The sequence below is a fragment of the Nocardia amamiensis genome (assembly GCF_015477605.1).
Classification (GTDB): Bacteria; Actinomycetota; Actinomycetes; order Mycobacteriales; family Mycobacteriaceae; genus Nocardia; species Nocardia amamiensis_A.
The window spans coordinates 1-40,373 of record NZ_JADLQX010000047.1; the positions used below are offsets into that span (position 1 = coordinate 1).

The window sequence follows — 40,373 nt, forward strand, 5'->3', positions numbered from 1 at the left end:
ACCCCCGCCGAATACGCTGCCAGCTGCACCCACCGCCACCACCCGGTGGCCTGCACAATCAACTGAAACTGGATCGACAACAACCCGGACTCAAAGACCGGGTGGTCCCGTCATCGGGGACCGGCCAAGAGCCCGCGGGACGTCCAAGGCCGGACCGACCATGACCATACTCAAGCTGCAGACTCGTCGAGATGCCGTAGGAGCGCGCGCACATCGGCGGCGTCCATCCCCACGCCAACTGCCGGTTCCTCCTGTAGGTCGGCGAGCTGCTGGACGCCAGGGTCGTCAAGAATGCGGCCCATGAACTCCAACTTTTCCTCCAGCCGCAGACGCACCACCTCGTCAACCGTATTGCGTGTGACCAGGATGGTTACCCTTGTTTCGGTGTCGGGCGCCAGGCCAAGGCGGTGGATGCGGTCCAAGCTCTGCAGGAATCGCCCAGCCATGAAGTCCCGATCCACATAGACGGCATCGTGGCAAACCTGATGGAGACTGATGCCCTCACCGAGGGTCGCCGGATTGGAGATCAGGACGTGGCAGTCAGGATCCTGGCGGAAGCACCGGAGCTGCTCGTCTCGGTCGGAGGTTCCGCCGTAGACCACCGCTGGGTTGTAGCCTTGGAGCAACTTCTCCAGGGTGGCGAGGCTACGCACGAATGTTGTCCATACCAGGGTTTTTCGGCCATTGGATGCGTTATCCGCCACGATCTTCAGGGTCTCCTGATACTTCGGTGAAAGTTCGATGCGGGGTAGCTTTTGCAGAAGCTCGAACAGAGAATCGTCCGGGGATGGCTCCAGCGGCGGGAGTTGGTACTCCAGAGGCTCGTATCGGCTGGCTCCCTCCAAGAGCAGAGCTGGGGTGATGGCAGCCATCAGTAGCCGCAGCATGGCTCGGCCCAACGCCTCGATGCTTTTACGTGAGCCTTCCGCCCGGGCGGAGAAGTTACCTTTCATGGCTTCGTAGACCTCGGCGTGAAGCGATGGCATTTCCACATAGCGGACCTTCGGTTCGAAGGGGGGAAGACCAAGCTCATGCTTGGTTGTACGGGTGAACAGCGGGCGCAGAACCGAGCTGGCGTAAGCTAGGTCACCACCACCGACAGCCTCAGTCACCACCCGCTTTCCGTGGCCTGGCCATACAAACGAAAGCAAGTTCTCCAGATCCTTCGCCCCATTGGGTGCCGGCGTCCCGGTGAGGATCAATCGCCGGTTTGCGAGCGGGCCCAGCGCCAGGCACGCGGAGCCGTAAGTACCGCTTGCTCCAAGTTTCATACGGTGCGCCTCGTCGAGCACGACCATTGACGGTCCCGCCCGCAACCACGCGGCTAGTTGGCCCAATGATCGGTCCAGCCGCTCGTAGTTCACGATCTGCAGTTCCACGAGACCGTCCTCCGATCGCCCCATTACTGCAGTGCGCAGCGGTTGTTTGAAACATATGGAGTTCTCGTACTCCCATGACTCATAGGCAGATTTAGGTCCGACGACCAGGAGGCGCTGCGTATCTCCACGCTTGCGCATCGCAGCGTAGACCGCTAGGGCTACACGGGTTTTGCCGGCGCCCGGGACGCTGAAGTTGGCGCCGTGACGCAACGAGAGCAATCGGGCAATATCACGTTGCTGGAACGCCGTGAGATCGGCGGTCCAGTCTGAACCCAACAACTCCCAGACGTCATCCGGTTGGACGGCATCAGCGGTGCCTTCCGAGGGTGTGTCATCGAGTCTGCGCTGAACCGAGTCAGCATCATCCAGGACGCCATTGACGAGCGCCATGAGGTCTGGGTCCCAGTCGACGCCAGGGTGGGTCCAGGTAGCCAGTTCACTGAGGTTGACCAAGAAGTCGTCAATGTCGATCTCCGCGGACAGCGAGCCGCGCCAGCCGCCCATGGAAATTCGAGCGGTCAGCTGGGCGAAGTCCCGCTGGAAAATCGGCGACGTGCGGATTTCTACACGCGTGCGTGTCACGTCGAAACCCAGCCGCAACGAGGGCATGGTCTCAGGGTCGCTCACTCCTGGGGCCGCCTCACGTCCACTGCGGCAATCAGCCATGCGAGGCCGTTGCCCGGCAGCTCGATGGTGCGCTGCGCTTCGACCGCCAGCTTGCTCAGGACAGTACGGAGCAGATCAAGGGCGTCATCGAATGCTCCCTCGTCAAGACTCGCATTACCTCGAGACAGCACTAAATCCGTGATTGACTGCTCCAGGTCTTTACAGGCGTTGTTGATCCGGTCCGGGGCGGCCAACTGCTTCTTCCGCAGCCGGGCGTCGCTGCCGGCAGTCTCAATAGCGTCGTTGAACGCGTCTCTGTACGCCTCGATAACCACTGAGGCAGCAGACTGCTCGGCTAGTGTTGCGGCGCCACCGGCCGCTGTGACCGCCTTCGCCTGGAGCAAAGCGTCGGTGACCGCCCTGGCGGCGGTGACGTTCGCTCCTGCCGCCTTCACTTTCCGGTCCAAGCCCGGGATCGCAACAGCGGCAGGGGCCGCAGACTCCGTTACCTTGAACTCATCAGGCAAGGTCTTCTCCAGGTAACGACTGTGAAAGTCAGCGCCGATGTACCGGACATCGGTCTTAGAGAAATCCAGCACGATCGCCGCTAGCCGTGCCTCCTTGAGGAGGTCGGCCCGTTCCTTGCTCTTTTTTATTTCCTCGCCATATGCGCGGTGGAGTTCCTCAAGCCTTCCCTTGGCACCTTCGAGGTCCATCAGCCTGAGCGACACCCCGCCATCGGCGCTGCTCCGCTGGATCACTTCCCGCAGCTGCTCAAGGACCCAGAGATCACGCTCGCATGACTTCGTCGTGGTATGGAAGGCCTTGGCGATCAACGAAAGATCACGGTTGAGCTGAACTCTTTGTTCATCTATCGCGAGCAGCCGGTTGATGTAGGAGTAGTCGCGTCGCTTGTCCGGGCGCAGTTGCAAAGAAAGTTCAACATCATTTATGTCATCCCATGTGCATGACTCCGGCAGCACACCTACACGCATAGTGCCAGTAGATTTGAGTTCCCGAAGTGCAGCGCAACGAGTGTTGCCGTTAACGAGAATCCCGTGGCGCGTAATCAATCCGGGTTCGTTCTGCTTGTGTTCCTTGAGACTTTCTTTCAGCTCATCGAAAGCAGGGTCTCGATGGGTCGGCTCCGAGGGCCGTATCGTCAACAGATGCCGCAGGTAGTCCTGGCTCTCCGAACTCCATGGATTCGTTGCGAGAACAGCATCACGATCTGGATCGAGGCTGCGCTGAGCGCGGATACGATGAGTGCCGGGGTTGTACAACAGGGCATCCAGAGGCATGTCGATAACCTCTACATGTAAAGGTCGACCACGCCACTCCACCGTCAACGTCTCGAAAACACCGGCGTTTTCGCGCCGCTCCTTGAGCCGCTCCTCAACCAGCGAGCGGGTGGCAGCGGCATTTGGAGGGTCTTCGAATTTCGTGAACATTTCTGGAATACTCCTTTCAGGAGATTGGTATGAAGCCAAGGAGGTGCGAGACGTCGCGGACGGGGCAGGCCCGGGCCGCTCAAAGCCTGTCAAGCCAGGAGTTGCTGCAGGGCCACACGTACTTTGTCCCTGGAGTCTGCAGGCAAGGTCCGGTAGGCCGCCCACAGATCCTCTGTCTCACTAAAATTGCGGGCGTCCTCTTCAACCCACGCAGCCAGCATCTTCCGCTCGTAGGCAGGCAAGCGATCGATACGTGCCAGGACGTCACCCAAGTCCGCAGTCAACTCGCGGCCACCGATGCGGCACCTGTTGCACTCAATGATCAGCTGCATGCTGGTCTCACCATTGGGCATCCGAACTGATCGGCGGGCAACATCGAGCTGCGAGGCGACGTATGTGCCGGCATACTGCTCACCAGGACCGATTCCACAGGAACGGCATTTGTGACCATCACGCATCATCAAGGCGTGCCTCTCAGCCGCCGTCACCGTGACACCGACCTTTCGGGTCGCCTTGCCAGGCTCCCACACGGCAATACCCTGCTTGACGAATCGGTGCTCGTGTGTGCCCAAGGCAGGGTCCTCCCTGTTGGTGTCGATGCGCCATTCGAAGTCACGCAGGTCGCGCATCCGACGGTCGATCTGGGAGGTATCGGGGAAAGCCTCACGCAGCTGGGTCTTCGTGAACACCTCCCCGACACCTACCTCCTGTACCAGCCAGAGCGCTACGCGCTTCATAGTGCCGAGATTCGGGTCGTTCCAGCTGGGCATCGTCATGTGGGAGTCCACCTTTCAGGTCGAAGAGAGCAGCTTCGAGCAGCACCGCAGGTAGTGCAGCGCCGACCGCCACGGCATACCGCACTCTCTGAACTGAACAGCAGCGGCGCCCGAATCGAAAGGTGACCTCGTGTCCTGGCTTTCGGAGCTTCCAAGCCAGGACAGCAAGCGCACGCGCAAACTGCCTGCGAGACAGGAAGATGGGATGGTTCGTGTGGACAACTCTCAAGGGGGAGAACCAGCTTGCGGCAGCGCGGAACGTTCCCACAGCGTGGGGAGTTCGGAGACCTCAGTCTCGACTTGTCGGACTCGCAGAAAGAACTCGCACAGGCGGTGCGTGGCCTGATTGAACAAATCGGCCTTTCCGGCCGAGCAATCGAGGAGGCCATCGCAGCAAGGCTGCGGGAACGGGACAGATCGGAGGGGTACTTGAGCAAGTCGGTGTTGTTTTACCTAGCCAATGGCCGACACAAGCGCCCACCCCGGGAGGCACCTCTCCGGGAACTACACACACTCGCGCTGGACAGCTGCGACACCGAGGGGATGGTCATCACCTGGGACGAGCTGAACAGCCTTCGACTAGCGCTATCACTCCCCTCGACCGAGGATGAGCATCAGCCAACTGTCCTTTGTCCGACCTGTGGTGCGGCTATGACGCTTGAAGAGGCCAGGGCGCTCGAACAGGTCAGCGCAGCGACTAAGCCGGCTGAAATCTCCCCCGTCATAACGACGGATGTTGTGCCGGTCCCCCACCACGTGGGGGACCGGCACAACACCGGAACCATCGACGTGGCGTGGCCGCCAGCCAAGGACTTGGCTGTATACATCTCGGCCGGCAATTTCGAGCGCGTCAACGGCCTCATCCGGTATGTCGGCACTGAAGCCGCCCCCGATGAGACGGCGGACGCCGTCGTTTCGTGCCGGAAACTGGGCTTGGATGAAGCGACTGACACGATCATCAACTACGCCGGAAGCCGGTCCGAGCTCGACGTGTTGCAGATTCTCCAATCACTCAATCAGCGAGACCAACGCCCTGACGCCGACACCCTCCTGGAGCGAGCGCTCGCCAGCTCGATGCGTTTGAGGTCGTCGTGACAAGACGTTTCGCTGTCGCGACCAACTGCCTCTCTGTAATCCTGCAGACAAACCCGACCCGGTGAGGTGCGATAACGACTAAACACACCACAATGTTACGTCCGCCAGTTCTAGCGGTCGGCGCGGAGCCGCCCGAAGCCTAGGAAGCGCCAAGCCCGGTAGCGAAAAATTCCAGCTATCCGGAATTATCGAATTCCGGGCCTTCCAAGGCTCGCACCACAGCTCTTACAGAGACGTCAATACCCTCATGCTCCCAGAGTCGCACGACTTTCCAACCGGCATGATTCAACGCCATGTCTGCGGCTCTATCCCGCTCGATATTACGTTTGAGCTTCGGGGCCCAGTACCACTCGTTTGTTGTTGGTTGGCGACCATGTTCCGGACACACGTGCCAGAAACATCCATCGACGAAAACCGCTACTTTGCGGGCAGTGAAGACAATGTCCGGACGGATCTTTACAGCTCCTAGATCGAGGCGAAGGTCCTTGCGGAACCGGTAGCCCAACCGGTGCAGCGCGCTCCGCAGCCGTATCTCCGGCTTGGTGTCGGTGCGGCGGTTCGCTCGCATATTACGGGAACGGCCCTCATTGAGCGGCGCCGGGTACCTACCGACCCTGGGCCTATCCGGATAACGCTCGGTCACATCTCTACCTAATTTGCGTGGGTATGCACTAAGGTGAACAGTACTCCGATCAGGAAGCGACAGTTCGGCATAGTCGATGACTACCAATCCACCAGCGACTGGGCCAAAGTCCGGTAGTCGAGTAGCCTGCCCTGCCCGGTAACTTCGTCCCATGCAGCTTTCTGAACCGAACTGCCCTCAAGACCAACTGCATATTCCAATTCATCAAACGCAATATGGTACGTCGCGTCGACCTCACCAGTCCCTCTCGCAATCGATGCGAGCCGAGTAGGAAGCGGCTCAGCCGTGACTGTCACCAAATGAGGCAACCTTCCACGCCGGTGACGAATCATGTTTCCGTTTTCGTGCCGAATGTTTTGTACCCGGTCAGATCGGATTGTCCACTTACAAGCCAGCGCTGCGTGAAGCCAGGGGTGCTTGGTCTGAGTAGGAGTTCCATTGATGCCTACCAGAACGTCGGGTTTGATCAAATAGTCGGTGCCGAGCGTGACCCGGAGATTGGGATCTTTCTCGATCGCTCTGTCGATGCCCGCCAAGTGTTGATACTGAGCATATTCGACGATACTGCGGCCTCGCTTCACCTCCCAGTCACGGCGATGGTCGAGCAAAGGTAGCGCAGTCGCCAAGTCGGTGCCGACCTGGACTTCCAGGAGCCCACCGGGGTTGGCCGGCGGCTCCTCGACGGGCTGACCGCCCAGATTCGGGTTCGGATCGCCGAGGTGATCGAGCACCAACCCCGCAAGCCTGAGACTGGTCGGGTTGTCAACATCAGCCGAGTTCGGAACCCATTGCCAGCCAAGCGCATTCTTTTTGCTGCGCTTCCACCCCAACAGTTCTGTCCTGAACGGCGCTCCCACGAACCGCAATGTACCCTGCTGCCGGGGCGTCCCGCCGGTCGGCTGCCGCTCCTTGCCCTATGATCGCTCACATGTTCGGATGGCCTATCGAGGGTGCTGCCCCCAGCGCCTACCGCGGCTTCGCCATTCTGGCACTCCCATCAGCGGAGGAACTATCAGCCGACGACGGTTTAGGCGATGTCCACTACTCGCTCCCGCTCGAACCTCCGTCGGTCTTGGGTAGCGCCACGCCGCTCGCGGGCTATGCTCCGACCACACAGCACAGAGCAGCCTCCTCCGCAATTCGCAGCGTTGATGCCAGTTTCGGGATGGCTGATGCCCCCAGCACAGTCCGCTCCGCGGGCAGGTCTGCACACGACCGACCACGACGTCGAAAGGTATCGGTGTGACCGAACTCAGTGTGATCGAGATCTGCGCCGGCGCCGGTGGACAAGCGCTGGGCCTTGAGCTGGCCGGGTTCGAGCACGAACTTGCAGTAGAACTCGACCCGACTGCTGCCGCCACGATCGAGCTCAACCGACCACATTGGAAGGTCGAGAAGGGTGATGTCGCGGACACCCGCGTCTTCAATCCCAAGGCCTTCGCACCGGAGTCTCGACCTGATGGTCGGCCGATCGATTTGTTCGCGGGTGGCGTCCCATGCCCGCCTTTCTCCGTCGCCGGCAGGCAACTGGGAGCGAACGACGAGCGCGACTTGTTCGCGTGGGCTGTCGAGCAGGTCGATGTCTTGAAACCCCGAGCCCTGCTACTTGAGAACGTTCGTGGGCTCAGCATGCCGCGTTTCGCCGGATACCGCCAGCACGTTCTGGACCGGCTACTGCAGTTCGGCTACTCGGCTGAGTGGCGACTGATCCAGGCTTCCGACTATGGGGTCCCGCAACTTCGGCCGCGATTCGTGCTGGTCGCCATGAAACCGGAAGAGTTCCAGTACTTCCACTGGCCGGAGACAACCGACCAAGTCAAGACCGTTGGCGAAACCTTGCTTCCGCTGATGGAAGCACGTCAGTGGGCTGGTGCCAAAGAGTGGGCGAAAAGAGCGGATGGCATCGCTCCAACGATCGTAGGTGGTTCGAAGAAACACGGCGGTGCAGACCTTGGGCCCACTCGCGCAAAACGCGCATGGGCTGAACTGGGCGTCGACGCATACGGCGTACACGACACCGCCCCACCATATGACAAACGCCCAATGACCGAATTCGGCCCGAAGCTCACCGTAGAGATGGTCGCGAGGCTTCAAGGCTGGCTGCTGATCAGAGACAAGGACCACGCCGCAGAAATCACATCCACACGGCCTGAGGGGCACGAGTACGCATGGTGGTTTACGGGTGGCAAGACAGCGCAGTATCGTCAGATCGGTAACGCGTTCCCACCGCCGGTTGCAAAAGCCCTCGGACTATCGATCGCCCGCGCACTGCGCCACGAGGGCGAATCGATCCAGCGAGATATCGACACATTTGCCGATCCCATATACCGGGTTCTGCGCGATCAAGATGCATTCCTCACCGCGGGCCAGATCGCGCGCAAGGCCGGGTTGGAACTCGATGATCCTGAAATCGATCGACGTATAAGCCTCCTGAGCTTAGACTTTGAGATCCTCAAGGAGGAGCGCAGCTCAGGTCTGGCTTATAAGCTCGGAGAGTTCAGGGCGTTCACGGGACAGCAAGACCACGCACGTCACGAGTTCTACCGTAAGAATTTGTCACGCGTCAGCTGAGTTCACGGGCACCCAGCTACCCGCCGATGCTGGCCGGCCACAGTTTGTCTTGGCCGCAAGTACGCCAGTCATTGCGTTGATGGCTCGGGCATTTCATAAGGTTGTGGATATCGCGCAGCCTGCGTTCCGCGTACGTCTTCGGTCAGACGATTTCGGCGCACACAGCATGACGAAGGACTCAGCTCATGCGGGCAACAACCGAGCGATGACCTCAGTCAGTTGTTTGACGTTGCGGCATTCGTGCATCGTGACGCATTCCGCGTACGCGTGGGCGGCGGAATCTCCGCTGGACCAGGAGCGAGACGGCTCCGGATTCAGCCAGTAGGTGTGTTTGGCACGGTCGGCGATCGTTTGCAGTGCAGCGAGATTCGGGTCGGTGCGGTTGGTGCGCGCATCGCCGAGGATGAGGACGGACGTGCGCGGCCCGAGGGCGTCGGCGTAGTTGTCGAGGAAGCCTTGGAATGCTTCGCCGTAGTTGGAGCTGCCGAAGCGGGCGACGTTGGTGGAGCGGATGATTCGGGCTGCGGTGCCGGGGGTGGGTGGTTCGCCGGGGGTGAAGAAGTCGGTGATTTCGTCGCAGGTGTCGATGAAGCCGAAGCTGCGGACCTTGCTGAATTGGTCTTGTAGGGATTGGATCAGGTGGAGGGTGAATTCGGCGAAGCCGGTGACCGAGCCGGAGAGGTCTGCGAGGACGACGAGGTCGGGGCGGCCGTGTTTGCGGGCGCGGAGGACCGGGTCGATGGGGACGCCGCCGGTGGACATGGAGCGGCGCAGGGTGCGGCGGAGGTCGATCTGGCCGCGCACCGATTTGCGGCGGCGGACGGCGAGGCGGGTGGCTAGTTTGCGGGCCAATGGGTGGACCAGGCGGCGCATTTCGGCGAGGTCTTGTTCGCGGGCGCCGAGGAAATCGATCTGGTCGGTGCTGGATTGGACGCCGCGGCGGGCGATGTATTCGGTGCCGCGCAGCTGCGCCGAGCGCAGGCGGGCTTCGGTTTGGACGGCGGTGCGGAATTCGGCGAGGCGGCGGTTGGCTTCGATCGTGTGGACGGTGGTGTCGAGCTGGGAGGTGCCGTTCATGCCCGCGACGATGCGGTCGATGAGGTCTTCCGGCTGTAGGGCTTTCATGGTCAGGTAGGAGGACCAGCCCGCGCCGGAGGCGGTGGTGACGGGTCCGGAGGACTGACCGGTGCCCACTCCGCCGTAGCCACCGAGTTCGGTCAGCGCCTGGCGGGCGAGTTCGGTGACTGCCTGCGAATCATCTTGGATCAGTGCGGAAACGAGTTGATCCCGCAGTGCATCGACGGATTCGGGCGTCGACGGGGCCGCGGGCTTCGGCTGTTCCGCGGTGCGGAAGTAGAGGTCGAAGAGCTGATCGAAGACGGCGCGTTGACCATTGCGGCGCAGCAAGCAGGCGGCCATGCCTGAGCGCAGCCGATTGCGATCAGCCAGCCCGAGGGCAACCATCGCCTCCGCCGCGTCGATAGTTTCGCTCGGCCCCGCGCTGATGCCGTGATCGCGCAACAACCCCACGAATTCGATGAGCCGATCGGTCATCGAGTCGGCGATTCGAGGCCTCGTCTCTCCCCCGCGTCCTTGCCCCGTACTCATAGTCTGCCGCGAGTTGTCGAAGGAAGACAAATGGTGGCCGAACCGTCCCGTTCCACCGCCATATCACTACGCTCGCCGGACCAGTCGAGGTCTAGTTCGGATGCGAGGTCAGTTTGCGCCCAGGTGCGGTGTGCGGGGGGCTTCATTGCGCACTCCCCAGTTCGGCGTCCGGGTCGAGAAGCCCCAGTCTTTCGGCCGCGGTGCGGTGGTCGGATTGGTACTTCAACAGCACGCCGAGGGTCGAGCGGACAACGTTTCCGGTCAGGTTGCGAGCGCCGAGGGCGACCAGAGTCTTTGCCCAGTCGACGGTTTCGGCGATCGATGGGGCCTTGCGCAGCGACAGCTGCCGGAGCGCGCCGACCACCCGGACCACCGGCTCGCCGAGCGCCTCATCCAGTTCGGGCACCTTCATCCGCACGATCGCCCGCTCCAACTCGGCGGTCGGGTAATCGATGTGGAGATACAGACAGCGTCGTTTCAGGGCCTCGGACAGTTCGCGGTTGGCGTTGGACGTCACGATGACGAACGGCTTGCGGACCGCGGTGACGGTGCCGAGTTCGGGGATGCTCACCTGGTAGTCGCCGAGCACCTCGAGCAGCAGGCCCTCGAGTTCCACATCGGCCTTGTCGAGTTCGTCGATGAGCAGCACGGTGGAACGCGGGTTGCGGATGGCGGCCAGCAGGGGCCGGGCGAGCAGGAACTCCTCGGTGAAGACGTGGTCGCGCGTGCTGTCCCAGTCCTCGTTGTTCGTGGCGGTGATGCGGAGCAGTTGCTTGGCGTGGTTCCACTCGTAGAGGGCGCGGGCCTCGTCGATGCCCTCGTAGCACTGCAGGCGCACGAGATCGGAGGTGGTCGCGGCGGCGATGGCCTTGGCGAGTTCGGTCTTGCCCACACCCGCAGGGCCTTCGATCAGCAGTGGCTTGCCGAGGTGGCCTGCCAGGAACACGGCGGTGGCGATGTCGAGAGACGGAAGGTATCCGGCTTCGGTGAGCCGATCGGTCACCTCGTCGACCGACGCAAAGAACTTACTCATCGGTAACTAGTGTAGACGCAGGGTTACCGTAGCGGCTCTACCTGGGCGTGGAAAGCGACCGTGGGAGGGAACCCAGTGGGAAGGGCCCTCTCCCACAAGATCATCCGCATGTGCCATGACTTGCCGCGTCAACCCGGAAGACCCGGCGACCGAGCGGCCTCAGAACGCATAGGGGATGCCCCTAATTCCGCAGATGGAATTTTCCCCCCGGGGAGCCAACCCCCGTGACCTTTCTGGACAAGTGCGCAAGAGTAGAGACGTGCAGTCGCTGCCCCGTCGGTGAGCGCGCCCGCGAAGCAGCGGCGGCCCAGTTGATCCGGACCTGTCAGTCGGGGTAGGCCGCGGACGGAAACCCGCAGCAGGGTGGGCACACGCTCACCACGGAGTGAAAGGATCCACGTTGTTCTCCACAACCAGCGCCGCACGCCGAAATCTGGCCCGCGTGGCCGTCGCCGGCGCGATCGCCGCAATTCCGCTGACCGCGTTGGCGATGCCCGCCTCCGCCACCTCAGGCGCACCTTCCGTCACCGAGGTTCGATACGACCCGTATTACAACCAGTGCGCCTTCGGTCCGTTCCAGAACTGGAGCTGCAACAACAACCCGTTGTTCGGTTGGGGCTACAACCAGTACGGCGGCCCCTTCGGCCAGGGTTACGGGCAGGGCTTCGGTTCAGGCTCGTTCGGCAGCAGTTAGAAAGTCTGCGAAGACGCCGGTGGCCCGCTTCGAGATCCGGAACGGGCCACCATACGAATCAGCCTCGAAGTGACGCGGTTTCGATGATCGGCCGGTCGACCCAGCTCATCAGGCCGCGTAGCTCGGCGCGGCTGACCTCGATCGGGTGCTCGGCGTTCTGCTTGTGCGCAGCGCCTCGAGCTCCTTGTTGCCGCCCTCGACGTTTGCGACAAGACGCTCGACGACTTATTCCCCAAGATCATCCGCCTGCGCCATGACTTGCCGCGTCAATCCGGAGGAACCAGCGGCAGCGCACCCGACACCGAGCGACACGAGAGCGTATAGGGGATATCCCCTAATTCCGCAGATCGAATTCGCCCCGGGCAGCCATTCCCCGTGACCTTTCTGGACAAGTGCGCAAGAGTAGAGACGTGCAGTCGCCGCCCATCGGTCTGCTTGCCCGCGAAGCAGCGACGACACGGTCATTGCGACCTGTTCGCGGGTCGCCGTGGCCAGAACCACAACGGGGGTTGGTGAGCCGATGGCTCACCGGAGAGTGAAAGAAGGATCCACGTTGTTCTCGACAACCAGCACCGCACGCCGCAGCCTGGCCCGGGTCGTCGTCGCCGGTGCAATCGCCGCAGTTCCGTTGACTGCTTTGGCGGTGCCCGCCTCCGCGGACCCCTCCCCGGGGATCACCGACGTCAAGAAGGACCGCGGTTGGAACGACCGCGACTGCGACTTCGGCCCGTTCCTGGACTGGAGCTGCGACAACGGACCGTTCGGATCGGGTAAGAACATCCCGTTCGGTCAGTTCCGGCGACTCGTGCCGCCCGGCACGTTCGGCAGCAGCTAGAAACCGTCCGGCACCACCGCAACGGCCCGGCGCTACCAAGTGCCGGGCTATTGCGTGTGAGAACCCACATATGCCGGTGGCCCGCTCCGAAACCCGGAGCCGGCCACCGCGCGACTCAGCCGGAAACTCAGGCGGTTTCGGTGATCGACCGGTCGACCCAGCTCATCAAGCCGCGCAGCTCGGCACCGGTGACCTCGATCGGGTGCTCGGCGTTCTGCTTGCGCAGCGCCTCGAGCTCATTGCTGCCGCCCTCGAAATCCGTGACGAGGCGTCTGACGACTTCTCCCACAAGATCATCCGCAGGTGCCATGACTTGCCGCGTCAACCCGCAGGACCAAGCGGCGGCGCACTCGAAACCGAGCGGCACGAGGGCGCATAGGGGATTCCCCCTAATTCCGCAGATGAATTCTCCCGAGGGTGCCAACCCCCGTGACCTTTCTGGGCAAGTGCGCAAGGGTGGAGATGTGCAGTCGCTGCTCCGTCGGCAAGCGCGACCGCCAAGCAGCGACCGCAGATCCAATTCGGTCTGCGGGCTTGGCCGCGGACACACCATAACGGGGGATGGTGGGCGCGACGCTCACCGCAGAGTGAAAGGATTTACGTTGTTCTCGAAAACCAGCACAGCACGCCGCACTCTGGCCCGCGTTGCCGTTGCCGGTGCGATCGCCGCAGTTCCGTTGACCGCGCTGACGATGCCCGCCTCCGCCGCGCCGGCCGCGCCGGGCGTCACCGAGGTCGACCATGACCGATCCGGCCCACACGGCCCCGGCGGGCCGCAAGGCCCCTTCGGCCCGCAAGGACCTGGCGACCCGCAAGGCCCCTTCGGCCCGCAAGGCCCCTTCGGCCCCCAGGGCCCCTTCGGCCCCCAGGGCCCCTTCGGCCCGCAAGGACCGCTCGGCCCGCAAGGACCATTCGGCCCCCAGGGTCCCTTCGGTCCGGGCATGTTCGGCAGCAGCTAGACAGCGTCCCCGAAACGCCGCTGGCCCGCTCCGAAACCGGAGCGGGCCACCGCGCGAATCAGTCTCGAACTCAGGCGGTTTCGGTGATCGGCCGGTCGACCCAGCTCATCAGGCCGCGCAGCTTGGCGCCGGTGACCTCGATCGGGTGCTCGGCGTTCTGCTTGCGCAGCGCCTCGAGCTCCTTGTTGCCGCCCTCGACGTTGGCGACGAGACGCTTGACGAAGCTGCCGTCCTGGATGTCCTTGAGGATCTCCTGCATGCGCTTCTTGGTGTCGGCGTCGATGACCCGCGGGCCGGACAGGTAGCCGCCGAACTCGGCGGTGTCGGACACCGAGTAGTTCATCCGGGCGATGCCGCCCTCGTACATCAGGTCGACGATCAGCTTCAGCTCGTGCAGCACCTCGAAGTAGGCCATCTCCGGCGCGTAACCGGCCTCGACCATGACCTCGAAACCGGTCTTGACCAGTTCTTCGGTGCCGCCGCACAGCACGGCCTGCTCACCGAACAGGTCGGTCTCGGTCTCTTCCTTGAAGGTGGTCTTGATGACGCCCGCGCGGGTGCCGCCGATGCCCTTGGCGTAGGACAGCGCCAGCGCCTGGCCCTCGCCCTTCGGGTCCTGCTCGACGGCGATCAGCGCCGGAACGCCCTTGCCGTCGACGAACTGACGACGAACCAGGTGGCCCGGGCCCTTCGGAGCGACCATGCCGATGGTGACGTTGGCCGGGGGCTTGATCAGGCCGAAGTGGATGTTGAGGCCGTGGCCGAAGAACAGCGCGTCGCCGTCCTTCAGGTTCGGCTCGATGTCATTGGTGAAGATCGACGCCTGCGCGGTGTCGGGCGCCAGCACCATGATGACGTCGGCCCAGGCCGAGACCTCGGCCGGAGTGCCGACGGTCAGGCCCGCCTCCTCGGCCTTCGGACGCGACTTCGATCCCTCCGCGAGGCCGACGCGCACCTCCACGCCCGAGTCGCGCAGGCTCAGCGAGTGCGCGTGGCCCTGGCTGCCGTAGCCGATGACAGCGACCTTGCGGCCCTGGATGATCGACAGGTCGGCGTCGTCGTCATAGAACATCTCGACTGCCACTATGGTTCCTTCCGAGGTCATCCCCGCGCGAGACGGGGCACACCGTGCTTGCGGTGCTTCTTACGTTGTTTCTGGATCGGATCACCCCCGCATGCGCGGGAGGGGATCATTCCCGCGTGCGCGGGGAGGGCGGCACACCAACCGTCGATCGCAGAAAGGTTAGCGTGTGGCCGCCGCTGACCGGTCGGCCCCTGCTTTGTGCGCCGCCCCGCCGCGTCATCGGGTGGCGGTGATGGATTTCGGTCCACGCCCCACCGCGACGACACCGGACTGCACGATCTCGCGGATGCCATACGGTTCCAGCATCCGCAGCAGCGCGTCGAGCTTGGACCGGGTTCCGGTCGCCTCGACGGTGAGCGCGTCCGGGGAGACGTCGATGACCTTGGCGCGGAAGAGCCCGACGGCCTCGATCACCTGGGTCCGCACACTGGCGTCCGCGCGGACCTTCACCAGGATCAGTTCGCGGGCCACGGAGCTGTCGGAGTCCTGTTCCACGATCTTGATGACGTTCACCAGCTTGTTGAGCTGCTTGGTGACCTGCTCGAGCGGCAGGTCCTCGACAGTGACGACGATGGTCATGCGCGAGATCTCGGGCAGCTCGGTGCCGCCGACCGCCAGCGACTCGATGTTGAAGCCGCGGCGGGAGAACAGCGCGGCGACCCGCGCGAGCACGCCCGGCTTGTCCTCGACGAGAACGCTGAGGGTGTGGGTGGTACTCATCCGTGGTTCACCTTGTCTGTTCATGCGACATCGCCGTGTGGATGACCGCAGGCTCGGCGGCCTGCTCGTCCTCGTCGAACAGCGGGCGGATGCCGCGAGCGGCCATGATCTCGTCATTGCTGGTTCCCGCGGCGACCATCGGCCACACCTGGGCGTCCTTGCCGACGATGAAGTCGATCACCACAGGGCGGTCGTTGATCGACTGCGCCTCGCGGATGGCGGCCTCCACGTCCTCTTCGCGTTCGACCCGGATGCCGTGGCAGCCGAGGGCTTCGGCGAGCTTGACGAAGTCGGGGATGCGCTTGGTGTGCGTGCCCAGATCGGTGTTGGAATAACGCTCCTGGTAGAACAGCGTCTGCCACTGGCGGACCATGCCGAGATTGCCGTTGTTGATCAGCGCGACCTTGATCGGCACGCCCTCGACGGCGCAGGTGGCCAGTTCTTGATTGGTCATCTGGAAGCAGCCGTCACCGTCGACTGCCCACACCTCTTTGTCCGGCGCGCCCATCTTGGCGCCCATGGCGGCCGGCACGGCGTAGCCCATGGTGCCCAGGCCACCGGAGTTCAGCCAGGTGCGCGGCTTCTCGTACTTGATGAACTGAGCGGCCCACATCTGGTGCTGACCGACGCCGGCGCAGTAGATCGCGTCCGGTCCGGCCAGGCGGCCGAGCGCATCGATGACGAACTCCGGCGACAGCGACCCGTCCGCGGGCGGGGTCCAGCCCAGCGGGTAGGCCTGCCGGATGCCGTCGAGGTAGGTCCACCATTCGCCGATCGGGAGCGGCAGCGCGTCGCCCGCGGCGGGGTCGGCCTTCAACGTCTCGATGAGCTCGGCGATCACCTCGCGGCAGTCGCCGACGATCGGGACGTCGGCGTGCCGGTTCTTGCCGATCTCGGCCGGGTCGATGTCGGCGTGGATGACCTTGGCGCCGGGCGCGAAGGAATCCAGCTGACCGGTGACGCGGTCGTCGAAGCGCGCACCGAGGGTGATCAGCAGGTCCGACTTCTGCAGCGCGGCGACGGCGCCAACGGTGCCGTGCATGCCGGGCATGCCCATGTTGAGCTGGTGGCTGTCAGGGAACGCGCCTCGTGCCATCAGCGTGGTGACCACCGGAATGCCGGTCAGCTCGGCCAGTTGCAGCAGCTCGGCCGACGCTTCGGCCTTGATCACGCCGCCGCCGACGTACAGCACCGGCGACTTGGCTTCCATGATCATCCTGGCGGCCTCGCGCACCTGCTTGCCGTGCGGCTTGGTGACCGGACGGTAGCCGGGCAGGCGCATCTCCGGCGGCCAGCTGAAGGTGGTCTGGGCCTGGAGCACGTCCTTCGGGATGTCGACCAGCACGGCGCCGGGGCGGCCGGAGGCGGCCAGGTAGAACGCCTCCGCGATGATGCGCGGGATGTCGACGCCCTCGGTGATCAAGAAGTTGTGCTTGGTGATCGGCATGGTGATGCCGGAGATGTCGGCTTCCTGGAACGCGTCCGTGCCGATCAGGCCGCGGCCGACCTGGCCGGTGATGGCCACGATCGGGACCGAGTCCATCTGGGCGTCGGCGATCGGGGTGACCAGGTTGGTGGCGCCGGGGCCGGATGTGGCCATACACACACCGACTTTGCCGGTGGCCTGCGCGTACCCGGTCGCCGCGTGACCCGCGCCCTGCTCGTGCCGGACGAGGACGTGACGCACCTTGGTCGAGTCGAACAGCGGGTCGTAGACGGGAAGGATCGCACCGCCCGGAATGCCGAATACGGTGTCGACGCCGAGCTCCTCGAGCGAACGCACGACCGACTGCGCGCCGGTGACCCGCTCGGGCGGGACCTGGCGGCGGCTGGCCGCGGACGTCGCGTTGGCAGCGGGCGTTGCCTGCTGATTCGCCGAAGGCGCTGGCCTGCGGGCCGAGGGCCCGGGCCGTGCGGTAGGTGCGCTCACCGTCTTCGTTCCTTACTGGTTGTCGTTTCGACCCCGGATTGTGTGCCTCATCGGTGTCTTGCGCTTCGCCATGCTGGACATTAGTCCGCACATAAAAAAGCCCCCGACAGCACAAGGCTGATCGAGGGTGGCGCGTCGCAACGCGAGCTGACGTATTCGACTCAGTTGGTCAGGCTCAACGCTGGACGCGCCGGCCGAGTACGAGCAACTCGTTTCGATTCACGCGCACGACGTTAAGCGGGTGTGAACCGAAGAGTCAAACAGATGACCTCTCGTGTCCCATTATGTGGGACAGTGCGGTTGCTTGTGTCCGTTCACCAGGATGCGAGGATGGTGGTGTGTCATCACCGCATCAGTCCGTGCCACCTTCTGAATCGTCCCATACGTCCGCCGCGACGACGGATACGGGTAGCGCCCGGAACGCCCGTGTGATCCGCATCCCACGACTGGCCTTCCTCGGTGTGTTCATCCTGCTGATGTGCGTGTTCTTCCCGTTCGTCGGCTGGCCGGCCGGACTGTGGTGGTTGCTGCTCATCCCGGTCGTGGTGCTCGTGTGGGTGCTGCGGACACAGACCACGGTGTCGGATGCCGGACTGGACCTGCGGACGCTGTTCGGCTCGCGTCATCTGGACTGGGCACAGGTGAAGGGTGTGCGGATCCCGAAGCGTGGATACGTGCGGGCCGACCTCAGCGACGGCACCGAGGTGAAGTTGCCCGCGGTGAGTTACGACCGGCTGCGCGATCTGGCGGCGGCGTCCAACGGGCGGATCCCGGATCCGTTCGCCGGGCCGGAGGAACCCGCCGCCGACAGCGCCTCCAGCGAGACCACGGACGGCGACGGAGAGACGGAAACCGCCGCGCCCGCCGACGGCGCCTCGCGCACCAACGGTGTCCACAAGACCACCGAAGCCGAGGACACCGACGGCAACAGCGCGCGGTAACTCTGACAGCACCGCAGACTCGACAACCGCCAGCAACGCAGGCACGACGCCGCCGGATCACGTTCCACTGGTGTGCGATGTCGAGCAGAGGCGCAATCCGGAGGCGACGAGGAGTACAACGCGACCACGCGCCCCCGCCAGGGAACATCCGGGGTCAGTGGCATGTTGCGGCCAAGTGATGGGATGATTTCGTCGGGAGCACCGATCCCCTACACGCCCATCACTCTCGACGGTCCGGCACCTCCGGCAACACCGTCAGCGTCGACCACACCACTGGCGGCGACGAACCGAACAACGCCGAGACCGAGACACACGGACTGACACCCAGCGACGGCCGCGCGCCCGCCATGACCGACATGCCGGCGCAACCAGCGGCGGGGGTAACGTAAAGCCGCCGCCGAGCGAGCTCTGCGCCGTCGCACGTCAGCCCCCGCGACCCGAGGACCATCGAAATGCCACCGCTTCGTTCACGAACCACGACCATCGGCCGCAATGCCGCAGGCGCCCGCGCACTCTGGCGCGCCACCGGCATGACCGACACCGACTTCGGCAAGCCGATCGTCGCCATCGCGAACTCCTACACCCAGTTCGTGCCCGGGCACGTGCATCTGAAGAACGTCGGCGAGATCGTGGCCGACGCGGTGCGCGCCGCCGGTGGCGTGCCGCGCGAATTCCACACCATCGCCGTGGACGACGGCATCGCCATGGGACACGGCGGCATGCTCTACTCGCTGCCCTCGCGCGAGATCATCGCCGACTCGGTCGAGTACATGGTGAACGCGCACACCGCCGACGCGCTGGTCTGCATCTCCAACTGCGACAAGATCACCCCGGGCATGCTGAATGCCGCCATGCGACTGAACATTCCGGCCGTGTTCGTCTCCGGCGGACCCATGGAAGCGGGCAAGGCCGTGGTCGTCGGCGGCGTCGCGCAGGCGCCGACCGACCTGATCACCGCGATCTCCGCGAGCGCGAATCAGGCCGTCTCGGAAGAGGGTTTGGCCGAGGTCGAGCGGTCCGCGTGCCCGACCTGCGGCTCGTGCTCGGGCATGTTCACCGCCAACTCGATGAACTGCCTCACCGAGGCGCTCGGCCTGGCGCTGCCCGGCAACGGCTCCACCCTCGCCACGCACGCCGCGCGCCGCGCCCTGTTCGAGAAGGCGGGCACGGTGGTGGTGGACATCGCCAACCGCTGGTACCGCGACGACGACGCGTCCGTGCTGCCACGGAATGTGGCCGACGCCAAGGCTTTCCGCAACGCGATGGCACTGGATGTCGCGATGGGCGGCTCGACCAACACCGTGCTGCACACGCTGGCCGCGGCGCAGGAGGGTGAGATCGACTTCGATCTGCACACCATCGAGGAGATCAGCCGTAGGGTGCCCACACTGTCGAAGGTGTCGCCCAACTCCGACTACCACATGGAGGATGTGCACCGCGCCGGCGGCATCCCCGCCATCCTGGGCGAGCTGCGCCGAGCCGGTCTGCTGGAGACCGACGTCACCACGGTGCACACCAAGACCCTCGACGAGTGGCTCGATACCTGGGACATCCGCTCGGGCAAGGCATCCCAGGAGGCCATCGAACTGTTCCACGCGGCGCCGGGCGGTGTGCGCACCACCGAGCCGTTCTCCACCGAGAACCGCTGGTCGTCCCTGGACACCGACGCCGAGGGAGGCTGCATCCGCGATCTGGAGCACGCCTACACCAAGGAGGGCGGTCTCGTCGTGCTGCGCGGCAATATCGCGCCCGACGGCGCGGTGCTGAAGACCGCGGGCATCGATGAGGAGCTGTTCGCCTTCCAGGGTCCCGCCGTGGTGGTGGAGTCGCAGGAGGAGGCCGTGTCGGTCATCCTGGGCAAGAAGATCAAGCCGGGCGACGTCATCGTGGTTCGCTACGAGGGCCCCGCCGGTGGCCCCGGCATGCAGGAGATGCTGCACCCCACCGCCTTCCTGAAGGGCTCGGGGCTGGGCAAGCAGTGCGCGCTGATCACCGACGGCCGGTTCTCCGGCGGCACCTCGGGCCTGTCGATCGGACACATCTCCCCCGAGGCCGCCAGCGGCGGCGTCATCGGCCTGGTCGAGAACGGCGATCAGATCCGTATCGACGTCGCCACCCGCACCCTAGAGGTGCTCGTCGACGACGCCGTGCTCGCCGAGCGCCGCGCGAAGATGGAAGCCTCCGAGCGTCCGTGGCAGCCGGTCAACCGCGATCGGCCGGTCACGACGGCTCTGCGTGCCTACGCCGCGATGGCCACCTCGGCAGACAAGGGGGCCGTCCGCCACGTGCCGTAGCCGCCTCCCCTGCGGCGCTGACCGTCTCGTATCCGCCCGCGATGGATCGGCACCGGCCACTGAGCCGAGTTGGTGCACCAAGTGCCGTTGAACAGGGACAACGGCACTTCCACCGTGGGCGGATCCGGGTTCATGTCCGAACTGCGGGGCGACCGGCGGCGCGCCATGCTGCCAGCGCTCAATGAACTGTGCCACCAGCGCTTTCGCCTTCCACATCACCACATGATGGTGACGCACGTCACGTCGTATCGTGTCACGTTTCGGCGGTCCGCGGTGTCTCGGGGGCATGACTGCACAAACGACCACAACGTTCCAGCACGCGACCCCGGATAAGTCAGCCCCCGTCGCACGAAGTGACCGGAAGTGGAGCCGGATCAAAATTATCGCCTTTTGGGCCACAACGATTGTCGTCGTCTTCGAGTTGATTGCGGGATCGGTGTGGAACCTTCTGGCGATCGAATGGATCGAAATCCAGTTGCAGCACCTGGGATAGCCGCACTTCTTGGCCTACCTTCTGGGTGCGTGGCAGGTCGGCGCCGCCGTCGCGATCATTGCGCCCGGGCTCCCGCTGATCAAGGAATGGGCATACGCGGGTGCATTTTTCCTGTGGTCGGGTGCCGTGGCGTCCCATTTGGCAGTCGGCGACCGTATCGGGTCATGGTCGGTGGCGCTGATGTTCGCGATTTGTGCCATCGCGTCGTGGATACTGCGGCCGGCCGACCGGCGGCTCCCGGGGACGCGGCTGCGTCGGGGCCGCACTGCTGACGCTGGACAGGACGGGGCCGGTCTGCCGGGAGCCCGCCCTCGCGAATGGGCCGTTGCGATCGGGCTCCTCGTTGTTCTGTACGCCGTTTCATTCCTCACGCTGCCCGCAGTCGAAGACTTCATGCACCAGAATGCAGTCGAACTCGGCTGGATCGACGAGTAGCGGCCTTGAAGGTCACGACGCAGCCCCATCCTTCCCGAAATGGCGGCTACGCCATACCCGTTTCGAACAACCGCGACCGCCGCGGCGGTTACTTCGTCGGCCTGTTCGGGACCGGGATCACCGCGGCCGAGCGCCTGGGCATCGACCGCGCTGCCTGAGCCTCACCGACGCCGTGCCCGGCCAGGCGCGACCGGCCGCGCGCGGCGACGTCATGACTGTGCGGCGATCTGGAGTGCTTCACGCTGCGCCGGGCTCAGGCGGTCCGGTCTCGTGGTGCAGGTGTACGTCTCGGGTCCGCTGGCCCGCAAGGCGAGGGGATCGGCGATCGCCGGTTGACGTTCGATCGCGTCCAAGGCGGCGGTGGCGCGGTCTCTGGGCCAATCGAGTGCGCCGGCAAGCGCGCCCAGGGTGAGCGGTCGACCGGCGTGCACGAGCGCGGCGACTACGGTCAACGCGTCGTAGACGACGGTCTCGCCGAAGGTGCTGCCGCTCATCTGCTCGCTGAGCCGGGCGAAGAACTGGCCCATCTTGCCGAGCCGCGCGCCGGCGATGGTGTCGGCGCCGAAGATCTCGATGCCCCGCTGTGCGGCGGTCGCGATCTCGCCGTGCGCGCTGGTGTCGGCTTGCCACGCGCGGAGCCAGACGTCGTCGTCGATGACGTAGCGTTCGCGGCGACCACCGAGATCCTGTTGGCGCACAACCAGTTCCATGGCTTCGAGGTAGGCGATGGACTTGGACACCGATGCCGGGCTGACCTGTAGCCGGCGCACCAAGTCGGCTGACGTCAGGCCGCTGGCGTCCGCGGTGAGCAGGCAGACGAACACCCGGGCGGTCATCCGGGGCAGGCCGGTCGCGGCCAGCAGGGTCGCGAACTGGTCCACGAAGCCGCGCACGACCTCGGTCGACTGCTCGTCGGTCACCGGCCCGGCAGGCCAGGCCGGTTTGCGTCGGCGGGCACGGTGGCCGGCGGCCTGCTGGGCGTCGTCGGCCAGGTAGGCGCCGGATGCGCGGTTGCGTGCAACCTCGCGACTGATCGTGGACGTCGGCCGGCCGAGCCGTCGTCCGATCTCGGCATACCCGAGCCCGTCTGCCAGCCACGCCGCGATCTGCCGTCGGTCCTCGTGGGTCAGCCTGCCTCCTGGCACCGGCATACCTCCTCCCTTTGCGTTCATCCACAGTACATTGCAATGCGCCGACGTAGGGCGTTGCATTCATCCACAACGTTGTTGCAATGAATGGCCTTAAGCTGCCGTTTTATGCAAGGTCTTGGTTGACGATTGGCAAAACGCAACGTTGCTTTCCTACATCTGAAAAGGAGGCAACAACGATGCACGTGATGGCCGTGTCGACCGTCTCGGACGAAGGCAAGTTCTGGAGTGGCTTGAAGAAGGCACACGCCATGCTCCCCAAGGGCGCCAAGTGGAAGCTGGCGGTCGCCAGCAAGGACGGAGCCAAAGCGGTGAACATCATCACCCATGACTCCATCGATGGCGTTCGGGACTTCTTCGAGGCACACGCAGGCGCCTACGCCACGACGGAGTACTTCGAAGCGGATGCCGCGAACGCGGTCGGTCTTCCGCGATGACGATCGACGTGCCGCGGATCCAGGCCCGGGTCACCGAACTCCTGGCGGAGTACGGAATCCCGAGCACCGCGATCGGGGTGCTCCACGACGGTGCGATCGCCGAGTTCGCGGTCGGCGTCAAGAACGTGGAAACGCGGGAACCCGCGACCACGGACACCGTCTACCAGTGCGGCTCCATGACCAAGACGTGGACCGCACTGGCGTTCATGCAGCTCGTCGACGAGGAAAAGGTCGATCTGGACGAGCCGGTGCGGACCTACCTGCCCGGATTCACGGTGGCCGATCCGGAGGCAAGCGCCAAGGTCACCCCGCGCCACCTGCTGTGCCACACCAACGGCATCGAGGAGGCTTTCGGCGATCCCGGCGAAGACGACGACGTCTACGAGCGCATGGTCGAGAACATCGCCGACGCGCCCCAGGTCTTCCCGCTGGGCCACACCCATGGTTACAGCGCGGCGCTGGGTTACGCGATCCTCGCGCGGATCCTGGAGGTGCACGACGGCAAACGCTGGGACGACGTCATGCGGGATCGCCTGTTCGACCCCATGGGGCTGACCAGCACGAACAGCTGGCGCGAGCAGGTGGACTCGACCCGTGCCGCGACCGGGCACCTGATCCGTTCCCTGGAAGAGGGCCCCATCGTCACACCAGTGGACTACCTGCCGCGCGCCTTCGGCCCCGGCGGCAACATCACCTCGACGACCCGGGAAGTGCTCGCGATGGCGCACGTCCTCCTCACCGGCGGCACGGCGCCGGGCGGACAGCGCATCGTCTCGGCCGAAAGCATCCGGAAGATGACTCAGTCGCGGGTGCCCGTACCGGATCCGTACCTGTTCGGACCGGAATGGGCACTGGGCCTCATCGCGTGTAACTGGCACGGCGAAACCGTCTACGCGACCGACGGCAGCACGATCGGCCAGAACGCTCGGCTACGACTCCTGCCGGGCTCGAACACCGCCATCGCGATGCTGACGAACGGAGGACCTCGGGAAAGCTTCTACCGCAAGGTGTTCGACGAGATACTGACCGAGCTCGGCATGGCCACCATCCCGGAGCTGCCCGCACCGGACGCGACCCTGAATCTCGACCCGTCCAGGTACGAAGGCGTCTACGAGCGCCCCGGCGCACGGTACGAGGTCTCAGCCGAACGCGGACACCTGTATCTGACGTTGGTGCTCGACCCGATGCAGGCAGAGTTCCTCCAGAAACCGGACCGCGTCGGATATGAGCTGCTCCCGGTGAGCGAAACGCATTTCCTTATGCCGCCCGCGGATTCGTCGGAGGACACCCAGACGGTCGCGATCTACGACTTCGCGAACGGCACCGCTGGATACCTGCACACCAACTGCCGGGTGAATCCACGAGTAGCGTGATCGGACGGATCTCATCGAGCTGCACGGATCCGCGAGGTCACTCGACACAACGGTGCCCTCCCGCCCTGCGGTGCGGGCACCGTTGCCGTTATCAGTGTCTGGTCAGACGGTACGAACGACGAGTTCGGTTGGGAGAGCACCACTGAACTCGGTGTCGACCGGCCCTAGTCGAACGGGCCGATGCCGGTGAGCGGGTTGCCGCCGTGCAGATACCAGTAGGTGCCGACCGCGGCCGCGATGGCCAGGAGAAGGACGGTGAAGGACCCCATGTGGGGCCGGGTGGCCCAGCCTCGCTTGACGTCGAAGGAATAACGGCCCGGGCCGGTCAGGATGATCGCGGTCGCCGCGCCGGCGAGGATGCTCTCCAACTCGACCGCGCCCTGGCCCGCCTTGTACTGGAACCCGGGGGCCATCCCCTGCTTCCATGCCCAGGCGTCGAGGACGACCGCGAGCACCGCGCCCGCCGCCAACGGGGTGGCCAGGCCGAGGATCAGCAGCGTGCCACCGCCGACTTCGCCCGCGGTGACCAGGATGGTGGACAGCGTCGGATGGTCCCAGCCGCCGCGCTCCATCATCTCGCGGGTGCCGTCCAGGCCGGGGCCGTGGAACCAGCCGGTGAGCTTCTGCAACCCGTGGTAGAGGAACGTGCCGCCGACGACCAAGCGCAACAGCAGCAAGCCGAGATCGAGTGTGCCGCGGCGGTTCTCGGCGGTGCGGCGGCGCCGCAACGTGCCGGTGTCGGACGGCGGGGCCGCCGCGGGCGGGATGCTCGCGTAATCGTAGGTGGGCACGGCCTTGGTCTCCGCCGTGGACGGGACCTCCGGGTCGAGCCCGAGTTCGTCGTCGGTACGGGGAACGTCCTTGCGCAGCCGTGGGCGCCCGGACGGATCCACTCGCTCGAACTGCTCGGTGGGCGAATCGAACGGGCTGCTCACTCCTCGACCGGTGGACGACACCGCCGACTGCACGGCCGTGGACGGCGCGGAGTCCGCCATTCTCGGGGGTTCGGGCGTGTCTTTCGTCTTGTCGGTCACGGCCCCTACCCTAAGCCGCGCCGCGCTACCGCGTGCGAGTAAGCGGTACGGCGTGTCAGTGTGCGCGCAACACCCCCACCCGGAGGCGGCGCGCGCGGCGGTATTTCCGTAACGTCTGAGCTATGAGTTTGGTTGTCGTTGGCCGCGTCGCGGCGAGCTTGGCGCTCGGTGCCGCGCTGCTGGCCGGTTGCGCCCGGTTCGATGATTCGGCGTCCAGTCCGTTCACCCCGGAGCCGAGCCTGCGCGGCGCCAACATCGACCCGAAGAAACCGAACCAGCCGCCGACCTCGACCACCCGGCCGAGCGGGCCATGCATCGATCCGGACCCGGCGGTGGTCGCGACCTGCCTGGACACGACCGGCGGGCTGGTCACGCTCGGCGACGGCGCATTGGTCGCCGAGCGCCGGACCGGGCGGATTCTCAAGGTGGCCCCGGAGCAGCCGCCGGTCGAGATCGCCCGGCTCGACGTGGACGGCTCCACCGACGGCGGCCTGAGTGACATCGCGCTGTCCCCGACTTATCGCGAAGACGGCCTGATGTACGCCTACATCACCACCTCCAGCGACAATCGGGTGGTCCGCATCGCCGAGGGCGGCGCGCCGAAGGACATCCTCACCGGCATTCCCAAGGGCGCCAGCGGAAATCGCGGCGCGATCGATTTCGCCGCGCCCGACCAGATGCTGGTGTTGACCGGCGACGCGGGCAACCCGTCGGCGGCGGCCTCCGCCGGTTCGCTCGCCGGCAAGCTGCTGCGGGTGAACTCGCTGGTCCCCGGCCGCACATCGCCGCCGGAAATCGCCGTCTCGGGCATCGGCACCGCGGGGGACGTGTGCCGGGACACCAAGGACAGCATCTGGATCACCGACCGCACCGCGGCCGAGGACCGGTTGCAGCGCCTCAGTAGCGACGGTGCGGTCACGATCGCGTGGACCTGGCCCGACCGCCCCGGCGTCGCCGGTTGCGCCGCGGCCATCGACGGTGTCGCGATCTCGCTGACGCGCGCGAAGGCCCTCGCCATCACCGCCGCCGACCCGAACACCCACGCGGTCACCGCAGCGCCGACGCTGGTCGCCCAGGACAAGTACGGCCAGCTCGGCGGCGCCGCGGTCGGCGCCGACGGCACCATCTGGGTGACCACCGTGAACAAGACCGACGGCCAACCGGGGCCGTTCGACGACCGCGTCGTCCGCATCCCGCCGCCGCAGGCCGGGGGCGGCGGACCGGACTGATCCGGGACGACGAAGGGGCCGACTCCATGGGGTTCGGCCCTTCACGTCATATGCCTCACGGAGACCGTTCCCGGCCCGGCTCACGTCGGAGTGGCCGCCGCGTACTCGACCAAGTCACGAGCGGCGGTCGCTAGCCCTGGCTGCGGACGATCCGAAAACACCAAGCTGATTGGGCTACGGCTCTGCGCGACCACTCGGCCTCACGCTTGTTTTCGAGCGCGGAGAGACCGAGCATGTTCCGTTCGCGGCCCCGCAGGCGCTGCGAATTAAACAATTAAACACAGGCGGCGAGCACCAGTTCCCGCACCCGCGCCGCGTCGGCCTGGCCGCGGGTGGCCTTCATGACGTCACCGACGATCTTGCCCGCGGCCTGGACCTTGCCGGAGCGGATCTTGTCGGCGATGTCGGGGTTGGCGGCGAGCGCTTTCTCCACCTCGGCCTGCAGGGCGCTGTCGTCGCTGACCATGCCGAGGCCCTTGGCCTCGACGATCTGCGCCGGGTCGCCCTCGCCGGCCAGCACATAGTCGACGACCTGCTTGGCGACCTTGTTGTTGATGCTCTTCGCGTCGACCAGCTTGATCACCTCGGCCACCTGGGCGGGGGTGATCGGCAGCTCGTCCAGCGGGACCTCGCGCTCCTTGGCCTTCTCGGTGAGGTAGGCGACCCACCAGGAGCGCGCCTCGTTGGCCGGGGCGCCCGCGTCGACGGTGGCGATGATCAGGTCGAGCGCGCCCGCGTTGACCAGGTCGCGCATCACCTCATGGGACAGGCCCCAATCGGACTGGATGCGCGCGCGGCGCAGCCAGGGGTACTCGGGGATGGTGCCGCGCAGCTGCTCGACCCACTCGGCGTCGGGCGCGACGGGCTCCAGGTCGGGCTCGGGGAAGTAGCGGTAGTCCTCGGCGGTCTCCTTGCGGCGGCCGGGCGAGGTGGTGCCGTCGGTCTCGTGGAAGTGGCGGGTCTCCTGCACGATCGTGCCGCCGCCCGCCAGCACCGCGGCCTGCCTGCGCATCTCGAAGCGCACCGCGACCTCGACACTGCGCAGCGAGTTGACGTTCTTGGTCTCGGTGCGGGTCCCGAACTCGGTGGCGCCGATCGGCATCAGGGAGACGTTCGCGTCGCAGCGCAACGAGCCCTGCTCCATCTTCACGTCGGAGACGCCGAGCGCCTTCAGCAGATCGCGCAGCGCCGTCACGTACGCCCGCGCCACCTCCGGCGCGCGCTCGCCCGCGCCGGTGATCGGCTTGGTGACGATCTCGATCAGGGGAACGCCCGCCCGGTTGTAGTCCAGCAGGGAGTGGCTCGCACCGTGGATGCGGCCGGTCGCGCCGCCGATGTGCACCGACTTGCCGGTGTCCTCCTCCATGTGCGCGCGCTCGATCTCGACCCGGAAGGTGCTGCCGTCGTCGAGCAGCACGTCCAGGTGACCGTTCGTGGCGATCGGCTCGTCGTACTGGCTGATCTGGTAGTTCTTCGGCTGGTCGGGGTAGAAGTAGTTCTTGCGCGCGAACCGGCCCCACGGCGTGATCGTGCAGTTCAGCGCCAGCCCGATCCGGATCGCGGACTCGACGGCCTTCTGATTCACCACGGGAAGCGAGCCGGGCAGACCGAGGCACACCGGGCACACCTGCGTATTGGGCTGCGCGCCGAACTCGGTCGGGCAACCGCAGAACATCTTCGTCGCGGTGTTCAGCTCGACGTGGACCTCCATGCCGAGCACCGGCTCGAACCGGGCGATGACATCCGAGTAATCCATCAGGTCGACCGTGGGTGCGCTCATGGCCATAAGTCTAAGTAAGCGTTCCGGCCGCAGCGCAGCGGCTCTCGCGGCGCGCTGCTACTTCGCCGGGACCCGCTGTCGCAGCCAGCCGGTGACGTAGTCGAGCACCTCGGGCGCGATGGTCGTGTGGATCGAGCTGTACTCGCTGGGGCGGCCGGTCTCCGTGGGCTGCATCAGGTGGTTGAGTCCCGGGAAGACGTGAACGGTCGCGTCCGGGTCGGCGGCGAGGTGGGCGCGCATGGGTTGCTCGCTCTGGGCGGCAGGAACCTGGAGGTCCTTGCCGCCGAAGAACGCCAGCACCGGGATGCGCAGGGCCGCGAGGGCGGGCGCGGGGTCGTAGGCGACCAGGGCGGCCAGATTGGGCGTGATCCCCGCGGCCGCCTGCTCGTCGGGCACACGTTGATCGGGGGGCAGCGCCTGGTTCTGGCGCCGCGCCAGGTCCTTGGCGCCCGCCAAGTCGCCCGCTTTCAGCAGAGCGGCCATCTCGCTGATTTCGCGCACCCGAGCGTCCACCTGGGCCGGGGGTGCGCCGTTCGCGGTCGCGATCAGGCGGGTCTGTTCGACGAGGATGTCCGAACCCGGCACGCCCGGTCCGGCCATGAGGATGGCGAACGCGACGCCGCCGTCGGGGCGCGCTGCGACCAGCGGCGCGAGGTAACCGCCCTCGCTGTGACCGAAGAGCCCGACGCGGGCCGGGTCGATCTCGGGGCGGGCGCGGAGGAACCGGACGCCTGCCGCCGCGTCCTCGGCCAGGTCGGTGTAGTTCGCGTCGTCCAGCTTGCCGGTGGTGGCGCCCACGCCGCGATCGTCGGTGCGCAACACGGCGTAGCCCGCCCTGGTGAAGGTGTCGGCCAGCAGCAGGAAGGGCTTGTGGCCCATGAGTTCTTCGTCGCGGTCCTGCGGGCCGCTTCCGGTGATCAGCAGAATGGCAGGGAACGGGCCCGCACCCTGCGGCTCGGTCAGCGTGCCCGCGATGGTGATGTCGCCATTGCGATAGGTGACGTTCTCGGACTTGTACGGGAACGGCGGCTTCGGCTCCTGCGGACGGGCCAGCGGTTCGACTTCACCTCGGCTCAGCGCGAGCCGGAAGCTCTGCCCCGCCTGCGTGAAATCGCCGGTGATCTGGTCGGATCCGGACTCGTACCGGCCGCGGAACACCGGGTCGCCCGGGATGTCCGGGATCGCGAACGACACTGCGTTGCGATCGGAGCTGACGTCCTTCAACTGCACGTCGGCCACACCCTGCTCCGGGATGTCGATCGTGGCCGTCCGGTCGTCGCGGAAACTCACCCCGACCTGCAGCGGCTGACCGGGCACCTCGATAGAGCCGTGCCAGTCACCGGTGGTCGGCTCGGGCGGATTCGACTCCGAACACCCGGCCACCAGCGCGGCGATCACGAACAGAACCAACGCGATCAGTCGCCCACTGCGCATGCAATTCACAGTACCGACGATCCGGACCGCCCCGGGCTATTCGCCGCGCGCGTACCGCACCGCCGCAGCGGCACGCTCAGCCGAAGAACGCCTCTGCCTCGCCGTAGCGCTCCGGGGGAACGCGCTTGAGCTGCTTGGTGGCCTCCGAGAGCGGGACCAGGTCGATGGTGGTGCCGTGCAGGGCGACCATTTGGCCGAATTGGCCGGCATGGACTGCTTCGGCCGCATGCAGGCCGAAACGGGTGGCCAGGACTCGGTCGTAGGGGGTGGGGCTGCCGCCGCGCTGGACGTGGCCCAGCACCGTGGTGCGGACCTCCTTGCCGATGCGGCGTTCGATCTCGACACCGAGTTGCTGGGCGACGCCGGTGAAACGCTCGTGGCCGAACTCGTCGATACCGCCCTCACGCAAGGTGAAGCCGGAATCCGGGGCTGGATGCGAGCCCTCGGCGACGACGCAGATGAAATGCTTGTCGCCGCGCTGGAACCGGCGCTTGATCATGGTGCACACCTCGGCCACGTCGAACGGCACCTCTGGCACCAGGGTCAGGTGCGCGCCCGCCGCCATGCCCGCGTGGATCGCGATCCAGCCCGCGTGACGGCCCATCACCTCGATGAGCATGACGCGCTGATGCGACTCGGCGGTGGTGTGCAACCGATCGATCGCCTCGCTGGCGATGCTCAGCGCCGTGTCGTGGCCGAAAGTGACGTCGGTGCAATCGATGTCGTTGTCGATGGTCTTGGGGACGCCGACGACCGGGACGCCCTCTTCGGACAGCCAGCTCGCCGCCGTGAGGGTGCCCTCGCCGCCGATCGGGATGAGCGCCTCGATGCCGTTGTCGTCCAGGGTCTGTTTGATCCGGCCGAGACCGGCGCGCAACACGTCGGGATTCGTGCGCGCGGTCCCGAGAATGGTGCCGCCCTTGGTCAGGATACGGTCGGTGCGGTCGTCGTTGTGGATCTGGATCTTCCGGTCTTCCAATAGGCCGCGCCAGCCGTCCTCGAAGCCGACGATCGCGTCGCCGTAGCGGCCGTTCGCGGTGCGAACGACGGCCCGGATGACCGCGTTCAGTCCTGGGCAGTCTCCGCCTCCGGTCAAGACTCCGATGCGCATGGCCGCTATCTTGCCCCTCATGTCCGATCTCGGCAGCTCCGACCCCGTGAACGATGAGTAACAGTGACCTGGACGGATGTCCTTACGCCGCCGGGCAGCGACCGCCGGGCAACTCGTCGAGATGCTCGGAGACCACCGCGGCCAGCCGGTCCGAGATGTTCGTGCCGTCGCTGAGCGACCCCGAATCCGGCTGCACCGCCACAGCGATGGCGATCTGGCCGGAAGGAACCGTGATGAGCCCGAACTGGCGTACCAGGTAAGCGCCCGAGAGGTCCGGACCCCAGCCGCCCTTGAATTCAGCCCCGCTGAACTCGCCGAGACCCCAGCGCTGGCTGGCGACGACCTGTTCCATCAGCGCGGTCACGCGGCCGGACTCGGACAGGCAGGGCAGCCGCGAGGCGAACCGCACCTGGTCGACCAGCGACCACTCGGCTTGCCCGAAGGCCGAGTGCTCGGAACGGGAACGGGTGGGGGGCACGACGGTCTTGGTGTCGCCCCCTTCGCGCAGCACCGCCTGCACGGCCTGGGCCGCCTCCTGCGGGCTGCCGAGCGATTGCCACAACGTCTCGGCGGCGGAGTTGTCGGAGGCGGTGATCGCCGCCGACGCGGCATAGTTCGAGCCCGGACTCCGGCGCAGCGCGGCGAGGGTCAGGGGAACCTTCATCGTCGACCACGCCGGACCGCTGGTCCAGTCGCCGAAGGTCACCGGCTGCGTGCCGCCGACCGGCATGACCGCCATCCCGATCTTCCCGCGCACGCCTGCGGCCAGGTCGGCGAAGCTCGCGGCCAACGTGCCGGGCACGATGATGGAGAGGCCCTTTTGATCGGTCCGCGCGGCGGCCTCGGTGATGGTGGGCTCGCTCGCCGCTGGATCCTCGGCGCGGTCGGTCCCGCACCCGGCGACAACACATGCGACAAGCGCCGCGCAGCCCAGGACTTTTCGAGCTTTGCGGAATTGATCAATAAGCATTCTTCGACACATTCTCGTTGTGAACTCCCCCGGATCTGCGTGCCGGTACGGCGTCCCGACACCGTGCCGGGTCATCTCGCCGACTGCCTCCGCCACCGACAGGGAGGGCGCCATGGGTAATGACGTACCGGGAGTTCTGATTCCGCGCGTTGCCCGACTTGCGGTGGGCTCCACCTGTCACGATCAGCGGATTCCCGCGCGCCCCACCTTGTCGCCGGCGTCGGCCGCCGGACCGCATCCGCCCACCACGAGCCATGGGATTCGCGCGGTCGACGCCGGAGGATGAGCCGTCGACGAAACCGTGCCGAACGCACCGGATCGAGCTACCGGCCAGTAGATCCGCGCACACGATCGGTTGATCCTTGTCTCCCAGCCAGGTGACGACGGCGTGGTCAACAAGCATGGACACCTCCACTTATCCGCCCGGCATCGCCGGGCGGCCGGGATCAGCACAGGCGGCCGAGCACTGCCGGACGCCGCCCTCTCCCGAGTACCGCTTCTCGTTATCCCAGAGAACGTACTAGATGAATTGACCGCACCCCACTTTTCCGAATACATCGAAGAGAAGCCAGATCCACGACAGCGACTGTCTGGCAAATCAATTACACCTGCGCATTCTCGATAGCTTTGATACATCGCCGCAGGATTTGTCCGGCTCTTCGCCCAATGGGCAGTCGGCGGCAACCTTCGCGAGCATATGCCGCAGGTTCGCCATGGTGCTGAACTCTCACATTCCCGGGATTACTACATCGGTTATCGGAACAGCCTTCTCCATCTCGAGGATGGGGCCGACCGACGCCTCATCGAGCCGACGATCCGGCGAATTCGAGGTCGTCGTCGAGCAGATCCGGTCCAGCTCGCGAGGTCCGCCGCACCCGGTCCGCAGGGCACCGACGCGGTCCAGCGAGTCGTTTCATGTGGTCAGCTGATCCAAGAGCCACGGAATCATGACTTCCCAGGCGGCGGGGATGTGGTCGGCCTGACAATGGGCCGAGCCCGGCCGACCGGAAGGGACGATATGCAGGGCCTTCGGCGCTCGGACGGCATCGTAGAGCTGTTGGGCTTGCGACACCGGCACCAGAACGTCGTCGGCGCCGTGAATGATGAGGATCGGATTGCGGATGAGATGGGCCACCGGGGCGATGGTGAACCGGCGCGCGTCGAGGAAAGCCCGGACGGGGTCGCCGCCGCCGAACACCCAGGTCCCGTACTGGGCAAGGAAGAATTTCGTCTCGAGATCACTTCGGGTGGCAAGGATTTCGGACTCGTCCCAGATGGCGCCCCAGACCACGGTTGCCCGCACGCGATGCTCGAAGGCCGCTGACCGGGCCGCGTAGTAACCGCCGAGGCTGATTCCGATCAGGCCGATCCGGTCCGCATCCACTTCCGGATCGCGGCCGAGAAAATCGACGGCCGCGGCGGTGGCTGCCTCGTAGTCGTACCGCGACAGAATGCCCCGGAAGCGCAGCGAGGCGCCATTTCCGGGACCATCCACGAGAAGAGCGCCGATACCGTTGCGCGCCAATTCTTTTCCGGCCCAGAGGTAGAGTTCCTCGCCGACGCTGTCGAGGCCACCGAAGAAGACCACGGCCGGATGGGTTGCGTGGGCCGCGCCGTCCGGACGGACGTAATAGGCGTCGAGCACAGTGTTTTCGTAAGGGATCTGGACCGCCTCGATCCGCTGCCCCCGCGTGCCGATCGCGAAGGACTGGCGCATCTCGCGATACAGCGCGATCTTCGCATCCAGCGAGGAGCCGAGGGGTTCGATGAAGAACTCGGCCGCGCGGAGGTAGTTGGCCGCGCGCAGCGCGATGGTGGCGGCGCCATTCGGATCGGCCGCGGTTATGTCGGCAGCCTGTCGCGCCAAACCGCGCCCCAGTGCAGCGAACGCGCGTACCCACGCCCGGGCGCTCGGGGACGGCCCGATTTCCTGGACCGCGGCCGCCACCTCCGCTACGTCCGCGCCTCCCAGCGGCGCCTCACCGAGCAGTCTGCGCAATTGGAAGTCGAAGAACGGGCGGTCGAGCCAGCGCGGGACAGCGGGTTCGGCGCCGGCCGGCATCGGCGGGGCGAGGGCCAGCGCACCGGCGGCCACCACGCCGCTCACCAGAAATCGCCTTCGACCGAATGCGCATCGTGAATGGATCGGGCGGCTGCTCATTGGATCTCCTTAACGCACTCAGAAGTGCTTTAAGCGAGTTTGGCGGTGGGCACGCCGGATGTCAAGCTGTGGTCGTGGGCCAGCGCGAAAGGGTGGAACGGCGGACGCGGCCGGGCGGGCGCAGCGCACGCGTCGTCGCGGCCGTGCGGCAGGCGACCCTCGATCTGCTGCTACGACAGGGCTACGACGGCTTCGAAATTCCCGATGTCGCCCGGCTCGCCGGCGTCCATCCGACGACGATTCGCCGCCGCTGGCCGGACAAACAGGATCTGGTCGCCGACGCGGCGATGACGCATATGAACGAACAGATCCCCATCCCGGACACCGGCTCACTGCGCGCGGACCTGATCCAACTGGTGAACGAGGTCGTAGCGGTGCTCGCCCGGCCGCCGCTGCTCGCGCTGCTGCGCACCCAGGTCGCGCTGGCCGACTCCGCGCAGATACGGCTCGTGAGTCGCCGGTTCTGGACGGCGCGTTTCCAAGGCTCGGCCGCCATCGTCGAGCGCGCGATCGCGCGCGGCGAACTCCCGGACGACACCGATCCGCTGGAGTTCAACGAGACGGCGATCGCACCGGTCTATCTGCGCATCCTGGTCACCGGCGAGCCGGTCGACGACGGCTTCATCCACAGGTGCGTCGAGCGGACCTTACGTGCTTTCGCAAGTGCCGCGAGCGGTCCCGCAAACCCGTAGACCCCCGCGACACGTCGTTGCCTGCGCATCCCGATGCCGGACACGGTCGGCATCGGCACCGCGCGTCTACGCATAGTCCCGAGTGACATCCGCACTCCCTCGGTCTTCCGGTTCGATCTCACCGGACCCTCGACGCGACCTACGCAGGTCGGTGTCCCGCGATGTCGACCGGTACCAGCAACGGCGACGTGTGGATGGCGTGGTTCCGAACGGTAAGAAACGCCGGAAATTATTGCGGGCCAACAGCTCCTGGCAGGATGTGGTCATGGCCGATCAGAGCCTGCGGCGCTCGCCGCGGATCAAGGTTTCCTCGACCTATGTCCTGGCCGCACTGGTGGGCTCGGGTGTGGTCGTGCAGTCACAGCTGGTCTCGGTGGTCGGCGCGTCCGCGCGTCTGCAGACCGCGATGACGGTCTTCGTCGGCGTCTTCATCCAGGCGGTGCCTTTTCTCGTGCTCGGGGTCATGGTCAGCGGGTGTATCGCGGCGTTCGTCTCGCCTGCTGTGCTGCGGAAGGTGCTACCGCGCAATGAGCCTGCCGCGATTGGTGTGGCGGGGTTGGCCGGGATGGCGCTGCCCGGTTGTGAGTGCGGTGTGGTGCCGGTGGCTCGTCGGCTGATCGATCAGGGTGCGCCGAGTGCGGTGGCGTTGGCGTTTCTGCTGTCGGCTCCGGCGATCAACCCGGTCGTGCTGGTCGCCACGGCGGTCGCGTTTCCCGGCGAGCCGGGGATGGTCGCGGCCCGGTTCACCGGCTCGCTGGCGACCGCTGTCGTGATGGGTCTGGTGTGGTCGCGGATCGGGCGTCCGGACTGGATGCTGCCGCACGGCGGGCATGATCACTGCGGGACCGGCCGAAGCCGTTGGGAGGTCTTCACCGAGGCGGCGCGGCATGATCTGTTGCAGGCGAGTGCGTTTCTCGTGCTCGGCGCCGCGGCGGCAGCGGCACTGCGGGTGCTGGTTCCTCCCGTCTGGTACGAGCGGTTGGCCGGGCAGATGGTGATCGCGATCGTGGTGCTGGCGGTGCTGGCCCTCGTACTCGCCCTGTGCTCGGAGGCCGACGCGTTCGTCGCCGCGAGCATGTCGAGCTTGCCGCTGCTGCCGCGGCTGGTGTTCCTCGTCGTCGGCCCGGCGGTCGATGTGAAGCTCTTCGCCATGCAGACCGGGAGTTTCGGACGACGGTTCGCAATCCGATTTGCGCCGTTGACCTTTGGCGCTGCCATAGTGTGCGGCACGCTCGCCGGCTACCTTTTTCTCGGGGGTGCGCGATGAATCGAGAGACGCAGAATCTGTTGTTGCTGCTGATCGGTGGCGCGGTGCTGTGGACCGCGCTCGACGGCAGTTACCTGCGCTACGTGAAGCCCGGTTTGTTTCCCTTCTTGGTGATCAGCGGCGTCGGCTTCGTCCTGCTCGGGCTCATCGCGATCGTTCGCGATGTCCGGCGCGGCGAGGGTTCCGCCGACCATGAGCACGGCACCGGCCGAGCACAGTGGCTGCTGCTGGCACCGGCCGCCGCGCTGCTGCTCATCGCCCCACCGGCGCTGGGCGCCGGTGCGGCGACCACCGCATCCCCGGTCCGGGTGGTGTCGCACACCTCGGCAAACGAGCCGAAAGTCCGTCCGTTCCCGCCGCTTCCTGACGAGCCCGCACCGACCTTGACGATCTATGAGCTGGTGAATCGGGCATTGCTCGACTCCAACCATTCACTCGACGGCCGCGAGGTGACCATCAGCGGTTTCGCCCTCGGGGTCGAGGACAGCGGACAACCGCGGCCGCCCGGTATCGATCTCGACCTGGCGCGCGTCCTGATCACCTGCTGCGTCGCCGACGCCCGGTACATCTACGTCCACCTGTCCGGAATAGCCGAACCGATCGAGAGCGACACTTGGCTCGAGGTTCGCGGCGTCGTCACCCCGGGCAGCGCGCAACACGACCCCGTCCAGACACCCACCCTGGTCGTCACCGATTTCCGCCGGATCCCTGCTCCTGATCGCCGATACGAGCACTCCCGGTGAGAACTGCCAGGTCCATCGGCAACCGTCCCAGCGGCTCGGAAACGTGCGGCTTCCTGGGCGTACGTCTTCCACGCCACGGCCGATCGGCTGGGACTCAGGCGCCGACCGAGCCTCTGCCCGCTCTGGCCGACGCCTGCGAAGCGATCGCGTCAGCCTGCTTCCCGTGCTCGATCAGTAGACGTACACCACCGCGTTCTCGCCGCCGCTGCAGGTGACGACCTGGCCTTCGGACTGGCAGTTCATCGTGTAGCTCCGGCCGGTGACCGGACTGGTCGCGACCACTGTGCGCGGGGCGTCGCGGGCCGTGTTCTGCGCAGTGCCGAGTTCGGCATAGGCCCTGCGCACCTCTTCGGCGAACGCGCAGCTGGTGACGGCGGTACCCGCCGCCGACTGGGTGAATGTCCCGGCGACGGCTTGGCCCTGACCGCAGGGCTTCGCGCCCGCTGGCAGTGCGACCGGTGTCGGCTTGGCCGAGGCGGACGCGGCGGACGACGTCGAGGGGCTGGCCGGCGACCGGGTGGGACTCGCCCCTGGAGTCGGCGTGTCTGACTGTCTTCCCGCGGAGGTCGTCTCGACGCCACCGGAGCCGAGCGACTGCCAGGCGATCGCACCGCCGACGGTCACCGCCACGATGGCGAGCACCGCGACCATGATGGGCAGCGCGATGGAACGTCCGGAACGCGAAGAGTCATCGGCGTCGTCGTAATCGTACGAACCGTACTCGGAGTCGTCACGGCGCGACGGGTAGTCGGCACGAGTCGGATAGTCGCCCTGTGGTTCGTAATACGCCTGCGACTGGTCGTCGTCTTGCGGCTGGCCGCCGGAGTGCGCCGGATTATCGCCCTGCGCTGGATAGTCGCCATTCGGCGGAAAGTCGACCCGTTCCGGGTAGTCGGCACGCGCTGGATAGTCGTCCCGCGGCAGGTGATCACCACGCGCGGAATGGTCACCCATCGGCGGGTAGTCGGTACGGGCCGGATAGTCACCCTGCGGCGGGAAGTCGGTGCGGGCCGCGTGACCGTCCGGCCTGGCTTGGGCTGGGGCCAGGTATTGGGTCGGTGCTGCGGAGTCCGGTGCGACTGGATATCCGGATGCGTCTTCCAAGCCGCGCGGGCCGGTCGGCTCGGTTTCCGGATAGTTCTCGGCTCCCGGATGCGGAGGAGTGTCAGCGAACGCGGAAAAGGCCGGTGCCTGCGAGGACATCTCGGAATACGCCTGAACCGTGGTCATTTCCGGGTACGGCTGCGCGGACTCGGGGTGCGTCCCCACGCCTGCAATCGGGTTCTCCGCCGATGAGTACTCCGCATACGCCTGCGTGGCGGGTTCATGCGGTGCATAACCTGCATAACTGCCCGGATACGCCTGCGTCGGAGGGGTCGAATAGTCCTGTGCCTGCGGGAATCCCGCCGACTCGAGATATGCCTCGGTCTCCGGATACAGGTGCGCGTCCGGGAAGGGACGCATCGGAGGCAGTCCCCCCTTTGGCGGGGACGGCGCGCTCGCCACCAACGGCGTCGGCGGCGGTTCGTCCGCCGACGGAAGCGGCGTGAACTGGGTTTCCGTCGGCCGCACCACCGTCGGCGCACTGGGGTGGATCACGGCGGCGACCGACAGCTCACCCGTGGATTCCGGCGAAACCGCCGCACCGCTCGCGGTCGGCTCACCTGGCCGCTGCGCTCGGTCGGGTGCGCGCACCACGAGCATCGGGCCGGTGGACGGCGCTAGGGCGAGAGCGGCTCGGGCGGCCTGGGCCAATGCGCTCGCGGTCGGGAAGCGGTCGGCCGGGTCCTTGGCCATGCCGCGAGTGATCACCTCGTCCAACGCGGGTGGGATACCGCGTGCCTGCGCGCTCGGTCGCGGCGGCGGATCGGAAAGATGCGCCTTGATCAGCACATTCATGCTGTTCGCCGGAAACGGCGTTGCTCCGGTCAGGCATTCGTGCAGCACACATGCCAGCGAGTACACGTCGGCGCGGCCGGTCACCGGCCCGACGTCGAAACGCTCCGGGGCCATGTAGATATAGGAGCCGACCGCCATGCCGACCAGGGTCACCGCGCTGTCGCCCTCGGTGTGCGCGATCCCGAAGTCGGCGAGATACGCGAAATCCGCGTCGGCGACCAGGATGTTCGCCGGCTTCACGTCACGGTGCACCAAGTTGGCCGCGTGCGCGGCGTCCAGCGCCGAGGCGATCTGTTCGACGATGCCCACCGCGCGAGCAGGACTCAGCGGCCCCTGGCCGCGCAGGAGAGTGCGCAGGTCGACACCCCGCACCAGCTGCATGTCGATGAACAGGACACCGTCGATCACGCCCCAGTCGTGGATGGGTACGACGTGCGGATCGGCTATCCGAGCAGCCGCCTGCGACTCGCGCCGGAAACGCACTTGGTACATAGGGTCTTTGGCCAGTTCTTCCGACAGCAGCTTGACCGCGACCAACCGGTCCTTCAGCGTGTCATAGGCCTCATAGACCTCCCCCATTCCCCCTTTGCCCAGCAACGACCGCAGTTCATACGGCCCGAACCGCGTCCCGGTTCTCGGCCCGGACTCCTGCACCCGTCATCCTCCACATCCCGAGCAAGGAACGCACACCAGGATCACGCGGTCCGCGACTGGAGCCCACCCGTCAACGATTGGATTCTCCGGGTGTCACTACTCCGTGGTCAAACGCGAACACGATCGCCGCGGCCCGATCCCGGAGTTCGAGCTTACCGAAAATATGTCCCACATGGCTTTTCACGGTCACTTCCGAGATGCCGAGATCGCGAGCGATTTCCGCGTTCACCCGGCCGCGACCGATCAATTCGAGCACCTCGTACTCGCGGGCGGTCAGTTCGGACAGGCGCGCGTCGGATCGCGTGTTCACCGGTCGCACCATGCGGTAGGCCGAGAGCACGCGACCGGTGACCGACGGGTCGAGCCAGGCTCCGCCGCCCGCGACCGTCCGCACGGCGCGGATGAGGTCCTCGGCGGGTGAATCCTTGAGGATGAATCCGGCGGCACCCGCCCGCAGCGCGCCGGACAGCAACTGGTCGTCGTCGAAAGTGGTGAGCACCAGCACCGGCGGGGCGCTGTCGCGCGCCCGCAGCAAGCGCGTGGCGTCGATGCCGCCGACACGCTTCATGCGCAGATCCATGAGCACGACGTCGGGCTGGAACTCCGCGACGGCAGCGGGCACCTCGTCCCCATCGGCGCATTCGGTCACCACGAATCCATCACGCCGGCGCAGGATGCGCCGCAGGCCGCCGCGCACGAGTTCCTGATCGTCCACCACCAGCACCGTCACGGCGGCTTCCCCGCTCGCAGGCGATGTGAGGCTCACGACTCCGCCTCGCTGGCGCTCGGCTCCGTCGTGCGCCACAGCGCACTGTGCCCTCGGTTCACTCGCTGACGCTCCCTCACAACTCCGCCTCGCTGGCGCTCGGCTCCGTCGTGCGCCACAGCGCACTG

36 protein-coding genes and 2 pseudogenes are annotated in these 40,373 nt (G+C 66.0%); 16 read left to right on the plus strand and 22 right to left on the minus strand.

What is annotated here, in order from left to right; translation table 11 throughout:
- Window positions 1-170 precede the first annotated feature (170 nt).
- From IU459_RS34225 to IU459_RS34235, 3 genes are all read right to left on the minus strand, one after another.
- Window positions 171-1,988, minus strand: coding sequence for a DEAD/DEAH box helicase (locus tag IU459_RS34225; protein ID WP_195133746.1), 1,818 nt, complete (start codon window positions 1,986-1,988; stop codon window positions 171-173).
- 14 nt (window positions 1,989-2,002) lie between these two features.
- Window positions 2,003-3,436, minus strand: coding sequence for a transcriptional regulator (locus tag IU459_RS34230; protein ID WP_195133747.1), 1,434 nt, complete (start codon window positions 3,434-3,436; stop codon window positions 2,003-2,005).
- 89 nt (window positions 3,437-3,525) lie between these two features.
- The gene (locus IU459_RS34235) at window positions 3,526-4,212 is read right to left on the minus strand and encodes a hypothetical protein (RefSeq protein WP_195133748.1); all 687 of its coding nucleotides are present in this window, start codon (window positions 4,210-4,212) and stop codon (window positions 3,526-3,528) included.
- 243 nt (window positions 4,213-4,455) lie between these two features.
- On the opposite strand from IU459_RS34235, the gene IU459_RS34240 reads away from it, so the two are divergent.
- Window positions 4,456-5,307: a hypothetical protein gene (locus IU459_RS34240; protein WP_195133749.1), complete on the plus strand. Its 852-nt coding sequence runs from the start codon at window positions 4,456-4,458 to the stop codon at window positions 5,305-5,307.
- A gap of 175 nt (window positions 5,308-5,482) precedes the next feature.
- On the opposite strand, the gene IU459_RS34245 is transcribed toward IU459_RS34240, so the two are convergent.
- Together IU459_RS34245 and IU459_RS34250 are read right to left on the minus strand one after the other, a co-directional pair.
- Window positions 5,483-6,103, minus strand: coding sequence for a very short patch repair endonuclease (locus IU459_RS34245; RefSeq protein WP_440446554.1), 621 nt, complete (start codon window positions 6,101-6,103; stop codon window positions 5,483-5,485).
- Entirely contained in the window at window positions 6,031-6,807 is a 777-nt protein-coding gene (locus IU459_RS34250; protein ID WP_195133751.1) for an NgoMIV family type II restriction endonuclease, read from the minus strand. Before IU459_RS34250 ends, IU459_RS34245 begins: the two co-directional genes overlap by 73 nt.
- 385 nt (window positions 6,808-7,192) lie before the next feature.
- On the opposite strand from IU459_RS34250, the gene IU459_RS34255 reads away from it, so the two are divergent.
- Window positions 7,193-8,521: a DNA cytosine methyltransferase gene (locus IU459_RS34255; RefSeq protein ID WP_195133752.1), complete on the plus strand. Its 1,329-nt coding sequence runs from the start codon at window positions 7,193-7,195 to the stop codon at window positions 8,519-8,521.
- A gap of 183 nt (window positions 8,522-8,704) precedes the next feature.
- Here the strand turns inward: IU459_RS34255 and IU459_RS34260 are convergent, their stop codons facing one another.
- Both IU459_RS34260 and IU459_RS34265 read right to left on the minus strand, forming a co-directional pair.
- Entirely contained in the window at window positions 8,705-10,075 is a 1,371-nt protein-coding gene (locus IU459_RS34260; protein WP_195133753.1) for a vWA domain-containing protein, read from the minus strand.
- A gap of 196 nt (window positions 10,076-10,271) precedes the next feature.
- Window positions 10,272-11,162: an AAA family ATPase gene (locus IU459_RS34265; RefSeq protein WP_195133754.1), complete on the minus strand. Its 891-nt coding sequence runs from the start codon at window positions 11,160-11,162 to the stop codon at window positions 10,272-10,274.
- 400 nt (window positions 11,163-11,562) lie between these two features.
- On the opposite strand from IU459_RS34265, the gene IU459_RS34270 reads away from it, so the two are divergent.
- Window positions 11,563-11,856: a hypothetical protein gene (locus tag IU459_RS34270; RefSeq protein WP_195133755.1), complete on the plus strand. Its 294-nt coding sequence runs from the start codon at window positions 11,563-11,565 to the stop codon at window positions 11,854-11,856.
- Between the two features lie 58 nt (window positions 11,857-11,914).
- Here the strand turns inward: IU459_RS34270 and IU459_RS34275 are convergent.
- Window positions 11,915-12,078, minus strand: a pseudogene (locus IU459_RS34275) (ketol-acid reductoisomerase); the annotation flags it as partial.
- Window positions 12,079-12,409: 331 nt separating this feature from the next.
- On the opposite strand from IU459_RS34275, the gene IU459_RS34280 reads away from it, so the two are divergent.
- Window positions 12,410-12,691, plus strand: coding sequence for a hypothetical protein (locus IU459_RS34280; protein WP_195133756.1), 282 nt, complete (start codon window positions 12,410-12,412; stop codon window positions 12,689-12,691).
- Window positions 12,692-12,818: 127 nt separating this feature from the next.
- Here the strand turns inward: IU459_RS34280 and IU459_RS34285 are convergent.
- Window positions 12,819-12,977: pseudogene (locus IU459_RS34285) on the minus strand (ketol-acid reductoisomerase); the annotation flags it as partial.
- Window positions 12,978-13,293: 316 nt separating this feature from the next.
- Between IU459_RS34285 and IU459_RS38940 the strand changes: the two are divergent.
- Entirely contained in the window at window positions 13,294-13,650 is a 357-nt protein-coding gene (locus IU459_RS38940; protein ID WP_228838912.1) for a hypothetical protein, read from the plus strand.
- Between the two features lie 70 nt (window positions 13,651-13,720).
- On the opposite strand, the gene ilvC is transcribed toward IU459_RS38940, so the two are convergent.
- The 3 genes from ilvC to IU459_RS34305 form a co-directional block, all read right to left on the minus strand.
- Entirely contained in the window at window positions 13,721-14,722 is a 1,002-nt protein-coding gene (ilvC, locus tag IU459_RS34295) for a ketol-acid reductoisomerase (RefSeq protein WP_174552963.1), read from the minus strand.
- 228 nt (window positions 14,723-14,950) lie between these two features.
- Window positions 14,951-15,454, minus strand: coding sequence for an acetolactate synthase small subunit (ilvN, locus tag IU459_RS34300; protein ID WP_039799659.1), 504 nt, complete (start codon window positions 15,452-15,454; stop codon window positions 14,951-14,953).
- A gap of 7 nt (window positions 15,455-15,461) precedes the next feature.
- Complete coding sequence (locus IU459_RS34305; RefSeq protein ID WP_195133758.1) at window positions 15,462-17,384, minus strand: acetolactate synthase large subunit; 1,923 nt, start codon at window positions 17,382-17,384, stop codon at window positions 15,462-15,464.
- 428 nt (window positions 17,385-17,812) lie between these two features.
- Here IU459_RS34305 and IU459_RS34310 point away from each other — a divergent pair, with 428 nt between their 5' ends.
- Window positions 17,813-18,325, plus strand: coding sequence for a PH domain-containing protein (locus IU459_RS34310; RefSeq protein WP_324199137.1), 513 nt, complete (start codon window positions 17,813-17,815; stop codon window positions 18,323-18,325).
- A 220-nt stretch (window positions 18,326-18,545) separates the two neighbouring features.
- On the opposite strand, the gene IU459_RS34315 is transcribed toward IU459_RS34310, so the two are convergent.
- Window positions 18,546-18,893 carry a hypothetical protein gene (locus IU459_RS34315; RefSeq protein ID WP_195133777.1) on the minus strand — a complete coding sequence of 116 codons (348 nt, stop codon included), beginning with the start codon at window positions 18,891-18,893 and terminating at the stop codon, window positions 18,546-18,548.
- Between IU459_RS34315 and ilvD the strand changes: the two genes are divergently transcribed.
- From ilvD to IU459_RS34330, 4 genes are all read left to right on the plus strand, one after another.
- Window positions 18,778-20,619 carry a dihydroxy-acid dehydratase gene (ilvD, locus tag IU459_RS34320; RefSeq protein ID WP_195133760.1) on the plus strand — a complete coding sequence of 614 codons (1,842 nt, stop codon included), beginning with the start codon at window positions 18,778-18,780 and terminating at the stop codon, window positions 20,617-20,619. The two genes, IU459_RS34315 and ilvD, sit on opposite strands and share 116 nt — an antisense overlap.
- Before the next feature lie 286 nt (window positions 20,620-20,905).
- A complete protein-coding gene (locus tag IU459_RS38945) occupies window positions 20,906-21,112 on the plus strand; it encodes a hypothetical protein (protein WP_228838913.1) in 207 nt (68 codons plus the stop codon).
- Window positions 21,113-21,121: 9 nt separating this feature from the next.
- A complete protein-coding gene (locus IU459_RS34325; protein ID WP_228838914.1) occupies window positions 21,122-21,547 on the plus strand; it encodes a DoxX family protein in 426 nt (141 codons plus the stop codon).
- 5 nt (window positions 21,548-21,552) lie between these two features.
- Window positions 21,553-21,705 (plus strand): hypothetical protein, encoded by a 153-nt coding sequence (locus IU459_RS34330; protein ID WP_195133761.1) that lies wholly within the window; start codon window positions 21,553-21,555, stop codon window positions 21,703-21,705.
- A 51-nt stretch (window positions 21,706-21,756) separates the two neighbouring features.
- On the opposite strand, the gene IU459_RS34335 is transcribed toward IU459_RS34330, so the two are convergent.
- Window positions 21,757-22,698, minus strand: coding sequence for a GbsR/MarR family transcriptional regulator (locus IU459_RS34335; RefSeq protein ID WP_228838915.1), 942 nt, complete (start codon window positions 22,696-22,698; stop codon window positions 21,757-21,759).
- 176 nt (window positions 22,699-22,874) lie between these two features.
- On the opposite strand from IU459_RS34335, the gene IU459_RS34340 reads away from it, so the two are divergent.
- Together IU459_RS34340 and IU459_RS34345 are read left to right on the plus strand one after the other, a co-directional pair.
- The gene (locus tag IU459_RS34340) at window positions 22,875-23,132 is read left to right on the plus strand and encodes a hypothetical protein (protein WP_195133762.1); all 258 of its coding nucleotides are present in this window, start codon (window positions 22,875-22,877) and stop codon (window positions 23,130-23,132) included.
- Window positions 23,129-24,505: a serine hydrolase domain-containing protein gene (locus IU459_RS34345; protein ID WP_195133763.1), complete on the plus strand. Its 1,377-nt coding sequence runs from the start codon at window positions 23,129-23,131 to the stop codon at window positions 24,503-24,505. The genes IU459_RS34340 and IU459_RS34345 overlap by 4 nt, the downstream gene beginning before the upstream one ends.
- Window positions 24,506-24,669: 164 nt before the next feature.
- On the opposite strand, the gene IU459_RS34350 is transcribed toward IU459_RS34345, so the two are convergent.
- Window positions 24,670-25,539 (minus strand): DoxX family protein, encoded by an 870-nt coding sequence (locus IU459_RS34350; protein WP_195133764.1) that lies wholly within the window; start codon window positions 25,537-25,539, stop codon window positions 24,670-24,672.
- 122 nt (window positions 25,540-25,661) lie between these two features.
- Between IU459_RS34350 and IU459_RS34355 the strand changes: the two genes are divergently transcribed.
- The gene (locus IU459_RS34355) at window positions 25,662-26,768 is read left to right on the plus strand and encodes a PQQ-dependent sugar dehydrogenase (RefSeq protein WP_195133765.1); all 1,107 of its coding nucleotides are present in this window, start codon (window positions 25,662-25,664) and stop codon (window positions 26,766-26,768) included.
- Between the two features lie 274 nt (window positions 26,769-27,042).
- Here the strand turns inward: IU459_RS34355 and gatB are convergent, their stop codons facing one another.
- The 5 genes from gatB to IU459_RS34380 form a co-directional block, all read right to left on the minus strand.
- Window positions 27,043-28,548, minus strand: a complete 1,506-nt coding sequence (gatB, locus tag IU459_RS34360; RefSeq protein WP_195133766.1) for an Asp-tRNA(Asn)/Glu-tRNA(Gln) amidotransferase subunit GatB — start codon at window positions 28,546-28,548, stop codon at window positions 27,043-27,045.
- Window positions 28,549-28,605: 57 nt separating this feature from the next.
- The gene (locus IU459_RS34365) at window positions 28,606-29,982 is read right to left on the minus strand and encodes an alpha/beta hydrolase family protein (protein ID WP_195133767.1); all 1,377 of its coding nucleotides are present in this window, start codon (window positions 29,980-29,982) and stop codon (window positions 28,606-28,608) included.
- A 76-nt stretch (window positions 29,983-30,058) separates the two neighbouring features.
- A complete protein-coding gene (locus tag IU459_RS34370) occupies window positions 30,059-31,093 on the minus strand; it encodes an ATP-dependent 6-phosphofructokinase (protein WP_195133768.1) in 1,035 nt (344 codons plus the stop codon).
- Window positions 31,094-31,175: 82 nt separating this feature from the next.
- Complete coding sequence (locus IU459_RS34375; RefSeq protein ID WP_228838916.1) at window positions 31,176-32,063, minus strand: hypothetical protein; 888 nt, start codon at window positions 32,061-32,063, stop codon at window positions 31,176-31,178.
- Window positions 32,064-32,976: 913 nt separating this feature from the next.
- Window positions 32,977-34,011, minus strand: a complete 1,035-nt coding sequence (locus IU459_RS34380; RefSeq protein WP_195133769.1) for an alpha/beta hydrolase family protein — start codon at window positions 34,009-34,011, stop codon at window positions 32,977-32,979.
- A gap of 179 nt (window positions 34,012-34,190) precedes the next feature.
- Here IU459_RS34380 and IU459_RS34385 point away from each other — a divergent pair, with 179 nt between their 5' ends.
- The 3 genes from IU459_RS34385 to IU459_RS34395 all read left to right on the plus strand — a co-directional run bounded on the left by IU459_RS34385 (window position 34,191) and on the right by IU459_RS34395 (window position 36,926).
- A complete protein-coding gene (locus tag IU459_RS34385) occupies window positions 34,191-34,916 on the plus strand; it encodes a TetR/AcrR family transcriptional regulator (protein ID WP_195133770.1) in 726 nt (241 codons plus the stop codon).
- Window positions 34,917-35,181: 265 nt separating this feature from the next.
- On the plus strand, window positions 35,182-36,183 hold the full coding sequence (locus IU459_RS34390; RefSeq protein WP_195133771.1) for a permease: 1,002 nt from the start codon (window positions 35,182-35,184) through the stop codon (window positions 36,181-36,183).
- Window positions 36,180-36,926, plus strand: coding sequence for a TIGR03943 family putative permease subunit (locus IU459_RS34395; protein WP_195133772.1), 747 nt, complete (start codon window positions 36,180-36,182; stop codon window positions 36,924-36,926). The genes IU459_RS34390 and IU459_RS34395 overlap by 4 nt, the downstream gene beginning before the upstream one ends.
- A 171-nt stretch (window positions 36,927-37,097) precedes the next feature.
- Here IU459_RS34395 and IU459_RS34400 read toward each other — a convergent pair whose 3' ends face one another.
- Both IU459_RS34400 and IU459_RS34405 read right to left on the minus strand, forming a co-directional pair.
- Window positions 37,098-39,479 (minus strand): serine/threonine-protein kinase, encoded by a 2,382-nt coding sequence (locus IU459_RS34400; protein ID WP_324199138.1) that lies wholly within the window; start codon window positions 39,477-39,479, stop codon window positions 37,098-37,100.
- Window positions 39,480-39,549: 70 nt separating this feature from the next.
- Window positions 39,550-40,203 (minus strand): response regulator, encoded by a 654-nt coding sequence (locus tag IU459_RS34405; protein ID WP_195133776.1) that lies wholly within the window; start codon window positions 40,201-40,203, stop codon window positions 39,550-39,552.
- Between the last annotated feature and the right edge of the window lie 170 nt (window positions 40,204-40,373).

Coding starts and splice junctions, on each gene's coding strand:
- IU459_RS34245 (WP_440446554.1), bottom strand. CDS start 6,103: ATGGGACGAAGTTACCGGGCAGGGCAGGCTACTCGACTACCGGACTTT.
- IU459_RS34345 (WP_195133763.1), top strand. CDS start 23,129: ATGACGATCGACGTGCCGCGGATCCAGGCCCGGGTCACCGAACTCCTG.
- IU459_RS34365 (WP_195133767.1), bottom strand. CDS start 29,982: ATGCGCAGTGGGCGACTGATCGCGTTGGTTCTGTTCGTGATCGCCGCG.
- gatB (WP_195133766.1), bottom strand. CDS start 28,548: ATGAGCGCACCCACGGTCGACCTGATGGATTACTCGGATGTCATCGCC.
- IU459_RS34235 (WP_195133748.1), bottom strand. CDS start 4,212: ATGACGATGCCCAGCTGGAACGACCCGAATCTCGGCACTATGAAGCGC.
- ilvD (WP_195133760.1), top strand. CDS start 18,778: ATGCCACCGCTTCGTTCACGAACCACGACCATCGGCCGCAATGCCGCA.
- IU459_RS34390 (WP_195133771.1), top strand. CDS start 35,182: ATGGCCGATCAGAGCCTGCGGCGCTCGCCGCGGATCAAGGTTTCCTCG.
- IU459_RS34265 (WP_195133754.1), bottom strand. CDS start 11,162: ATGAGTAAGTTCTTTGCGTCGGTCGACGAGGTGACCGATCGGCTCACC.
- IU459_RS34230 (WP_195133747.1), bottom strand. CDS start 3,436: ATGTTCACGAAATTCGAAGACCCTCCAAATGCCGCTGCCACCCGCTCG.
- IU459_RS34260 (WP_195133753.1), bottom strand. CDS start 10,075: ATGACCGATCGGCTCATCGAATTCGTGGGGTTGTTGCGCGATCACGGC.
- ilvC (WP_174552963.1), bottom strand. CDS start 14,722: ATGTTCTATGACGACGACGCCGACCTGTCGATCATCCAGGGCCGCAAG.
- IU459_RS34225 (WP_195133746.1), bottom strand. CDS start 1,988: ATGCCCTCGTTGCGGCTGGGTTTCGACGTGACACGCACGCGTGTAGAA.
- IU459_RS34355 (WP_195133765.1), top strand. CDS start 25,662: ATGAGTTTGGTTGTCGTTGGCCGCGTCGCGGCGAGCTTGGCGCTCGGT.
- ilvN (WP_039799659.1), bottom strand. CDS start 15,454: ATGAGTACCACCCACACCCTCAGCGTTCTCGTCGAGGACAAGCCGGGC.
- IU459_RS34395 (WP_195133772.1), top strand. CDS start 36,180: ATGAATCGAGAGACGCAGAATCTGTTGTTGCTGCTGATCGGTGGCGCG.
- IU459_RS34370 (WP_195133768.1), bottom strand. CDS start 31,093: ATGCGCATCGGAGTCTTGACCGGAGGCGGAGACTGCCCAGGACTGAAC.
- IU459_RS34385 (WP_195133770.1), top strand. CDS start 34,191: ATGCGCATCGTGAATGGATCGGGCGGCTGCTCATTGGATCTCCTTAAC.
- IU459_RS34340 (WP_195133762.1), top strand. CDS start 22,875: ATGCACGTGATGGCCGTGTCGACCGTCTCGGACGAAGGCAAGTTCTGG.
- IU459_RS34335 (WP_228838915.1), bottom strand. CDS start 22,698: ATGCCGGTGCCAGGAGGCAGGCTGACCCACGAGGACCGACGGCAGATC.
- IU459_RS34315 (WP_195133777.1), bottom strand. CDS start 18,893: ATGGCGACGATCGGCTTGCCGAAGTCGGTGTCGGTCATGCCGGTGGCG.
- IU459_RS34375 (WP_228838916.1), bottom strand. CDS start 32,063: ATGCTTATTGATCAATTCCGCAAAGCTCGAAAAGTCCTGGGCTGCGCG.
- IU459_RS38945 (WP_228838913.1), top strand. CDS start 20,906: ATGACTGCACAAACGACCACAACGTTCCAGCACGCGACCCCGGATAAG.